General features: G+C 72.2%; 54 protein-coding genes (1 of these 54 running past the window's edge). 24 read left to right on the top strand and 30 right to left on the bottom strand.

Annotated elements, in window-relative coordinates:
* From AB0M18_RS31290 to hemL, 3 genes are all read right to left on the bottom strand, one after another.
* On the bottom strand, nucleotides 1–919 hold the 5' portion of the coding sequence (locus AB0M18_RS31290) for a hypothetical protein (protein ID WP_365763969.1). The gene continues 335 nt to the left of window position 1, outside the view; 919 of the gene's 1,254 nt are visible here — the first part of the coding sequence; its start codon is at nucleotides 917–919; its stop codon lies beyond the left edge, outside the window.
* 258 nt (nucleotides 920–1,177) lie between these two features.
* Nucleotides 1,178–1,873, bottom strand: coding sequence for a histidine phosphatase family protein (locus AB0M18_RS31285; RefSeq protein ID WP_365763967.1), 696 nt, complete (start codon nucleotides 1,871–1,873; stop codon nucleotides 1,178–1,180).
* Entirely contained in the window at nucleotides 1,870–3,177 is a 1,308-nt protein-coding gene (gene hemL / locus AB0M18_RS31280) for a glutamate-1-semialdehyde 2,1-aminomutase (RefSeq protein WP_365763965.1), read from the bottom strand. The genes AB0M18_RS31285 and hemL overlap by 4 nt, the downstream gene beginning before the upstream one ends.
* Before the next feature lie 625 nt (nucleotides 3,178–3,802).
* Here hemL and AB0M18_RS31275 point away from each other — a divergent pair.
* Nucleotides 3,803–4,306, top strand: coding sequence for a hypothetical protein (locus AB0M18_RS31275; RefSeq protein ID WP_365764007.1), 504 nt, complete (start codon nucleotides 3,803–3,805; stop codon nucleotides 4,304–4,306).
* A gap of 35 nt (nucleotides 4,307–4,341) precedes the next feature.
* On the opposite strand, the gene AB0M18_RS31270 is transcribed toward AB0M18_RS31275, so the two are convergent.
* Nucleotides 4,342–4,536, bottom strand: coding sequence for a hypothetical protein (locus AB0M18_RS31270; protein ID WP_365764005.1), 195 nt, complete (start codon nucleotides 4,534–4,536; stop codon nucleotides 4,342–4,344).
* 267 nt (nucleotides 4,537–4,803) lie between these two features.
* Between AB0M18_RS31270 and AB0M18_RS31265 the strand changes: the two genes are divergently transcribed.
* Nucleotides 4,804–5,193, top strand: coding sequence for a MerR family transcriptional regulator (locus AB0M18_RS31265; RefSeq protein ID WP_365764003.1), 390 nt, complete (start codon nucleotides 4,804–4,806; stop codon nucleotides 5,191–5,193).
* Between the two features lie 43 nt (nucleotides 5,194–5,236).
* Here AB0M18_RS31265 and AB0M18_RS31260 read toward each other — a convergent pair whose 3' ends face one another.
* Nucleotides 5,237–6,082, bottom strand: coding sequence for an ABC transporter substrate-binding protein (locus AB0M18_RS31260; protein ID WP_365763963.1), 846 nt, complete (start codon nucleotides 6,080–6,082; stop codon nucleotides 5,237–5,239).
* Between the two features lie 205 nt (nucleotides 6,083–6,287).
* Between AB0M18_RS31260 and AB0M18_RS31255 the strand changes: the two genes are divergently transcribed.
* On the top strand, nucleotides 6,288–6,533 hold the full coding sequence (locus AB0M18_RS31255; protein WP_365763961.1) for a hypothetical protein: 246 nt from the start codon (nucleotides 6,288–6,290) through the stop codon (nucleotides 6,531–6,533).
* A 43-nt stretch (nucleotides 6,534–6,576) separates the two neighbouring features.
* Here the strand turns inward: AB0M18_RS31255 and AB0M18_RS31250 are convergent, their stop codons facing one another.
* Nucleotides 6,577–7,182: a TIGR03086 family metal-binding protein gene (locus AB0M18_RS31250; protein ID WP_365763959.1), complete on the bottom strand. Its 606-nt coding sequence runs from the start codon at nucleotides 7,180–7,182 to the stop codon at nucleotides 6,577–6,579.
* A gap of 80 nt (nucleotides 7,183–7,262) precedes the next feature.
* Here AB0M18_RS31250 and AB0M18_RS31245 point away from each other — a divergent pair, with 80 nt between their 5' ends.
* Together AB0M18_RS31245 and AB0M18_RS31240 are read left to right on the top strand one after the other, a co-directional pair.
* A complete protein-coding gene (locus AB0M18_RS31245) occupies nucleotides 7,263–8,126 on the top strand; it encodes a helix-turn-helix domain-containing protein (protein ID WP_365763957.1) in 864 nt (287 codons plus the stop codon).
* Between the two features lie 14 nt (nucleotides 8,127–8,140).
* Nucleotides 8,141–8,707: a GNAT family N-acetyltransferase gene (locus tag AB0M18_RS31240; protein WP_365763955.1), complete on the top strand. Its 567-nt coding sequence runs from the start codon at nucleotides 8,141–8,143 to the stop codon at nucleotides 8,705–8,707.
* Here the strand turns inward: AB0M18_RS31240 and AB0M18_RS31235 are convergent.
* A complete protein-coding gene (locus AB0M18_RS31235) occupies nucleotides 8,691–9,131 on the bottom strand; it encodes a GNAT family N-acetyltransferase (RefSeq protein ID WP_365763953.1) in 441 nt (146 codons plus the stop codon). The genes AB0M18_RS31240 and AB0M18_RS31235 overlap by 17 nt on opposite strands.
* A 110-nt stretch (nucleotides 9,132–9,241) precedes the next feature.
* On the opposite strand from AB0M18_RS31235, the gene AB0M18_RS31230 reads away from it, so the two are divergent.
* Nucleotides 9,242–9,985 (top strand): Mut7-C RNAse domain-containing protein, encoded by a 744-nt coding sequence (locus tag AB0M18_RS31230; protein ID WP_365763951.1) that lies wholly within the window; start codon nucleotides 9,242–9,244, stop codon nucleotides 9,983–9,985.
* Between the two features lie 25 nt (nucleotides 9,986–10,010).
* Here AB0M18_RS31230 and AB0M18_RS31225 read toward each other — a convergent pair whose 3' ends face one another.
* Nucleotides 10,011–10,571: a TetR family transcriptional regulator gene (locus tag AB0M18_RS31225; RefSeq protein WP_365763949.1), complete on the bottom strand. Its 561-nt coding sequence runs from the start codon at nucleotides 10,569–10,571 to the stop codon at nucleotides 10,011–10,013.
* A gap of 188 nt (nucleotides 10,572–10,759) precedes the next feature.
* On the opposite strand from AB0M18_RS31225, the gene AB0M18_RS31220 reads away from it, so the two are divergent.
* Nucleotides 10,760–12,286: an FAD-dependent oxidoreductase gene (locus AB0M18_RS31220; RefSeq protein WP_365763947.1), complete on the top strand. Its 1,527-nt coding sequence runs from the start codon at nucleotides 10,760–10,762 to the stop codon at nucleotides 12,284–12,286.
* 51 nt (nucleotides 12,287–12,337) lie between these two features.
* On the opposite strand, the gene AB0M18_RS31215 is transcribed toward AB0M18_RS31220, so the two are convergent.
* The gene (locus AB0M18_RS31215; protein WP_365763945.1) at nucleotides 12,338–12,832 is read right to left on the bottom strand and encodes a hypothetical protein; all 495 of its coding nucleotides are present in this window, start codon (nucleotides 12,830–12,832) and stop codon (nucleotides 12,338–12,340) included.
* A gap of 94 nt (nucleotides 12,833–12,926) precedes the next feature.
* On the opposite strand from AB0M18_RS31215, the gene AB0M18_RS31210 reads away from it, so the two are divergent.
* The 3 genes from AB0M18_RS31210 (at nucleotide 12,927) to AB0M18_RS31200 (ending at nucleotide 14,845) form a co-directional block, all read left to right on the top strand.
* Nucleotides 12,927–13,262 (top strand): YnfA family protein, encoded by a 336-nt coding sequence (locus AB0M18_RS31210; RefSeq protein WP_365763943.1) that lies wholly within the window; start codon nucleotides 12,927–12,929, stop codon nucleotides 13,260–13,262.
* 66 nt (nucleotides 13,263–13,328) lie between these two features.
* Entirely contained in the window at nucleotides 13,329–14,093 is a 765-nt protein-coding gene (locus tag AB0M18_RS31205; RefSeq protein ID WP_365763941.1) for an SDR family NAD(P)-dependent oxidoreductase, read from the top strand.
* 80 nt (nucleotides 14,094–14,173) lie between these two features.
* Nucleotides 14,174–14,845 (top strand): DUF2278 family protein, encoded by a 672-nt coding sequence (locus AB0M18_RS31200; RefSeq protein WP_365763939.1) that lies wholly within the window; start codon nucleotides 14,174–14,176, stop codon nucleotides 14,843–14,845.
* A 52-nt stretch (nucleotides 14,846–14,897) separates the two neighbouring features.
* Here the strand turns inward: AB0M18_RS31200 and AB0M18_RS31195 are convergent, their stop codons facing one another.
* Nucleotides 14,898–16,091, bottom strand: coding sequence for an RtcB family protein (locus AB0M18_RS31195; protein WP_365763937.1), 1,194 nt, complete (start codon nucleotides 16,089–16,091; stop codon nucleotides 14,898–14,900).
* A 175-nt stretch (nucleotides 16,092–16,266) separates the two neighbouring features.
* Between AB0M18_RS31195 and AB0M18_RS31190 the strand changes: the two genes are divergently transcribed.
* The 3 genes from AB0M18_RS31190 to AB0M18_RS31180 all read left to right on the top strand — a co-directional run bounded on the left by AB0M18_RS31190 (nucleotide 16,267) and on the right by AB0M18_RS31180 (nucleotide 19,378).
* Complete coding sequence (locus AB0M18_RS31190; RefSeq protein ID WP_365763935.1) at nucleotides 16,267–17,157, top strand: DUF3558 domain-containing protein; 891 nt, start codon at nucleotides 16,267–16,269, stop codon at nucleotides 17,155–17,157.
* Nucleotides 17,158–17,291: 134 nt separating this feature from the next.
* A complete protein-coding gene (locus AB0M18_RS31185; protein WP_365763933.1) occupies nucleotides 17,292–18,026 on the top strand; it encodes a DUF3558 domain-containing protein in 735 nt (244 codons plus the stop codon).
* Between the two features lie 128 nt (nucleotides 18,027–18,154).
* The gene (locus tag AB0M18_RS31180; RefSeq protein WP_365763931.1) at nucleotides 18,155–19,378 is read left to right on the top strand and encodes a DUF2637 domain-containing protein; all 1,224 of its coding nucleotides are present in this window, start codon (nucleotides 18,155–18,157) and stop codon (nucleotides 19,376–19,378) included.
* An 81-nt stretch (nucleotides 19,379–19,459) separates the two neighbouring features.
* On the opposite strand, the gene lysS is transcribed toward AB0M18_RS31180, so the two are convergent.
* A complete protein-coding gene (gene lysS, locus AB0M18_RS31175) occupies nucleotides 19,460–21,181 on the bottom strand; it encodes a lysine--tRNA ligase (RefSeq protein ID WP_365763929.1) in 1,722 nt (573 codons plus the stop codon).
* Between the two features lie 255 nt (nucleotides 21,182–21,436).
* Here lysS and argS point away from each other — a divergent pair, with 255 nt between their 5' ends.
* From argS to AB0M18_RS31155, 4 genes are all read left to right on the top strand, one after another.
* Complete coding sequence (gene argS / locus AB0M18_RS31170) at nucleotides 21,437–23,212, top strand: arginine--tRNA ligase (RefSeq protein ID WP_365763927.1); 1,776 nt, start codon at nucleotides 21,437–21,439, stop codon at nucleotides 23,210–23,212.
* A gap of 188 nt (nucleotides 23,213–23,400) precedes the next feature.
* A complete protein-coding gene (locus AB0M18_RS31165) occupies nucleotides 23,401–24,165 on the top strand; it encodes an arylmalonate decarboxylase (protein ID WP_365763925.1) in 765 nt (254 codons plus the stop codon).
* Nucleotides 24,162–24,908, top strand: a complete 747-nt coding sequence (locus AB0M18_RS31160; protein WP_365763923.1) for an SDR family oxidoreductase — start codon at nucleotides 24,162–24,164, stop codon at nucleotides 24,906–24,908. Before AB0M18_RS31165 ends, AB0M18_RS31160 begins: the two co-directional genes overlap by 4 nt.
* A 116-nt stretch (nucleotides 24,909–25,024) precedes the next feature.
* Complete coding sequence (locus AB0M18_RS31155) at nucleotides 25,025–26,239, top strand: MFS transporter (protein ID WP_365763921.1); 1,215 nt, start codon at nucleotides 25,025–25,027, stop codon at nucleotides 26,237–26,239.
* An 83-nt stretch (nucleotides 26,240–26,322) separates the two neighbouring features.
* Here AB0M18_RS31155 and AB0M18_RS31150 read toward each other — a convergent pair whose 3' ends face one another.
* The gene (locus AB0M18_RS31150; protein ID WP_365764001.1) at nucleotides 26,323–27,063 is read right to left on the bottom strand and encodes an SDR family oxidoreductase; all 741 of its coding nucleotides are present in this window, start codon (nucleotides 27,061–27,063) and stop codon (nucleotides 26,323–26,325) included.
* A 119-nt stretch (nucleotides 27,064–27,182) separates the two neighbouring features.
* Between AB0M18_RS31150 and AB0M18_RS31145 the strand changes: the two genes are divergently transcribed.
* Nucleotides 27,183–27,623, top strand: a complete 441-nt coding sequence (locus AB0M18_RS31145) for a MerR family transcriptional regulator (protein WP_365763919.1) — start codon at nucleotides 27,183–27,185, stop codon at nucleotides 27,621–27,623.
* On the opposite strand, the gene AB0M18_RS31140 is transcribed toward AB0M18_RS31145, so the two are convergent.
* The 11 genes from AB0M18_RS31140 to AB0M18_RS31090 all read right to left on the bottom strand — a co-directional run bounded on the left by AB0M18_RS31140 (nucleotide 27,582) and on the right by AB0M18_RS31090 (nucleotide 38,488).
* Nucleotides 27,582–28,469 carry a fumarylacetoacetate (FAA) hydrolase gene (locus AB0M18_RS31140; RefSeq protein WP_365763917.1) on the bottom strand — a complete coding sequence of 296 codons (888 nt, stop codon included), beginning with the start codon at nucleotides 28,467–28,469 and terminating at the stop codon, nucleotides 27,582–27,584. The two genes, AB0M18_RS31145 and AB0M18_RS31140, sit on opposite strands and share 42 nt — an antisense overlap.
* A 69-nt stretch (nucleotides 28,470–28,538) precedes the next feature.
* Nucleotides 28,539–29,825 (bottom strand): pyridoxal phosphate-dependent aminotransferase, encoded by a 1,287-nt coding sequence (locus AB0M18_RS31135; RefSeq protein ID WP_365763915.1) that lies wholly within the window; start codon nucleotides 29,823–29,825, stop codon nucleotides 28,539–28,541.
* 179 nt (nucleotides 29,826–30,004) lie between these two features.
* Nucleotides 30,005–31,636, bottom strand: a complete 1,632-nt coding sequence (locus AB0M18_RS31130; protein ID WP_365763913.1) for an AMP-binding protein — start codon at nucleotides 31,634–31,636, stop codon at nucleotides 30,005–30,007.
* Entirely contained in the window at nucleotides 31,633–32,793 is a 1,161-nt protein-coding gene (locus tag AB0M18_RS31125; RefSeq protein ID WP_365763912.1) for a Glu/Leu/Phe/Val dehydrogenase dimerization domain-containing protein, read from the bottom strand. The genes AB0M18_RS31130 and AB0M18_RS31125 overlap by 4 nt, the downstream gene beginning before the upstream one ends.
* A gap of 50 nt (nucleotides 32,794–32,843) precedes the next feature.
* On the bottom strand, nucleotides 32,844–33,407 hold the full coding sequence (locus AB0M18_RS31120; RefSeq protein ID WP_365763910.1) for a gamma-glutamyl-gamma-aminobutyrate hydrolase family protein: 564 nt from the start codon (nucleotides 33,405–33,407) through the stop codon (nucleotides 32,844–32,846).
* Nucleotides 33,408–33,418: 11 nt separating this feature from the next.
* The gene (locus tag AB0M18_RS31115; protein ID WP_365763908.1) at nucleotides 33,419–34,225 is read right to left on the bottom strand and encodes an acetylglutamate kinase; all 807 of its coding nucleotides are present in this window, start codon (nucleotides 34,223–34,225) and stop codon (nucleotides 33,419–33,421) included.
* Complete coding sequence (gene argC / locus AB0M18_RS31110) at nucleotides 34,222–35,277, bottom strand: N-acetyl-gamma-glutamyl-phosphate reductase (RefSeq protein WP_365763906.1); 1,056 nt, start codon at nucleotides 35,275–35,277, stop codon at nucleotides 34,222–34,224. The genes AB0M18_RS31115 and argC overlap by 4 nt, the downstream gene beginning before the upstream one ends.
* Nucleotides 35,274–36,125, bottom strand: coding sequence for a RimK family alpha-L-glutamate ligase (locus AB0M18_RS31105; RefSeq protein ID WP_365763904.1), 852 nt, complete (start codon nucleotides 36,123–36,125; stop codon nucleotides 35,274–35,276). Before AB0M18_RS31105 ends, argC begins: the two co-directional genes overlap by 4 nt.
* Before the next feature lies 1 nt (nucleotide 36,126).
* Nucleotides 36,127–36,315, bottom strand: a complete 189-nt coding sequence (locus AB0M18_RS31100) for a lysine biosynthesis protein LysW (protein WP_365763902.1) — start codon at nucleotides 36,313–36,315, stop codon at nucleotides 36,127–36,129.
* A gap of 97 nt (nucleotides 36,316–36,412) precedes the next feature.
* A complete protein-coding gene (locus AB0M18_RS31095) occupies nucleotides 36,413–37,564 on the bottom strand; it encodes a LeuA family protein (RefSeq protein ID WP_365763900.1) in 1,152 nt (383 codons plus the stop codon).
* Nucleotides 37,565–37,783: 219 nt separating this feature from the next.
* Complete coding sequence (locus tag AB0M18_RS31090) at nucleotides 37,784–38,488, bottom strand: response regulator transcription factor (protein WP_365763898.1); 705 nt, start codon at nucleotides 38,486–38,488, stop codon at nucleotides 37,784–37,786.
* Between the two features lie 216 nt (nucleotides 38,489–38,704).
* Here AB0M18_RS31090 and AB0M18_RS31085 point away from each other — a divergent pair, with 216 nt between their 5' ends.
* From AB0M18_RS31085 to AB0M18_RS31075, 3 genes are all read left to right on the top strand, one after another.
* Nucleotides 38,705–39,376 carry a TetR/AcrR family transcriptional regulator gene (locus AB0M18_RS31085; protein ID WP_365763897.1) on the top strand — a complete coding sequence of 224 codons (672 nt, stop codon included), beginning with the start codon at nucleotides 38,705–38,707 and terminating at the stop codon, nucleotides 39,374–39,376.
* A gap of 133 nt (nucleotides 39,377–39,509) precedes the next feature.
* Nucleotides 39,510–43,580, top strand: a complete 4,071-nt coding sequence (locus AB0M18_RS31080) for a beta-ketoacyl synthase N-terminal-like domain-containing protein (protein ID WP_365763895.1) — start codon at nucleotides 39,510–39,512, stop codon at nucleotides 43,578–43,580.
* Nucleotides 43,581–43,755: 175 nt separating this feature from the next.
* Nucleotides 43,756–44,403 carry a TetR/AcrR family transcriptional regulator gene (locus tag AB0M18_RS31075; protein WP_365763893.1) on the top strand — a complete coding sequence of 216 codons (648 nt, stop codon included), beginning with the start codon at nucleotides 43,756–43,758 and terminating at the stop codon, nucleotides 44,401–44,403.
* A gap of 44 nt (nucleotides 44,404–44,447) precedes the next feature.
* On the opposite strand, the gene AB0M18_RS31070 is transcribed toward AB0M18_RS31075, so the two are convergent.
* The 7 genes from AB0M18_RS31070 to AB0M18_RS31040 all read right to left on the bottom strand — a co-directional run bounded on the left by AB0M18_RS31070 (nucleotide 44,448) and on the right by AB0M18_RS31040 (nucleotide 51,280).
* On the bottom strand, nucleotides 44,448–44,720 hold the full coding sequence (locus AB0M18_RS31070; RefSeq protein WP_365763999.1) for a DUF1876 domain-containing protein: 273 nt from the start codon (nucleotides 44,718–44,720) through the stop codon (nucleotides 44,448–44,450).
* A gap of 53 nt (nucleotides 44,721–44,773) precedes the next feature.
* Nucleotides 44,774–45,775 carry a porphobilinogen synthase gene (gene hemB, locus AB0M18_RS31065; RefSeq protein ID WP_365763891.1) on the bottom strand — a complete coding sequence of 334 codons (1,002 nt, stop codon included), beginning with the start codon at nucleotides 45,773–45,775 and terminating at the stop codon, nucleotides 44,774–44,776.
* 118 nt (nucleotides 45,776–45,893) lie between these two features.
* A complete protein-coding gene (locus AB0M18_RS31060) occupies nucleotides 45,894–47,564 on the bottom strand; it encodes a uroporphyrinogen-III synthase (protein WP_365763889.1) in 1,671 nt (556 codons plus the stop codon).
* Nucleotides 47,561–48,547, bottom strand: a complete 987-nt coding sequence (gene hemC, locus AB0M18_RS31055; RefSeq protein WP_365763887.1) for a hydroxymethylbilane synthase — start codon at nucleotides 48,545–48,547, stop codon at nucleotides 47,561–47,563. The genes AB0M18_RS31060 and hemC overlap by 4 nt, the downstream gene beginning before the upstream one ends.
* Entirely contained in the window at nucleotides 48,544–49,899 is a 1,356-nt protein-coding gene (locus AB0M18_RS31050) for a glutamyl-tRNA reductase (RefSeq protein WP_365763886.1), read from the bottom strand. Before AB0M18_RS31050 ends, hemC begins: the two co-directional genes overlap by 4 nt.
* Nucleotides 49,896–50,717, bottom strand: a complete 822-nt coding sequence (locus AB0M18_RS31045) for a redox-sensing transcriptional repressor Rex (protein ID WP_365763885.1) — start codon at nucleotides 50,715–50,717, stop codon at nucleotides 49,896–49,898. The genes AB0M18_RS31050 and AB0M18_RS31045 overlap by 4 nt, the downstream gene beginning before the upstream one ends.
* A gap of 272 nt (nucleotides 50,718–50,989) precedes the next feature.
* Entirely contained in the window at nucleotides 50,990–51,280 is a 291-nt protein-coding gene (locus AB0M18_RS31040; protein WP_365763883.1) for a glutaredoxin family protein, read from the bottom strand.
* A gap of 108 nt (nucleotides 51,281–51,388) precedes the next feature.
* Here AB0M18_RS31040 and AB0M18_RS31035 point away from each other — a divergent pair, with 108 nt between their 5' ends.
* The 3 genes from AB0M18_RS31035 to AB0M18_RS31025 all read left to right on the top strand — a co-directional run bounded on the left by AB0M18_RS31035 (nucleotide 51,389) and on the right by AB0M18_RS31025 (nucleotide 55,083).
* Nucleotides 51,389–52,345, top strand: a complete 957-nt coding sequence (locus AB0M18_RS31035; RefSeq protein WP_365763881.1) for an HAD-IB family hydrolase — start codon at nucleotides 51,389–51,391, stop codon at nucleotides 52,343–52,345.
* Nucleotides 52,346–52,823: 478 nt separating this feature from the next.
* A complete protein-coding gene (locus AB0M18_RS31030; protein ID WP_365763880.1) occupies nucleotides 52,824–53,624 on the top strand; it encodes an ECF subfamily RNA polymerase sigma factor, BldN family in 801 nt (266 codons plus the stop codon).
* Nucleotides 53,625–53,898: 274 nt separating this feature from the next.
* Nucleotides 53,899–55,083 carry a DUF5667 domain-containing protein gene (locus tag AB0M18_RS31025; protein WP_365763879.1) on the top strand — a complete coding sequence of 395 codons (1,185 nt, stop codon included), beginning with the start codon at nucleotides 53,899–53,901 and terminating at the stop codon, nucleotides 55,081–55,083.
* Nucleotides 55,084–55,184: the final 101 nt, after the last annotated feature.

The following is a 55,184-nucleotide window of genomic DNA, read 5'->3' as shown; positions in this document are numbered from 1 at the left end:
TTGACTGGTTGGCGAGCATGTTGTAGTCCATGGACAGGACCTCGAAGGAGTGCCCGGGGAAGGGCACGGCCTGCAGCGGCAGGTCCCAGACGCCGCCGCGCTTGACCGGCCACATCTGGCGGCCGCCGGGCGAGCTGGCGTCGTAGCGCCAGCCGAGGCGCTGGGCGGTGGGCAGCAGGTTGTCCTGGCCGAGCAGGCAGGGGGTGCGGCCGCCGACGAGCTCCTTGGAGTAGTCGAAGGGCAGCGGGGGCAGGTCGGTCCAGCCGGTGTTGGTCTTCCACCGGGTGACGAAGCCGACGGCCTGGTCGATCTCGTTCTGCCACTGCGCGGGGGTCCAGTGGGCGACGGAGCCGGAGCCGCCGCAGAAGTGCCCGTTGAAGTGGGTGCCGATCTCGTGTCCGTCGAGCCAGGCCTGACGGACGTTCTTCAGCGTCTCCTTGATGTGGTCGTCGGTGAGGTAGCCGATGTCGGAGGCGCCGACGCGGTTGTTCGGCGGGCGGTAGAGGTCCTTCTTGGACTCGGGCAGCAGATAGAGCCCGGAGAGGAAGAAGGTCATCGCCGCGTCGTGGTTCTTGGCGAGTTCGAGGAAGCGCGGGAAGAGGCCGTTGCCGACCTCGCCGGCGCCGTCCCAGGAGAAGATGACGAACTGCGGCGGGGTCTGACCGGGTTCGAGCGGCACGGGGGCGTCGGGCTGGTTCGGCTGCTTTCCGGTGTCGGCGGTGGAACCGTCGCCGATCGGCCGGCCGTCGTCCTGGGTGGGCTTGGCGGAGGGATCCGGGGCGCCGGTGACGTCGCCGCCCTTGCCGGGTCCGGAACGTCCGGTGTTGTCCTTGTTGTTGGTGCTGCAGGCGGTCAGTCCCAGTGCGGCGGCGGCACCGACTCCCGCCCCGAGCAGACTCCTCCGATTGATCCCGCGCATGACATCCCCATTCGCGCTGACGTAAGACCTGAACGTCATCCAAACCGACAATGAGTGAGATGACGGGAGGAACACGGAGGTTCCGGGAAATAGCACAAACTTCAGGGCGGTCGAACGACGTTCTGTCGTCCGACCGCCCTGAGGGTGTACTGCGGGGAGAGCCTCGGCGTCTATGCCTCGACGGCCTTCGTCCTACGCGCCGGAGGCCGCCGCCTCACGCACCGAAGGCCTTCACCTCACGCGCTGAATGCCTTCGCGTCACGCGCCGAAGGCCTTCGCCTTGCCCGGCACCGGCTTCGCGCCCGCGCGCAGGTGCACGGGGACGAGGTCGAGGGCCGGCTCGCTGTACCCGACGGAGACGATCTTGTCGCCGCGGTACGTGAACGAGGTCAGCGAGGCCAGCGTGCACTGCCGGCGCCGCGGGTCGTGCCACAGCCGCCGCTTCTCCACGAAGCTGCGCACGATCCAGATCGGCAGCTGGTGGCTCACGCACACCGCCTCGTGGCCGCGCGCCGCGTCCTTCGCCGCGTCCAGGGCGCCCATCATCCGGACGACCTGCTCGACGTACGGCTCGCCCCAGGAGGGCTTGAAGGGGTTGGTGAGGTGCTTCCAGTTGGCCGGCTTCTTCAGCGCGCCGTCGCCGACGCCGAAGGTCTTGCCCTCGAAGACGTTCGCCGCCTCGATAAGGCGCTCGTCCGTGGCCAGGCTCAGACCGTGCGTCTTGGCGATCGGCGTCGCCGTCTCCTGCGCCCGCTCCAGCGGGGAGGCCACGACATGGGTGACGTCCCGGTCGGCGAGGTGCTCGGCGACCCGGTCGGCCATCTGCCGGCCGAGCTCGGACAGGTGGTAGCCGGCCCGGCGCCCGTAGAGCACGCCGTCCGGGTTGTGCACCTCGCCGTGCCGCATCAGGTGGACGACGGTGATGTCCTGCTCCCGCGTGTTCTGCTCGCTCATGCGGCGGCCTCCGCGGCGGCCCGGGCGGCGGCCGGCAGCGCGGCGGCGATCCGCTCGACCGCGCGCTCGTCGTGGGCGGTGGACACGAACCAGGACTCGAACGCCGACGGCGGCAGGTACACGCCGTCCGCGAGCATCGAGTGGAAGAAGGCGTTGAAGCGGAAGGCCTCCTGCTTCTTCGCGTCGTCGTAGTCGCGCACCTCACCGTCGGTGAAGAACACGGAGAACATGTTGGAGGCGGTCTGCAGCCGGTGCGCCACGCCCTCCTTGGCGAGCGCGCCGGTGACCAGGCCCTGGATCTCCTTCGAGACCGCGTCGACCTTCTCGTACGCGGCCGCGTCGAGCAGCTTCAGCTGCGCGAGACCGGCGGCGGTGGCGACCGGGTTACCGGACAGGGTGCCCGCCTGGTAGACCGGGCCGGCCGGGGCCAGGTGGCCCATGACGTCGGCGCGGCCGCCGAAGGCCGCGGCCGGGAAGCCGCCGCCCATGACCTTGCCGAAGGTCATCAGGTCGGGCTTCACCCCGTCCACGCCGTACCAGCCGGCCCGCGAGGTGCGGAAGCCGGTCATGACCTCGTCGGAGATGTACAGGGCGCCGTTCTTCGCGCAGGCGTCCTTCAGGCCCTGGTTGAAGCCGGGCAGCGGCGGGACCACGCCCATGTTGCCCGGGGAGGCCTCGGTGATCACACAGGCGATCTCGCCGGGGTGGCGGTGGAAGGCCTCGTGCACGGCCTCGATGTCGTTGTACGGCAGGACGATGGTGTCGCCGGCCTGCGCGCCGGTCACGCCGGGCGTGTCGGGCAGGCCGAAGGTGGCGACGCCGGAGCCGGCCGCGGCGAGCAGCGCGTCCACGTGCCCGTGGTAGCAGCCGGCGAACTTGACGACCTTGGCGCGCCCGGTGAAGCCGCGGGCCAGCCGGATCGCCGACATCGTCGCCTCGGTGCCGGAGGACACCAGGCGTACCTGCTCGACCGGCTCGATCCGCGCCACGATCTCCTCGGCGAGCGCGACCTCGCCCTCGCCCGGCGTGCCGAACGAGGTGCCGCGCGCCACGGCCGTCTGCACCGCCGCCGTCACCTCGGGGTGCGCGTGGCCGAGGATCATCGGTCCCCACGAGCAGACGAGGTCGACGTACTCACGCCCGTCCGCGTCGGTGAGGTACGGACCGGTACCGGACACCATGAACCGGGGCGTTCCCCCCACGGCCCGGAAGGCCCGCACCGGCGAATTCACGCCGCCGGGCGTCACAAGGGAGGCGCGGTCGAAAAGCGTCTGTGAGACTGGGGCTTCGTATGAGTACGGCACTGTGATCCTGACCTGATCCTGACCTGCGAGGACGACGTCGAGTACGTGGGGAAGGCGTGGGCACCCTGTGAATTACGCCGGGGCGTGTCTCCGTCGCGTCTGCGAAACTGGGGCGTCATAAGGATGGCTCACGGAATCCATGGTGTCAGAGGCCACGGCGATCTTGCGGACAGGTGTTTCACCGTACGACCGTGGGGGAGGTCACTGTCACGATGATCGGGCCGCGCGCGCAGACCGCGGACCGGAACAGCAGTCGGGTGGAGATATGCATCGCGGTGGCGGACCGGGCGAGGGGACGGACGACCTGGGTCCCGACCCTGTCCGGAGGGGGAGGCACCGGCGCCGGAGGACGGAAGAGCCGCGGGCCAACGAGCCGCGGACGGGTGCCGAGCCGCGGTCCGGTGCCGAGCCGAGGGCGGGTGCCGAGCCCCGGAAGGGCGCCGAGCCGAGGATGGGCGCCGAGCCCGCGCGCCCGGCGGACCCGGTCGACCCCCCGCAGGCGAGCCCGGCGCCGAGCCCCGAGCGGAGCCAGCCTGCCGCCGACGAGTCCCGGCTCGGGCGTGCCCGGGCCCGCCGCGCCGCCCGCGCCCGCGAGGCCGGTCCCGTCGAGGGCTCGGTGACGCCGGTGGGCGGGGACGCGAGCGGAAGCGGTCACGGACACGGGGGCGGTCACGGGAACGGGGGCGGGCGCTTGGGCGTCACGTACAAGTACTTCGGCGCCCCCGACGGCGCGACGGCGGCCCGCGTCCCGATCTCGATGCGCCCCGAGGAGCTGGGCGGCGACGAGCTCGGCATGGGCGGCATGTTCACCAAGATCAAGCCGGAGACCATAGCCGCGATGGTCCTCACCGGCATCCAGGGCATGCCCCTGCACAAGGTCCCGCCGCTGGAGCTCGTCGTGCTCCACCCCGACTACGCGGTCGTCAAGCTCCCGATGACCGTCGTCGACCCCCTCCGCGGCATCGGCGAGGAATCCGTCGGTGCCGCCGCCTTCATCTGGTCCACGGTCCCCGACCGCGGCGGCCCGCAGGACGCCTTCAACGTCTACCAGCTGCTCCACGAGTGGCAGGACTTCAGCCACCGCCTCCACGAGGCGGGGCACCAGCCCTACTGCCTGGTGTGGCCTTGACATCCTCCGTCCCGTACACGGGGCGGATTCCCTTCTCAGGCCGCGTGCGGCCTGGTGGGTGGTTGACGCTTCGCAGACCGGGTGTCCCCGAGGTCTCCACGTCCTGACACCGCCTGCCCGGCGGCGTGATCGATGTTGCGCCCTGCGTTGGTGTCCGCGTTGGCCTCGAACCCGCACCCGGGGTTCTTGCGCACGAAGCGGGCCTGGCTCTCCCGGCTGCCCGGCGTGATGCAGCCGCAGGCCCAGCAGCGGCGGGAGGTGTTCGGGGCGGGGACCCCCTGACCACGACGCCACCACGTTCGGCGGCCTTGTACTCGACCCCGCTCCACGCCACCCAACGAACGTCCTACCAGCAGGCGTTTCGCCACGCTTCCAGCCCTCATAAGTGCTGAAGTTAGGACGAATCGGATGTAATGTGCGGAAGCCGCGCCCGCCCGCGCCCCGGACGAGGGGCCCCCGAGGAAGGACCCGACGTGCTCAGCAGCCCCGTGCGCCCCATGAAGATCGGCGAGGTCGCGGCCCGGACGGAACTGTCCCTGCGCACCATCCGCCAGTACGAGGACAGCGGCCTGGTCGTGCCGTCCGCGTCCTCCGAGGGCGGCTTCCCGCTCTACACCGACGCCGACGTCGCCCGTCTGATGGTGATCCGCCGCATGAAGCCGCTCGGCTTCACCCTCGACGAGACCCGCGAACTCCTCGACGCCGTCGACCGCCTCGCCGCCGACACCCCCGACACCCCGTACGAACTCGAGCCCACCGTCCGCGCCGCCCTCGTCGCCCGCGTCCGCGGCTACGAACACGCGGCGACGGAGCGGGTCGCGGAACTCCGCGCCCAGCTGGCCCGCGCGGAGGAGTTCGCGGGGTCGCTGCGGGCGCGGGTGCCGTAGGAGGCGAGGGCGGGGCCCGGCTACCGCGGCCCCCGGGCGGGTGTCAGGCCGCCGGGTCCTCCAGGGCCGCCGTGAGGTCCTGGAAGAAGCGGGCGACGGCCGGCGGGCTCGGTGGGGTCTCCGGGTTCCAGGGGGTGAGGCGGGCGCCCGGGGGGACGGTGTGCGGGGGGACCGCGTTCGCGCGGCTGTCGAAGAGGACCAGGTCAGGGGCGAGCCCGACCGCGTACTCCCAGTCGGTGGTCAGCCAGTTCGCGCCCGGGCCCGGGCCGGGGTCGAGCAGCCGGACGCCCAGCTCGGCGAGGCGCGCCAGCTCCGGCCAGGCCTGGGGCCGGGCCAGATGCACCTGCTCGGGGCCCGCGCCCGACAGGGCTAGGACCCGCAGTCCGCCGCGCCCGGCGGCGGCCCGCAGCGCGGCCTCCGCGTCGGCCACCCGCCCGGTGGCGGCGTCCGCCGCGCCCAGCGACCCGGCCAGCTCCCCGAAGCGCGCCACGATCGCGGGGAGCGTCAGCTCGTTGCCGACGGACAGCGCGACCAGCGGCGCCGCCAGGCCTTCCGCGAGCGCCTCGTCGAGCGCGTACGGGCTCTTGCCGTCGTACGTCACGTCCACGACCAGGTCGACCTCGCCGGCCTCCGCCACGCGCGCGTGGGTCAGCGTCCGCCCCGGCCCCAGGTACGGCACCCCGGCCGCCGCGAGCGCGCCCGCCTTCACCGGGTCGAGCAGCTCCCCGTCGTGCCCGGAGCCGTAGACCGCCACCGGCCGCACGCCCAGGTCGAGCAGGGCGGCCCCGGCCCGTACGTACGCGAGGACCCGCTCCGGGCGGCGCGCGGCCGTCAGGCCCGTACCGCGGTCGTCCGTGAAAGCCCATGCACCCGTGCTCGTGTCCGACATGCGGCTGCTCCCTCCCCGGCCGGAAATCTCCGTCCCCGCCACCTTGGGGCGGTTCCGGAACCCGCACAAGAGGGCCCGGGAAGGGCCGGAGCGCGGCCGGCGGGCGGGACTTCGGTCCCGGAACCCCCTGCCGAAAGACCCCCAGGATGGTGTTGACTGAACGGGTCGGGAGGAATCAGCAGCAATCGTGCCTTCGGAGCCAGTCATGACCTTGCCCGGCCAGTTCTCGGACCCCCGCGTGCTCACCCTCTTCGGCGTGCTCGCCGTCTCGGCGGCCGTGTGGGTCGCCCTCGGTCTGCGCGCCCGCACCCAGCGCCGCGGGCGCCTGCTCGCCCCGCTGGACCGCGTGTGGCACCCGCAGGAGACGATCCCGCTCACGCCGGCCGAGGAACGGGCCTTCGGGCAGGTCGTCGCGCGCCTGTCGGTCGGCGCGGCGGGCCGGATCCACTAGGCGCCCCCTCCACGAGCCACGAGCTCCCGCTACGAGCTACGCGCTACGAGACGCGCGGGTCGCGCCCCGTCAGCGCGAGCAGCCGCTCGAAGGGCGTCGGGGCGGTGGGCGAGGAGCCGTCCTCCGGAAGCCGGACCTCCGGGCCGAAGACCCCCATCTTCCGGGCCGTCGGCGCCATCCGCGCCACCTCCCCCGCCAGCTCGGCGACGACCCTCGTATCCGGCTCGAAGGGCCGGCCGGTGGCCCGGGCCAGGTCCCAGATGTGCACGGTCAGATCGAGCAGCACCATCGTGCCGACCGTCCGCGCGGGCAGGTCCATGGCCCCGGTCGTGCCCTCCTCCGCGCCGGGCGCGGCCCACGCGGCGACCAGCTTCCCGGTCTCCGTCCCGAAGCGCGCCCGCCAGTCCGGCTCGGCGAGCCGCTGCGGGTCGGGGCCGGCGAAGTCGGAGGGCTGTTTGGCGGCGAGCAGGGTGAAGTTCTCGACCACCCGGAAGAGGTGGTCGAGCAGCCCGCGCACGTCGTACTCGGCACAGGGCGTGGGCGCGTCCAGCACCTCGTCCGCGGTGCCGCGCACCATGGGCACGGCGTGGGCCGCGGCGATCCCGAGCAGGTCGGCGACGGGGGTACGGGTGGCGGCTTCGTACGTCATGGGACCGACGCTAGGCGGCGGCGCCCGGCTCTTCTTGAAGAAACGCGCCAGGCCGGAACCCGGCGCCTAGCATGCGAAGCATGACGACCGCCGCCTCCGGGCCAGAACACGGGCAGGGGCCCCGGCGTGACACCCGGGGGATCGTCGACGCGGCCGAGCTGCTGGCCAGGGTCCGCTTCCGGCGGCACGTGCCGGCGCCCGAGCTCCGCCCGTATCTGGAGCACTACTGGCTGATCGACTGGGACCTCACGGAGCCGTACGTCTCGCACGTCGTCCCGCACCCCTCCGTGAACGTGGTCTTCGAGCGCGACGCCCGGCCGGGAGGCCCGGCGGACTCGGCCGTGGTCTCGGGCATCGGCCTGGAGCTGTTCACGAAGGAGCTGACCGGCACCGGCCGGGTCTGCGGCGTGCAGTTCCGGCCCGGCGGCTTCCGCCCGTTCGCGCCGGGGTGGCCGGTGTCGCACTGGACCGGCCGGATCGTGCCGCTGGCGGAGGCGTTCCCGGGGCAGGAGGAAGAGCCCGCCCGCGTGCTGTCCCCCGCCGAGGACCACGCGCGCGTGGCGGCGCTCGACGCGTTCCTGCTGGCGCACGGGCCGGTCCCCGACCCGGCGGCCGAGGAGGCGATGGCCCTGGTGGACCTCGTCCGCACCGACCGGGGCATGCGCCGGGTGTCCGCCCTCGCCCGGGCCGCCGGGCTCTCGCCGCGCTCGCTCCAGCGCCTGTTCGCCTCGCACGTGGGCGTCGGCCCGAAGTGGGTCATCCTCCGCTACCGCATCCACGAGGCCCTGGAACGCGCCGAGTCCGGCGCCCCCGCCGAGACCCCGGACTGGGCCGGGCTCGCCGCCGACCTCGGCTACAGCGACCAGGCCCATCTCGTACGGGACTTCACGGCCACGGTCGGGGTGCCGCCGACCGCGTACGCACGGGCGTTGTCAGCGGCCTGACCTAGGGTGCGGTCATGGAGAGCGGAGAGCGCGGAGAGCGCGGAGAGCGCGCAGGGGTCCGGCTCGTCCCCTGGTCGGACGAGGACAGCGGGCTGCTCCGGGCGGTGAACGCGCCGGAGCTGATGGAGCATCTGGGCGGCCCGGAGAGCGAGGAGAAGCTCGTCACCCGCCAGCGGCGGTACGTGGAACTGAGCGCCGCCGCCGACCGGCCCGGGTGCATGTTCCGGATCGAGGTGCTCCCGGAGGGGCGGCCGGCCGGTTCGATCGGCTTCTGGGAGTCGTCCTGGGAGGGCGAGCCCGTGTACGAGACGGGCTGGACCGTCCTGCCGGGCTTCCAGGGCCGGGGCGTGGCCACCGCCGCGACGCGCGCGGTGATCGCGCGGGCGCGGGCGGAGGGCCGGTTCCGGTCGCTGTTCGCCTTCCCGTCGACCGACAACGCGCCCTCGAACGCGGTGTGTCGCAAGGCGGGCTTCACCCTGCTCGGGGAGCGGGGCTACGAGTACCCGCCGGGCCGCCCGATGCGGTGCAACGCCTGGCGGCTCGACCTCACCCCGATCCAGGGCCCTACGGCAGGGGCTTGAGCTCCCGGGCGAAGTTGAAGGCGACGATGTCGAGGCGTTCGCGCAGGTAGAAGCGGTGGGCTGCGGTGCGGTGGGTGCCGGAGTCCAGGTTGAGCTCGTAGCAGCCGGCCGCGCGGGCGTGGCCCTCCAGGTGGGCGAGCATCGCGTGCCCGACGCCGCCGGAGCGCGCGTTCTCGCTGGTCACGAGGTCGTCGACGTACAGCTTCCGGACCGAGCCGGTGTTGATGACGATCCGCCAGCCGGCGGCTCCGACGCACGCGCCGTCGTCCGCGTAGGCGGCGCTGAAGCGCAGGCCCTGGGCGTGGCCGGCGGTGTGGATGTCGCGGAACAGCTCAGGGGTGAGGTGCGGGCGCAGCTCGCGGAGCACGGGCAGCAGCTCGCTCTCCAGACGCGGGTCGCCGGGCTCCAGGTCGATGATCTTCATGCCCGGACCGTACCCCGGACGGTGCCGCGGGGCGGGGCGTTGCCGGATCGGGTGTGCGTACGCATGGAATTGCCTGGCAGGGCGGGTGCGGGCGGTGACATTCTGGCTGCGTGAACGGACCGGAGATCCACATCGCCTTCGCCCCCGACCTGCGCCTCTTCGTCGCGGCCGAGCGCCGCGCGGGACGGACCGCCGTGACCACGGACGGCGCCTCGTCCCTGGGGCACGTCGTGGAGTCGCTGGGCGTTCCGCTGACCGAGGCGGGGCGGCTCCTCGTGGACGGGCGTCCGGTGGATCCGTCGCATGTGCCTGCGGCCGGCGAGACGATCGAGGTGGAGGGGGTCGAGCGGCCCCAGCAGGTGCCGGGCGCGCCGCTCCGCTTCCTGCTCGACGTGCACCTGGGGACGCTGGCCCGCCGGCTGCGGCTGCTCGGCGTCGACGCGGCGTACGAGAGCGAGGACATCGGCGACCCGGCGCTTGCCGCGCTGTCCGCGAAGGAGCGGCGGGTGATGCTGTCCCGGGACCGCGGGCTGCTGCGCCGCCGCGAGCTGTGGGCGGGCGCCTATGTCTACAGCGACCGGCCGGACGACCAGCTGCGGGACGTCCTGGAGCGCTTCGCGCCGCCGCTCGCGCCGTGGACCCGCTGCACGGCGTGCAACGGGCCGCTGACGGACACCGACAAGGACGCGGTGCGCGAGCGCCTGGAGCAGGGCACGGAGAAGACGTACGACGTGTTCGCGCAGTGCACCGAGTGCGGGCGGGTGTACTGGCGGGGCGCCCATCACGCGCGCCTGGAGGCGATCGTGACGGACGCGGTCCGCGAGTTCGGCGGCGCGTCGGCGGCGCGGCACTGATCCGTACCGGCGGCCGCTCGATGTCCTACGGGGTCTCGGCCGTCAGATAGCGCTGGATCGTGGGGCCGAGCCAGGCGACCACGTCCTCGCGGGGCATCTCCACGGCCGGCGGCACCCGCAGCACATAGCGGGCGAGCGCCATGCCGAGGATCTGTGCGGCGACGAGCGCGGCGCGGCGCGGGGCGTCGGCGGGGTCGGGGCAGACGCCGAGCGCGACCGGGCCCAGCTGTTCGGCGAAGATCGCCCGCATCCGCTCGGCCGCGGCGTCGTTGGTCACGCCGACCCGCAGCAGCCCGGTCAGCACGTCGTCGCGCTCCCAGCGGTCGAGGAAGTGCGTGACCAGGGCGGCGCCGACGTGCCGCGCGGGCAGCGAGCCGAGCTCGGGGAGCTCCAGCTCGATGGTGGAGGCGGCGGCGAACAGCCCCTCCTTGTTGCCGTAGTAGCGCATGACCATCGACGGGTCGATCCCGGCGTCCCGGGCGATGGCGCGGATGGTCGCGCGCTCGTAGCCGTCGGCGGCGAAGCGCTCGCGGGCGGCGTCGAGGATCGCGGCGCGGGTGGCGTCGGAGCGTCGTGCGGTCGTCATGCCAACAAGTGTAGGCCAACAGGCGTTGACAGCGCGAGAGCGGTGGGTCTACATTTGCCTACAAGCGTTGACCCACAGACGTTGGCACACAAGCGTTGGCAACAACGTTGGCACACAGCCGGTCACGGAGACCGGACACGGCACGGACACGGACACCGGACGACCGCAGGCACCCCCTGGAGGCAGCGATGAGCACCACGGGCACCACGCACGGCACGGACACGGACCACGACGCCACCCCCGCTCCCGCCCCCACCCCTACCCACGACACCGACGTGCTCGTCGTCGGCGCCGGCCCGACCGGACTGCTCCTCGCCGGAGACCTGGCCGCCGCCGGACTGAAGGTCACGGTCGTCGAGCGGCGCCCCGCCGGCCGCTCCAACCTCACCCGCGCCTTCGCCGTCCACGCCCGCACCCTGGAGCAGCTCGACGCCCGCGGCCTCGCCGACGAACTGATCACCACCGGCACGACGATCAGCGCCCTGCGTCTCTTCGGACAGCTCTCCCTCGACCTCGCCCGACTCCGCACCACCCGCTTCCCCTTCCTGCTCATCACCCCGCAGTACGAGGTCGAGCACCTCCTCGAACGGCGCGCGGTCTCCGCGGGCGTCGAGTTCCGCTACGGGACGGAGCTGCGCGCCCTGCGCCAGGACGCCGACACCGTCACCGCCGAGCTCACCGGCCACGACGGGGCCGACGGGACCGACAAGGGGGACACCGGCGACGACGGCGCCGAAGGACCGGTCACCGTCCGGGCGCGCTACCTCGTGGGCACCGACGGCGTGCGCAGCGCGGTCCGCTCCGCGCTCGGGCTGCCGTTCCCCGGCGCCTCGGTGATCCGCTCGATCGTCCTCGCGGACGTGCGCCTCGACGAGGAGCCCGACAAGCTGCTCACCGTGGCCGCCTCGCCCTCCGGGGACGCCTTCGCCTTCCTCGCCCCGTTCGGCGACGGCTGGTACCGGGTGATGGGCTGGGACCGGCGCCGCCAGGTCGACGACGACGAGCCGGTGGAGCTCGACGAGCTCCGGACCATCGCCCGCCGGGCCCTGGGCCGCGACTACGGCATGCGCGACGCACGCTGGATCTCCCGCTTCCACAGCGACGAGCGCCAGGCACCCGCCTACCGCGCCGGCCGGGTCTTCCTCGCCGGCGACGCCGCCCACGTCCACTCCCCCGCCGGCGGCCAGGGCATGAACACCGGCCTCCAGGACGCCGCCAACCTCTCCTGGCGCCTGGCCGCCGTGCTGCGCGGCACCGCCCGCGACCCCGAGGCCGTCCTCGACGGCTACCAGACCGAGCGGCACCCGATCGGCACCCGCGTGCTGCGCACCAGCGGCGCCATCGTCCGCCTCGCGATGGCCCACACCCCGCTCCAGCGGGCCCTCCGCGACCTCGCCACCCAGGTGATCGCCCACGTCCGCCCGGTCGCCGACCGCGCGATCGGCCAGATCAGCGGCATCGGCATCGACTACGGCTCCGGGACCCGCCGGGTCCCCGACCTGAAGCTGCGCGAGGGCCGCCTCCACGAACTCCTCCGGGCCGGCCAGTTCGTCCTGGTCACCCCCCAGGGCGCCGAGGACCCCGATGGAGCCGCCCCGGCCCTCCCCGGCACGGCACCCGTCACCGCCGACGGCCTGGTCCGCGCCACCTGGGCGAACCCGGCCCGCCGCGACACCCTCCTGGTCCGCCCCGACGGCTACACCGCCGCGCTGTAAGGAGCGGCGGCAATGCGGACGACGGGGCAGGGCAAGGGCAAGGGCAAGGGGTCAGAAGACGTACGGGTCGCCCGTGGCCAGGACCAGGACGTGGTGGCGGTCGTTGCGCGGGTTGCCGTCGGCGGCACCGTCGCGCCAGACCGTGCGGATGTCCACGGTCAGCTCCTCCGGGCGGCCCGCCGTCCGCAGGCCGAGCGCGAGCTCGTCGGCCGCGCCGGCCGCCCGCAGCTCCCCCGTACGGCAGGAGATCACCCGGTCACTGCTCCACAGACAGGCCGGCGGCAGCTCCTGGTCGCCCGCCATGGGCGCGGAGAAGGCGAGCCGGACGGTCGCCTGACGGATGTCCGAGGGGCCGTGGTTCTCACTGACCAGCCAGACGCCCAGCCGCCCGTCCCACAGGGAGACATGGCCGTGGTGGGAGAGGTCCGCCTCGGACCCGGCCTCCGTCCTCGCACCGGCCGCGGCCGCCTGGGCCGCGGTTCCGGTGCCGGCCACCAGGGCAGCCGTCAGGGTCACGCCGAGCAGCACCTTGCGCATCGCACTCATGCCCCGAAGATACCGATTGATCCGCATATATTCTGACTACCCGTCAGTACCGGCAGGCCGCGTGTCCCGCCCCGCCCCATGACACCCTGCCCCCATGCTGATCGCCCGCTCCGCCGCCCTGTTCGCCGTCGCCGCCCTCTTCGAGATCGGCGGCGCCTGGCTCGTCTGGCAGGGCGTCCGCGAACACCGCGGCTGGATCTGGATCGGCACCGGCGTCATCGCCCTCGGGCTCTACGGCTTCGTCGCCACCCTCCAGCCCGACGCCGAGTTCGGCCGCATCCTCGCCGCCTACGGAGGCGTGTTCGTCGCCGGCTCACTCGCCTGGGGCATGGTCGCGGACGGCTATCGGCCCGACCGCTGGGACGTCACCGGAGCGCTGATCTGCCTCGCCGGCATGGCCGTGATCATGTGGGCCCCGCGCGGCCGCTGACCCGCCCCCGCCTATCCTGACCACGCCAACCCCAGGCCCACCGACCACCCGCGCGAGGAGCCCGTCATGACCGCCCCCGGCAAGCCCATCGCCGTCGTCACCGGAGCGAGCAGCGGCATCGGCGCGGCCACCGCCCGGCAGCTCGCCGCCGCCGGCTACCGCGTCGTCCTCACCGCCCGCCGCAAGGACCGCATCGAAGCCCTCGCCGCCGAACTCAACGAGGCCGGCCACCAGGCCACCGCCTACGCCCTCGACGTCACCGACCGCGCCGCCGTCGACGAGTTCGCCACCGCCTTCCGCACCCTTGCCGTCCTCGTCAACAACGCCGGCGGCGCCCTCGGCGCCGACCCCGTCGCCACCGGCGACCCCGACGACTGGCGCCGCATGTACGAGGTCAACGTCATCGGCACCCTCAACCTCACCCAGGCCCTGCTCCCCGCCCTCACCGCGAGCGGCGACGGCACCGTCGTCGTCGTCTCCTCCACCGCCGGCCACGCCACCTACGAGGGCGGCGCGGGCTACGTCGCCGCCAAGAACGGCGCCCGCGTCCTCGCCGAGACCCTCCGCCTGGAAATCGTCGGCACCCCCGTCCGCGTCATCGAGGTCGCCCCCGGCATGGTCCGCACCGAGGAGTTCGCCACCACCCGCTTCCGCGGCGACACCGAGAAGGCCGCCAAGGTCTACGCCGGCGTCGCGGAACCGCTCACCGCGGACGACGTCGCCGACACCATCACCTGGGCCTGCACCCGCCCCCCGCACGTGAACATCGACCTCCTGGTCGTCCGCCCCCGCGCCCAGGCCTCCAACACCAAGGTCCACCGCGAGCTCTGACCCACCCCGAAGCGCACCCCCGAAGCGCACCCCCGGAGCGCCGCCGAGCCCCACGGCGCTCCGGCTGCTTCACTGACGCCATGCCCTTCGAACGCTACGGCGTGCTCTCGGGAACCGTGTACCGCCACTACCGCGACCAGCCCGACGACCAGGGCCGCTGGTTCCACGTCCACGTGGAGGTGGACGCCCCCGACGGGCGCTACCAGTGCGCGATCGACGTCGACAGCCACCAGTCAAACGTCGGCGTCGAGTGGAAGACCCTCACCCTGGACGCCCACACCCTCGGCCAGGCCGCCGCCCTCAGCCCCGGCTACCACGACCTCGACCCCAACCCGGACTCCGGCGCCCTCGACTACCTCCGCCACCCGCCCCTGGTCGACCACTCCGGCGTCCTCTTCCAACGCCGCCCGCCCACCTGGCTCCGGGAACTCCTCGACCTCCTCGGCTCCCACCCCTGGCAGGCCGGCTCCAACCTCGACGCCGCCACCGCCCTCGAACCCCTCCTCGCCCCCGGCCGCCCCATCCTCGTCTTCGGCGAACCCTTCGACGACGACCCCCCGGGCGACCTCGGCATGCACAACATCCACCAGAACCAGGGCGACCCCGCCGGCTCCCAGTGGTGGCCCGAAAACGGCATCTGGCAGGACGGCGCCACCGCCACCCAGCGCCCCGACGGCCGCTACGACGTCTTCCTGAACAAGTTCTCCAGCCAGGCGGACCGCACGAACATCCTCGGCCACCCCGCGAGCTGACCGGTCCGGACAGGGCCGACCACGGTGGCCGCCTCCGGAGCGGGCGGCCCCCTCAGCCCTTCACACAGATGACCTGCTTCAGCTTCGCGACGACCTCGACCAGGTCGTGCTGCTGCTCCATGACCTGCTCGATCGGCTTGTACGCGCCGGGGATCTCGTCCACGACGCCCGAGTCCTTCCGGCACTCCACGCCCCGGGTCTGCTCCTCCAGGTCCCGGGTCGTGAAACGCCGCTTCGCCGCACTGCGGCTCATCCGGCGGCCCGCGCCGTGCGAGGCCGAGTTGAAGGAGGCCTCGTTGCCGAGTCCCTTCACGATGTACGAGCCGGTGCCCATGGAGCCCGGGATGATGCCGAACTCGCCCGAGCCGGCCCGGATCGCGCCCTTGCGGGTGACCAACAGGTCCATCCCCTCGTACCGCTCCTCCGCCACGTAGTTGTGGTGGCAGGAGATGACCTGCTCGAAGGTGACCTTCGCCTTGCGGAACTCCCGGCGGACGACCTCCTGGAACAGCGCCATCATGATCGCGCGGTTGTACTTGGCGTACTCCTGCGCCCAGAAGAGGTCGTGCCGGTAGGCCGCCATCTGCGGGGTGTCCGCAACGAAGACCGCCAGGTCACGGTCGACGAGGCCCTGGTTGTGCGGAAGCTTCTGCGCCACGCCGATGTGGTACTCGGCGAGCTCCTTGCCGATGTTGCGGGAGCCGGAGTGCAGCATCAGCCAGACGGCACCCGACTCGTCGAGACAGAACTCGACGAAATGGTTTCCGGATCCGAGCGTTCCGATCTGCATTTCGGCCCGTTCGCGACGGAATTTGACCGGATCGGCCACCCCGTCGAACCGCGACCAGAAGTCCCCCCACCCCGCCGTCGGGAACTGGAACAGCCGCGACGGGTCCACAGCGGTGCGGTGCATCCCCCGTCCCACCGGGATCGCCTGCTCGATCTTGGAGCGGAGGCGCGAGAGGTCACCCGGGAGGTCGTTCGCGGTGAGGGAGGTCTTGACGGCCGACATGCCGCAGCCGATGTCCACGCCCACCGCCGCCGGGCACACCGCGTCGCGCATCGCGATCACGGAGCCGACCGTCGCGCCCTTGCCGTAGTGCACGTCGGGCATCACGGCCAGGCCCTTGATCCAGGGGAGCGTCGCGACGTTCTGGAGCTGGCGCATCGCGCCGTCCTCGACGGAGCCCGGATCGGTCCACATGCGGATGGGCACCTTCGCGCCCGGCACCTCTACGTACGACATACTTCCTCGATTCCCCCGAAAAGTCTGATAACGCAAAAACCGGAATCAAAGCCCGTACAGGTGACTGCGGACCGGCATCGACGGCTGTGCTTGCGATACACATTGTGTTCATCGCGCCGGGCGGCGCGGCAATCGGTTTTCGGGGGACGTCTCCCGGAGAGGGGAGCCTGGGATCGTGCAGCGCAAGGCGTACGGGTCCGTGGTGGTCTCCGCGGTCGCCCTGGCCCTGGGGGTCGGGCTGGCCGGCTGCTCGTCCGGCACGACCGCGAGCACGGAGGCGGTGGACTCCAAGGCGGGTCCCGCCACCACCACGGCGGCGCCGGGCCGGTATCGGACGCTGTTCGAGCCGTGTGGCGCCGTGCCGCAGGCGACTTTGAAGGACCTGTTGCCGGGGGCTGCCGCGTTGCCGGACGCCGACCGTGAGCAGACCTATCGCGGGTCCGCGTCCGCCACCTTCGACACGGACCGGCGGGTGGGGTGCAGCTGGAAGGCGGATGCGCCCGACGCGACGCATCGGTTGACCCTGGACATCGAGCGGGTGGTGTCGTACGACCCGGCCATCAGCGATGCCGACCGTGCGCAGGAGGTGTTCGGGGGCAAGCAGGCGGCCGCGGGGATCGCCCCGCCGCCGTCCGCGCCGCCGTCCGCGCCGCCGTCGCCGAGCGGTGCGCCGACCGCCTCGGGCGGCGGTCCGGCGGCGCCCTCCGGCGGGGCCACGTCCGCGCTCGCCGGTCACCAGCCGCAGGGGCCGAAGGCGCCGAAGACGCCTCCGTCGTCCCAGGCGCCGCACGCGACGGCTACGCCTCCCGCCTCGCCCACGACCGGTCTGGAGCCCCGCACGCTCGACGGTCTCGGGGAGGTCGCGTTCGTCGACGACACTCTCGCCGCCCCCGGCGCGTCCGGTGCCAAGCGGCTCGTCAGCGTGGTGTTCCGCACATCGAACGTCATCGTGACGGTGTCGTACGAGGAGCAGACGACCAGCTCTGCCGAGGTGCCGGACAGCAGGGAGCTGCAGGAAAAGGCCCGGAATCTGGCCCGGCTGCTTGCCGAGCGCCTGGAGGAGTAGCCGTCCGGACCCGCTCCGTGAGCGGCGCCGGACCACGTAACGTGTCGGCGTATCCCGCCCGTCGGCAGCCGGCCGTCGGCCGGCCGGAGGTGCTCAGGGCGCCCCGGACCGTACGACAAGCGACTGAAGGAACCATGCAGCGATCTGCCCCGCGCCTCTCCCGCATACTCGCCTGCGCCGCCGTCCCGGTGATGCTCGTCGCCGCCGGCTGCTCCTCCGGATCGGATTCCGGCGACAAGGGTTCCGGTGGCCCGGACAAGGCGGGGTCCACGGCGTCGGCGGCGCCGAAGGCGACGCAGTCGACGAAGGCGGTGGAGCCCGCGAGGTTCGCGAAGCTGCCGGAGATCTGCAAGGCGGTCTCGTCGAAGACGGTCGAGGGCCTCGTGCCGAAGGTGAAGAACAAGAACGGCACGGAGGCCACCTCCAGCGATGTGGCGAGCCGTGGCGGCTGCTCGTGGAACGGTCTGGAGGACAAGGGCACCAAGGGCTCGCAGTACCGCTGGCTGGATGTCTCCTTCTACCGGTACGAGTCGGACGCGACGCTCGGCAGTGGTCAGGAGCGCGCGGCGGAGAGCTACGCCAAGGAGCTGGCCAAGGTCCAGGCCACGGCGGGTGCGAAGAAGCTGAGGACGACGCAGACCTCGGGTGTCGGTGAGCAGGCGGACACGGTGACGTACCAGCTGCGCAAGACCGACGAGGACTTCCAGTACGCCTCGGTGGTCGCGCGGACGGGCAATGTCGTGGTGTTGTTGTCGTACAACGGCGCGGGTTACGCCGGAGCTGACACTCCGTCCGACAAGACGATCTCGGATGGTGCGGTGAAGGCCGTCAAGGAGGCGATCGCCGCTGTCGCGGCGGCCAATAAGTAGCCGGTTCGTCAGCGCTTGTACGGATTCGTTCCGGAGCCCGTCCCTCCCCCGGGGGTCGGGCTTCGCGCACATGTGCCAATCTGTGCCCGCGAGATGTCGATTGACGGGAGGGATCGCGGGTGGCCGCGATGCAGCTGACACGGACGCACCGCATACTCATCGGCCTGGTCGTCGCGGGTGCGGTGATCATCGCCGGGATCGGGTTCGCCGGCTCGTACGCCGCGGTGCGCGAGCTCGCCGTCGACAAGGGCTTCGGGAACTTCTCGTACTTCTTCCCGATCGGCATCGACGCGGGCATCTGTGTGCTGCTCGCGCTCGACCTGTTGCTGACCTGGATCCGGATCCCGTTCCCGCTGCTGCGGCAGACGGCGTGGGTGCTGACGGCGGCGACGATCGCGTTCAACGGCGCGGCGGCGTGGCCGGACCCGCTGGGTGTGGGCATGCACGCGGTGATCCCGGTGCTGTTCGTGGTCGCGGTGGAGGCGGCGCGGCATGCGGTGGGCCGGATCGCGGACATCACGGCCGACAAGCACATGGAGGGTGTGCGGCTGACGCGGTGGCTGCTTTCGCCGATTCCGACGTTCCGGCTGTGGCGGCGGATGAAGCTGTGGGAGCTGCGTTCGTACGAGCAGGTGATCAAGCTGGAGCAGGAGCGGCTGGTCTACCAGGCGCGGCTGCAGGCGCGGTACGGGCGGATGTGGCGGCGGAAGGCGCCGGTGGAGGCGCTGATGCCGCTGCGGCTGGCGAAGTACGGGGTGCCGCTGGCGGAGACGGCGGCGGCGGGTCTGGCGGCGGCCGGTGTGGAGCCGGCGTTGCTGCCGCCGGCGCCGGTGGCGGTCGCCCCGGAGCTGGAGCAGTCGCGGGTGCAGGTGGCGGGGCCGGTGCAGGGGCAGGTCCAGGTGCAGGGACAGGTGCAGCAGCCGGTGGTGCCGGTGCAGCAGGTTCCTGAGGCCAGCCCGCAGGAGAGCCAGTGGTTCGCGGCGCAGCAGGTCTCGCCGGAGGCGTATCAGGGGCAGTACAACCCTCAGTTCGTGGAGGGTCTGGAGCCGACTCCGGTGCCGATCCCGCAGGGGCCGGAGGATGTTCCGCCGCCGGGTCCGGAGGAGTTCGAGGAGTACTCGGAGTTCGTGGACGAGGAGCCGTCGGGGGACGAGTTCGCGGAGGCGGCGTACAAGGCGATGTGGGACTTCCTGGAGGAGAACCAGGAGTTCCCGACGTCGGAGCAGCTCGACATCAGGCTCAGTGACATGTACGGGGTCACGCATCCGCGCAGTGCGTCGATCCTGCGGGAGCTGACCCCGCGGCTGCGGCACCGGATCGAGCAGGAGTGGGCGGAGACGCACACGCCGTAGGTGGCGAGGACGAAGAGGCCGTGGCGTACGGCGGAGGGCCGTCACCCGCATCGCGGGTGGCGGCCCTCCGTCGTGTGGTGCTTACGCGCCGAGCAGCTTGCGCACCCGGTCCGAGCCCACCGCGAGCAGCAGCGTGGGGAGGCGGGGGCCGGTCTCGCGGCTCACGAGGAGCTTGTAGAGGAGGGCGAAGAAGGAGCGCTGGGCGAGCTTGAGCTCCGGGGTGGGCTTGGCCTCGGGGTCGAGGCCGGCCATGACCTTGGGGACGCCGTAGACCAGGGTGGTCAGGCCGTCGAGGGACCAGTGGGTGTCGAGGCCCTCCAGGAGGAGGCGGAGCGACTCGCGGCCCTCGTCGTCGAGCGAGCCGAGGAGTGCGGTGTCGGGCTCGTCGCGGACGATGGTGCGCTGGTCGGCCGGGACCTGGGTGGTGATCCAGTTCTCGGCGCGGTCCAGGCGCGGGCGGACCTCGTCGAGCGAGGCGACCGGGTTCTCCGGGTCGAGCTCGGTGAGGATGCGCAGGGTCTGCTCGTCGTGGCCTGCGGTGATGTCCATGACGGAGGCCAGCGTGCGGTACGGCAGGGGGCGCGGGGTGCGGGGCAGCTCGCCGGCGGCGGTGCGGGCGGCGCGGGCGTGGGCGGCGGCGTCGGCGGGGAGCACCGTGCCGTCGGCGACCTTGGCCTCCAGCTTGTCCCACTCGTCGTAGAGGCGCTGGATCTCCTGGTCGAAGGCGATCTTGAACGACTGGTTGGGGCGGCGGCGGGCGTAGAGCCAGCGCAGCAGCTGCGGTTCCATGATCTGCAGGGCGTCGGCGGGGGTGGGGACGCCGCCGCGGGAGGAGGACATCTTGGCCATGCCGCTGATGCCGACGAACGCGTACATGGGGCCGATGGGCTGGACGCCGTCGAAGATGCCGACGATCTGGCCGCCGACCTGGAAGGACGAGCCGGGCGAGGAGTGGTCGACGCCGGAGGGCTCGAAGATGACGCCTTCGTAGGCCCAGCGCATGGGCCAGTCGACCTTCCAGACCAGCTTGCCTCGGTTGAACTCGCTGAGCTTGACGGTCTCGGCGAAGCCGCAGGAGGAGCAGGTGTAGGAGAGCTCGGTGGTGTCGTCGTCGTAGGCGGTGACGGTGGTGAGGTCCTTCTCGCACTGTCCGCAGTAGGGCTTGTACGGGAAGTAGCCGGCGCCGCCGCCGGAGCCGTCGTCCTCGCCGGCGGCGCCGGAGCCTTCGGCGGCCTCCAGCTCGGCTTCGTCGACGGGCTTCTGGGACTGCTTCTTCGGGGCCTTCTTCGTCCGGTACTGGTCGAGGATGGCGTCGATGTCGCCGCGGTGGCGCATGGCGTGCAGGATCTGCTCGCGGTAGACACCGGAGGTGTACTGCTCGGTCTGGCTGATCGGGTCGTATTCGACGCCGAGCTCGGCGAGCGCCTCGACCATGGCGGCCTTGAAGTGCTCGGCCCAGCTCGGGTGGGGCGAGCCGGCCGGGGCGGGGACGGAGGTCAGCGGCTTGCCGATGTGCTCGGCCCAGGACTCGTCGACGCCCGCGACGCCGTTCGGCACCTTGCGGTAGCGGTCGTAGTCGTCCCAGGAGATGAGGTGGCGGACCTCGTGTCCGCGGCGGCGGATCTCGTCGGCGACCAGGTGCGGGGTCATGACCTCGCGGAGGTTGCCGAGGTGGATCGGGCCGGAGGGGGAGAGGCCGGAGGCGACGACGACCGGTTTGCCAGGCGCACGTCGCTCCGACTCGGCGATGACCTCGTCCGCGAAACGGGAGACCCAGTCGGTCTCGGTGCTGCTCTGAGCCACGGTCGGTTCGTCCTTCTTCCTTGGTTCCTTCGAAAGCCTGCGGGCCCGGTCGGTCCCACAGGAGTCATTGTCCCAGACGGAAGGACACACTCCGAGGTTGTCCACACTCCGAGGTTGTTCACAGCCCGAGGTTGTTCAGAGCTCGGGTTGTCCACAGCCGAGGTTGTCCACAGGGGGAGAAAACTCGTTGCCCGCCCGTGGGACACTTGACAGGCGAAACAGCCCGTAAGACTCCCACCACAGGAACGGAAGCTCATGGCCTCGGTCCCTTCCCTCGCTTCGACCGTGCAGCAGCGCCTCGCGGAAGGTCTCTCGGCAGCCCTGCCGGAGGCCGCGTCCGCCGATCCGCTGCTGCGACGAAGCGACCGGGCCGACTTCCAGGCCAACGGCATCCTGGCGCTCGCCAAGCAGCTCAAGGGCAACCCGCGCGAGCTGGCGACCAAGGTCGTCGAGGCGATCCCGGCCAATGACGTGCTCCAGGAGATCGAGGTCTCGGGTCCCGGCTTCCTCAACATCACCGTCTCCGACGCGGCGATCGTGAACACGCTGGCGGCCCGTGCCGCCGACGCGCGTCTCGGCGTGCCGTTCAACGAGGCCGCGGGCACGACGGTGATCGACTACGCCCAGCCGAACGTGGCGAAGGAGATGCACGTCGGGCATCTGCGGTCGGCCGTGATCGGCGCGGCGATGGTCGAGATCCTGGAGTTCACCGGCGAGCGGGTGGTCCGGCGTCACCACATCGGCGACTGGGGCACCCAGTTCGGCATGCTCATCCAGTATCTGATCGAGCACCCGCACGAGCTGGACCACAAGGCCGGGGGCGCGGACGCGGAGGTCTCCGGCGAGGAGGCCATGTCGAACCTGAACCGGCTTTACAAGGCCTCGCGGGCGCTCTTCGACTCCGACGAGGAGTTCAAGACGCGGGCCCGGGCGCGGGTCGTCGACCTGCAGGCGGGCGACGAGCAGACGCTCGCCCTGTGGCAGCGGTTCGTCGACGAGTCGAAGATCTACTTCTACTCGGTCTTCGAGAAGCTCGACATGGACATCCGGGACCCCGACATCGTCGGCGAGTCCGGGTACAACGACATGCTCCAGGAGACCTGCCGGATCCTGGAGGAGTCGGGCGTGGCCGTCCGCTCGGAGGGCGCGCTGTGCGTGTTCTTCGACGACATCAAGGGCCCGGAGGGCAACCCGGTCCCGCTGATCGTCCAGAAGTCCGACGGCGGTTTCGGCTATGCGGCGACCGACCTGTCGGCGATCCGTGACCGGGTGCAGAACCTGAAGGCGTCGACGCTGCTGTACGTGGTGGACGCGCGTCAGTCGCTGCACTTCAAGATGGTCTTCGAGACGGCCCGCCGGGCGGGCTGGCTGAACGACGAGGTGAAGGCGCACCAGCTGGCCTTCGGCACGGTCCTCGGCAAGGACGGCAAGCCGTTCAAGACCCGTGAGGGCGAGACCGTGCGGCTCGTGGATCTGCTCGACGAGGCGATCGAGCGGGCGACGGCGGTCGTCGAGGAGAAGAAGGAGAAGGCCGGCCTCACCGACGAGGAGGTCGTGGAGAACGGCCGGTATGTCGGCATCGGCGCGGTGAAGTACGCCGACCTGTCGACCTCGGCGGTCCGGGACTACAAGTTCGACCTGGACCAGATGGTCTCGCTGAACGGCGACACCTCCGTCTACCTCCAGTACGCCTACGCCCGTATCCAGTCGATCAAGCGGAATGTGACGGACGCCGAGCCGACGGCGCACCCGGAGCTGGAGCTGGCCCCGGCCGAGCGGGCGCTCGGTCTGCACCTGGACCAGTTCGGTGCCGCGATCGACGAGGTCGCCGAGGAGTACGCGCCGCACAAGCTGGCCGCGTACCTCTACCAGCTGGCCTCGCACCTGACGACGTTCTACGACCAGTGCCCGGTCATGAAGGCCGAGACCCGGGAGCTGAAGGAGAACCGCCTCTTCCTGGTCGACCTGACCGCCCGGACCCTGCACCAGGGCATGGCCCTGCTGGGCATCCGGACGCCCGAGCGTCTCTGACACTCGGCAGAACGGGAATGGACGGCCATGCCTTCGGGCATGGCCGTCCTCGCTTTTCCCGACGCCCGTTCGCAAAGAAAATGTGGCGGCTCGTCAAGAAGTGTCAAGACTGAAAGACATTTCAAGATTGACATGGCGGAACGTCAGGACGGGGGAATTACCTACGATTTCGGCGTTAGCTTGCGGGCATGGACATCTTCGCGTCGCCCCGCTTAGGGCTCCTCGTTCCGCCCGAGAACCCCGTCGCGGAACCCGAGTACCACCAGCTGCTCGGCTCCGAGATGAATGTGTACACGACTCGATTTCCGGTGACTCCTGGATTCACCCGGGAGACGATGGAGATGTACAACGAGGTGCTGCCCGAGGTGCTCGCCACCTTCGGGGCCATGCGCCTGGACGCCGCCGTCGTGGCCTGCAACGCCTCGCACTATCTGCTGGATCCCGACGGGGACCGCGACTTCTGCGCGGAGCTGTCGGAGCGCTGCGGTTTCCCCGTGCTGTCGACGACACGGGCCATCCTCGACCTGTGCGAGGCGCTCGGGGTGAGCGGCCTGACGCTGGTCTCGCCGTACGCGTCGTGGCTCACCGAACTGTCCCGCGGCTACTGGGAGAAGGCCGGTCTGACGGTCGAGCGGATCGTGCTCGCGCCGGCCGGGCCGAACCCGCCGGGCCGTGGCGAGGAGAAGGACGAGGACTTCAACCCGTACCTGGTGACGACGAAGACGCTCCTGGAGCGCGTACGGGAGGCCGGCGTCCCCGAGGACGGGACCGTGCTGTTCACGGGTACGGGCATGGGGACGCTGCCGGCCGCGACCGAGCTCGCCGCGGAGGGCACGGGCCGGACCCTCATCACCTCCAACATGGCGGCGGCGTGGTGGGCGCGGCGCACCGCGGGCCTCGCCGGTGCCGGTGAGCACGCCCTGCTGCGGCGGATCGATCGGACGGTGCGATGAAGCCGGCGACGACCGACTCCCTCGTGGCCGTGGTGAGCGGCGCCGCGTCCGGGATCGGGGCGGCCGCCGCGGCCGCGCTGACCGCCCGGGGCGTCCGCGTCGCCGGCCTGGACCTGAAGCCCGACGAGGTCGCGGCCCCCGCGGTCGGTATCGCCTGTGACGTCACCGACGACGCCTCCGTACGCGGCGCGGTCGCGGAGGCCGTCGGGCGTTTCGGCCGGGTGGACATCGTCGTCAACAACGCGGGCATCGCGGCCCAGGGCGACATCACGGGCAACGACGACGACGAGTGGCGGCGGGTCCTCGACGTGAACGTCATCGGCATGGTGCGTCTGGCGCGTGCCGCGCTCCCCCATCTGCGCGTGTCCCCCGCGGCCGCGATCGTCAACACCTGCTCCGTCTTCGCCCTGACCGGAGTCCCCCGGCGCACCCTCTACTCCGCGTCCAAGGGCGCGGTCCACTCCCTGACGCTGGCGATGGCCGCCGACCACGTGCGGGAGGGCATACGGGTCAACGCCGTGGCCCCCGGCGCGGTCGACACGCCCTGGATCGCGCGCGTGCTCGCGCTGGCCCCGGACCCGGCGGCGGCGCGCGCCGAGCTGAACGAGCGTCATCCTCTCGGGCGCCTTGCGCGGCCCGAGGAGGTCGGCGAGGCCATCGCCTACCTGGCCACCCCCGCCTCGTCCGGCACCACCGGCACGGTCCTCACCGTCGACGGCGGCATCCACGCGCTGCGCCTGTAGAGGCCCGGAGCCGCCTCCGGCCGCCTGTGGCGGGGCGTCTGCGCCCCGCCCTTCTTTCGCACCCGCCCCGCACGCCCTTGACCTTCACATCAATGGAAAGGTTTCAGGATCTCGTCATGACGAGTACCGCTCCCCTCGAATCCCCCACCCATGACGCCCCGCCGGCCGAGGCCGCGAAGCTGCCCATGGCGGCCCTGCTCGCGCTGGCCGTCGCGGTGTTCATCACCAGCCTCACCGAGACGCTGCCCGCCGGGCTGCTACCCGCGATGAGCGACACCCTGCACACCAGCGAGTCGGCCGTCGGGCAGACGGTGACCATCTACGCGCTCGGCACGGTCCTCACGACCATCCCGCTGTCCGCGGCCACCGCGGGGTGGCGCCGCAAGCGCCTGCTGATGGTGTCCATGGGCGCCTTCGCCGTGGCCAACACCATCACGGCCCTGTCGGTGAACTACCCGCTCACCCTGGTCGCCCGCTTCCTGGCCGGTGTGGCCGCCGGTCTCGCCTGGGCCCTGCTCGCCGGCTACGCCCGCCGTATGGTCGCCCCCCACCAGGAGGGCCGTGCCATCGCCATCGCCATGGCCGGGATCCCCGTCGCCCTGTCCCTGGGCGTGCCGGCCGGCACCTTCCTGGGCAAGGTGGCGAACTGGCAGGCGGCGTTCCTCGCCATGACCGGCCTGACCGTGCTGCTGCTCGTCTGGATCGCCGCGATCGTGCCCGACCAGCCGGGGCAGGCGGCGGGCGGCAAGATCCCCGTGCGCAGCACCCTGCGCGTGCCCGGTGTCGCCCCGGTCCTGTTCGTCATGCTGGTCTTCGTCCTGGCCCACACGCTCCTGTACGCGTACATCGCCTCGTTCCTCGACGACATCGGCATGGGCGACCAGACGGACGCGGCCCTGCTGGTCTTCGGCGTCGCGTCGCTGGTGAGCATCTGGGTCGTCGGCACCTTCATCGCCGCGCATCTGCGCACCCTGACGATCGCCAGCACCCTGCTGGTGGGCGTCGCGGTCGCGGTCCTGGGCGCGTTCTCCGGCACCGACGCCCTGGTCTACGTCGCCGCGGCGCTGTGGGGTCTGGGCTGGGGCGGTGTGCCGACCCTGCTGCAGACGGCCGCGGGCCAGGCCGGCGGCGAGGCGGCCGACGCCGCCCAGGCGATCCTGGTGGTGCTCTGGAACGTCGCCATGGCGGGCGGCGGCATCGCCGGCGGCCTCGTGCTACAGGCCGTCGGGGTCTCTCCGTTCCCCTGGATCGTGCTCGCCCTCCTGGTCCCGGTGCTTGTCGTCGTCCTCGCCTCCCGCGCGCACGGCTTCCCCGGAAGGAGCCGGGCCTGAGACCGAAGCAGCCGCGAGGCGCCCCGGCCGGTGGATCGGCCGGGGCGCCTCGCGGCTTGGCGCAGGTTCCGCGCAGGGGTACGTCAGGCGGTGTAGCCGCCGTCGACGGCGAGCGAGGTGCCGGTGACGTAACGGCCGCCGGGGCCCGCGAGGAAGGCCACCGCGGCCGCGATGTCCTCGGCCTCGCCGAACCGGCCCAGGGCGGTCAGATCGCGCTGGAAGTCGCCGCTCTCGCCGGCGGCCGGGTTCATGTCGGTGTCGATCGGGCCCGGGTCCACGGCGGTGACGGTGATCCCGCGCGGCCCGAGCTCCCGGGCGAGGGCCTTGGTGAACCCGATGAGCGCGGTCTTGGCCATCGCCTGGACCACGAAGTGGGAGCCGGGGACACGGCCGTTGAAGCACGAGCCGATGCTGATGATGCGGCCCTCGTCGCCCATGTGCCGGGCGGCGGACTGGGAGGCCAGGAAGATCGAGCGGACGTCCACGGCGAGCGCGCGGTCCAGGTCCTCGGCGGTCACCTCGTCGAACGCGCCGTAGGCGAGGAAGCCGGCGTTGTTCACCAGGATGTCGATCCGGCCCAGGTGGCGGACCGTCTGCTCCACGGCCGCCACGGCGGCGTCGGACTCGGTGAGGTCGGCCTGGATGGCGACGGCCTTGCCGCCGGCCGCCTCGATGTCCTTGACGACCTCGCGGGCCTGGTCCGCGGCCTGGACGTAGGTCACGGCCACCGCGGCGCCGGCCGCGGCGAGCCGCCTGGCCACGGCCGCGCCGATACCGCGGCTGCCGCCGGTCACCAGGGCCACCTTGCCGGTCAGCTCGGTCAGCTCGGTCACGGTGCTTCCTCCGTTGGACTGGTTGGTGTTCGTCATGACGGGATCCTGAAACCTTTCCATTAATGTGAGGGTCAAGCGGGTCAAATCAGGTGCGTACGAGGGGAGTTGGCATGCGGATCGGTGAGCTGGCGCAGCGCACGGGAGCCTCGCGGCGTCTGCTGCGCTATTACGAGGAGCAGGGCCTGATCGCCTCCGCGCGCGAGCCCAACGGCTACCGCGACTACGACGAGGCCTTCGTCGACCGGGTCATGCAGATCCGCGGCCTGCTGGCGGCGGGGCTGCCCACCAGGATCATCAAGCAGATCCTGCCGTGCCTCAGTCAGCCCCGCGCCATCCACTTCGAGGAGGCCACCCCGGAGATGCTGGCCACCCTCGAGGAGGAGTGCGACCGCATGACCGAGCGCATCCGGTGTCTGGAACGCAACCGCGACGCGGTCTCCGCCTACCTCGCGGAAGTACGCCGCAGGAAGGCCGAGCGCGTCGCGGCCCGCGCCGCCACACCGGGTGCGTCAGTGGGACGAGGCCGTGCCGCCGTACTGGACGGTGTTTGACAGGACGACGCCGTGGCTGGCCACGTCGATGGTGAGCCGGTCTCCGTCGGCGACCTGGAAGCCGTCGTGGAAGCTGCTCAGATCGGCGCCCGTCAGCAGGTAGTTGACGAGTCGGGGGCGGCGCAGCGCGGGGAAGGAGAAGGCCCGGTCGACCATGTCCTCGACCCGGAAGTACAGGGCGTCGGCGCCGCAGTCGAACTTGCCCTCCCAGGCGACCCTTCCGGCGCGCTCGATGGTGACGCGGCCGGTGGCCGAGCGCGGCGGCTCGCCGAGGAAGAGGTAGGGCGAGATGCCGGTGTCGCAGAGCTTGCCGGACGGCGTGTAGCCGGGGTCGATGCGGTGCAGGCCGATGTCGCAGAAGTCGTTGCCGAAGGTGAAGCCCACGTAGTGGGGGGTGCCGTCGTCGTCGTTGACGTGGACGAGGGCGACCTCGGCCTCCTCGATCAGGATGATCGGCTCGGCGGGCACGACGAGGGGCTGGCCGGGCGTGCGCAGCCATGAACCGAGGCCCTTGAAGTACCACTTGGGCATGGGTGCCTGGTCGCCGTGCGCGACGATGGCGTCCGCCTTGGACTTGTGGGTGCCCAGGAAGCCGCTGACCAGCGAGGCGCCGGTGGTCGGCAGCAGCGGCGGCAGGGCGTGCACCTCGGGGTCGCCGGCGGTGACGGTGACCGTCTCGGCGGCCTCGACGAGGGCGGCGACCGCGTCCGGTCCGCCGTCGGCGAGGAAGACGTCGAGGAGCGCGCCGTCGGCGACCGCGTGGAGGGTCTGCGGCTCGCCCGGGGTCTGGAGGCCGAGGCTGACGTACCGCCGGTCCCGGTACTCGTATTCGCTGATGATCAGCATGGTTCGTGGACCTCTCTCAGGTGGTCGGGGTCAGGTGGTCGGGGCGGATGGTCCGGGTCAGGGTCCGGGTCAGGTGGTCGGGGCGGGTGCGTGGGCGAGGTCGTGCAGGACTTCCCCGATGCGGTCCAGGGAGGCCTTGATCCAGGGGAGTTCGAGCGGTGCGGGGGAATGCAGGGCCTGGCTCCGCCGCTCTTCGGTGTCGCCGTAGAGCCGGCTGGTGGCGGCCCTGATGCGCAGCACGTGGTCGGGTTCGCCGAACGCGCTGCCGGGCAGGACGCCCAGGCCGTGACGCTCCGCGAGGAGCGCGGCGAGCTCCCCTCCGCCCGACACCCCGTGCGCCGCGGCGAGGTGGTCGCGCAGCGGTTCGAAGTCCGGGTAGAGGTAGCTGGTGGCGCGTACCGGCGTCAGCTCCGCGCCGGCCGCGGTGAAGTGCCCGTGGACCGCGCGCACCACCGTCTCGTGCAGCCGCCGGGCCGCCGCCACGTACGCGAGGACCTCGGGCGGCTCCGTGAAGGCGTAGGCGGCGGCCGCCTGGACGGGGGCCGCCGTGGTCGACCAGGTCTGGCTGGCGACGGCTTCGAGGCGGTCGCGCAGCGCGCGTCCGAGCGGGCCCTCGGGCAGCCGGGCGACACCCATGCGCCAGCCGCCCACCGCGAGGTTCTTGGTGAGTCCGGTCGTCACCACGGTCCGTTCGGGCGCGAACACCGCCGGGGAGAGGGCCCGGTCGGCGCCCTCGAAGACGAGGTCGCAGTAGATCTCGTCGGAGACGATCACCAGGTCCAGGTCCCGGGCGACCTCGGCGAGCCGGCGCAGGGTGTCCGGTTCGGCGACGGTCCCGGTCGGGTTGTCGGGGAGGGTGACCACGACGCACCGCGGGTCGCGGCCGGCGGCCCGGGCGGCGGTCACCGCCTCGCGCAGCGCCGCGGGGTCCGGCACTCCGCCCTGGCCCGGCAGTGTGGGCACGTGGAGCGGCCGCGCCCCGGCGAGCCGGGCCTGGGCGGCGTAGCTCACCCAGCTCGGCACCGGCACGGCCACGTCGCCGCCGACGGCCAGCATGAGGGCGAAGAGGACGGGCTTGCTGCCCGGGCCGCAGACCACCATGTCCGGGTCGGTGTCGAGGTTCCGCCGCCCCCAGTAGCCGGCGGCCGCGGCGCGCAGCGCCGGGCTTCCGGCGACGGGGCCGTAGGCGCCCAGGCCCGCCGCCGCCGCGAGCCGCTCGCGCAGTTCGGGCAGGACGGGCAGGCCGATCTCGCCGCTCGCGAGCGACAGGACCCGCTCCCCGGCGCGGCGCCGGCGCTCCAGCGCCTCGTCGGCGGCGAGGGTCGCCGACATGGTCACCGGCGCGGGTTGGGACATGACGGCCTCCGAAGGCAGAACGGGCACGAAAGAAGGGGAAGGGGAAGGGGAGAACCGGGGGGTGTCGGGGGAGGTGCACCCCCCGGTGGCCGGTGTGGGGCGCCGCGCCGAACGTGCGGGGAACGGCGCGGCGCCCGGGAGCGGGAGCTCGGTCCGCGTACGGGCTGGTCCGCGTACGGCTAGTCCGCGTACAGCTTCCTGAGCTCGATCTTGCGGACCTTGCCCGTCAGGGTCTTGGGCAGGGCCGCCATGACCTCCAGGCGCTCGGGGAAGAACCTGGGGTCCTGGCCGGCCTCGCGCAGATGGGCGCGGATCTCGTCCAGGGTCGGCGGGGTGCCGCCGGACGCGACGACGACGGCGAGGATCGGGTCGTCGATGTGTCCGGTCGGGCCGACGACCGCGGCGTCGGTCACCTTGGGGTGGCCGGCGATGACCGCCTCCAGCTCGGCCATCGGCAGGACGATGCCGTCCCGCATGATGGCGTCCTTGGCGCGGCCCAGGACCCGTATGCCGCCGCGCCCGTCCTCACGGGCGACGTCACCGGTGTCGAACCAGCCGTCGTCGGTGAGTTCGTCGTCGAAGACGTCCTGCTGCTTGAAGTAGCCGAGCGCCTGCGACGCCCCGCGCACCCGCAGCCGGCCGACCGAGGCCCGCTTGGTGGGGTCCTGGCAGGCGTCGATCCGTATCTGCATGGAGTCGATCGGCCTGCCGTGGCTGTGCGCCGCCCAGTCCTGGTTGTAGTCGAGCCGCGTGATGGTGACCGGACCGAACTCGGACATGCCCCACACCGAGTACGTCCGGGCGCCGAAGGTCGCGCGCAGCTCGTCCACCAGGGGCTGGAGCACCGGCGCCGCGCCCGTGATGGTGTGGCGCAGGCTGGACACGTCGTGCGGGTCGCGCTGCTGGACCCGGGCGACGCCCATGAGCGTGGGCGGCGGCCCGTAGAGCAGGGTGGCCCGGTACCGCTCGACCAGGTCGAGCAGTCCGTCGTGGTCCGGTCCGTCCTGGAAGGCGACCGTGCCGCCGAGCATGACGCCGGCGAGGATGCCCTGGCCGAAGCCGGAGTAGTGCACCAGCGGGGTGGTGACGGCGGCGACCAGGTCGTCGCGGAGCATGAAGCTGTCCACGTAGCCGCGCACGCCCGAGTGGACGGTGTTCTGGCTGTGCACCACGCCCTTGGAGAAGCCGGTGGTGCCGGAGGTGAACAGCACCACGAACGGCTCGTCCGGGCGCAGTTGACGGTCGGCCAGCTCGCCCATGCGCTGCTTTTCCCAGTGCGTGGAGACGAAGTGGTCGTGGAAGTCGACGGCGCCGTCGGGGACATGGCCGTCGAGGACCACCAGGTGTTCGAGGGGCAGCTCGCCGCGCAGCCCGTCGATGGTCTCGGCGAGCGGGTAGCCCTCCCACTCCGGCACGGTGACGCACACCTTCGCCTCGGTGAGGACGAGCCGGTGGCGCAGCTCCTCCGCCTGGCAGACGGGCGCGATCGGGCAGATCACGGCGCCGACGGCCATGCAGGCGAACATCAGCGGCACCATCTCCCATCGGTTGGGCAGCTGGACGGCGACGACGTCGCCGCGCTGCACGCCCAGTTCGAGCAGGGCCCCGGCGAACCGGTCGGTCAGCCGGGAGAGTTCGGCGTAGTCGAGGGTGTCGGTGCGGGCCTCGTCGAGGCGGCGGCCGGCGATGGCGAGCTTGCGGGGCCGTTCGCGGGCCTGGCGGCGCAGGTCGTCCAGGAAGGTCTCGTCGCGCCACCAGCCGCGGCGGCGGAATTCGGACAGGCGGTCGGCGGCCGAGGGGGTGACACTCATCCGAAGAGCTCCTGGCGGCGGGCGGCGAGCAGCTCGGGCAGCGGGTTGCCCGCGCGCGAGGCGGCGATGTCGAGCAGGTCGCGGGTGTTGAGGCGGACCCGGTCGGCGACCCAGTCGAAGACCCACTGCTTGCGGGCCTCGTGGGAGAGCTCGAAGGGGACCTTGCGGGTGACGGCCAGGGCCGCGGAGCCGGCGCCGCCGATGTTGGCGATGACGCCGGGGACCAGGGAGGCGCCGGAGGCGGCGACCTTCTCCTTCGCCTCCGCGCTGGAGGCGAGGTTGGCGCCCTCGACGACCACCCGGGCGCGCAGCCGGTGGGCGTTCTCGGCGTTGAGGGCGTACTTCTGGGCGGCGAGCACGAGCAGGTCGGCGTCCACGTCGAGCCAGGCGTCGGGCTCGCGGTTCACGGTGACGTGCTGTGGCAGCCGGGAGTGGTCGATGCGGCCGAACTCGTCGGTGACGGCGACCAGGTCGGCCACCGGCAGGCGGTCGGCGCTGATCGTGCCCTGGACGTCGGCGATGCCGACGACGAGGTGGCCGCGGTCCTCCAGGAAGCGGGCGACGGCGCGGCCGACGGCGCCGAAGCCCTGGATGACGACCCGGGCGGGCTCGGTGCGGCCGCCCGCCTCCAGGGCGGTGAGCGCGGCGACGCCGACGCCGTGGCCGGTGCAGTCGATCAGCGGCTCGTAGTACGTACGCCAGTCGATCGGCATGTCGGGGGCGCCGAGCCGGTAGCGCGGGTCGTAGCCGGCCTCGTCGAAGAAGACGGCCCGGTCGGCCGGGGTGACGCCCATGTCGATGCCGAGGTGGATGCCGCCGTGCAGCAGCGGCTTGACCGTGCGGCCGAAGGTGCGGAAGGTCTCCTCGCGGCCGGCGCCCTCGGAGTTGGCTCCGGTGGCGACGATGCCGGCCTTGGCGCCGCCGATGCGGAGCCCCGCGAGGGTGAACTTCTCGGTCATGTCGCGGGCGAGGCCGGCGACCTCCTCCTCGGTGACCCCGGTGGTCATCCGGGTGCCGCCCATGGCCAGACCGTCGACGAGCGAGTCGACGACCACCCAGCCCTTGATGCTGCCGCCGCTGCCGTTCAGGTGGACGGTGAGGGCGGGGTCCTGCCGGTGGTCCTGCGGGTTTTCCTGCGGGTTTTCCTGATCACTCATTGCCAGTCCTTAGGGATACGTAGCCGAGTTCGGGGGAGGAACGGAGGCCGTCACCGGTAGAGCTGCGCGAAGCCGCGCAGGATCTCCATGCCGTCGCTGCGGAACTCCAGGTGCGCCTGGGCGCCGAAGATCCGGCCGTCCTCGGAGCGCATGAACTCCACGGGGGCGTGCTCGGAGCGGCCGATGGAGCGGAAGCCTTCCGGCGCCTCCTGGAGGTACAGGGTGTGGCGGTGGAAGACGGTCACGGTGGGCTTCACGTACTCGAAGAGCGGCTCGGTCTTGTCGACCTGCACCTCGTAGCCGCCGACGCGCGACGACCCCTCCTCCAGGCGGCCGCCGGCCGAGACCGCGATCAGCTGCATGCCGCCGCAGATCGCGAAGACGGGGACGTCGGCGCCCATGACGAGGTCGACGAGCGGCTTGTAGAAGTCCTGGTCGTAGGCCCGCACCTTGGTGCCGCTGAGCACGATGGCCTGGTAGCGGCCGCCGAGGCTCGCGGGCACGGAGGCCGCGTCGACGGCCTCGGTGTCCGAGCCCAGGTCCTCGAAGCGCTTGCGCAGCTGCTTGAGGGACAGGGTTCCGTTGTTGACGACCAACACACGGGATTTCGCCATGTGCTCGCTCCTCAGGTTCGCGTGATGACGGTGCCGGTACGGGCCGCGAGCAGGTCCGTGGTGGCCGCGCTGCCGATGACGACGCGCTCCACGCCCCGCTCCAGGGCCTCGCCGGCGGCCCGTAGCTTCTTGCGCATGCCGCCGGTGGCGCCCTTGTCGCGGAACGCGGCCGCCGCCTCGGCGCTGATCTCGCGCACCGGCCGGTCGTCGATCAGCAGATGGGCGACATCGGTGACCAGGACCAGGTCGGTGGCGCCGGCGGCGCCGGCGATGGCGGCGGCGGCCCGGTCGGCGTCGGTGTTGACCTCCTGGCCCGCCGCGTTGCTCGCGAGCGGCGTGACGAGGTAGGCGTGACCGGCCTGGAGGTTCTTCAGCGGCGCCGGGTCGACGCCGGTGATCGGGCCGACCAGGTTCTCCAGTTCGACCAGCTTCTTGTCGCGCCACCACCAGCGTTCGCCCTCGCCGGCCCGGACCAGGCCGTCGCTGCCGAGCAGCCGCTCCGCGGTGATCCCGCGGTCGGCGAGCCGGGCGAAGACGTCCTCGGCCATGGCCGCGCTGACGGTCTTGATGTCGGCGATGACCTCGGGCGTGGTCCAGCGGCTCTGGTTGCCGTAGCGGTCGCGGAGGATCGCCGACGGGTCGGTGTAGCGGGCCGGGTTCAGCTTCTTGAGCGGCTTGGACCAGCCGTGTACGAGGATCAGCGGGTGCTCCCGGCCGTGCGCGGCCAGGTCGTCCCACCAGCTGCCGTCGAGGTCGTCCAGGCAGCTGCCGCCCAGCTTGACGACGGTCGGCGTCCGCTCTCCGGGTGTGCCGGTCATGCGGGCATCACCGGCTGCATGGTCAGCCCCGTCTCCTCGGGCAGCCCGAAGCGGATGTTCGCGGCCTGGACGGCCTGGCCGGCCGCGCCCTTGATGAGGTTGTCGAGGGCGGCGAGGACGACGATGCGGTCGCCCTCCTCGTCCTTCAGGACGGTCACGTCGCAGAAGTTGGAGCCCAGGACGGCCTGCGGGTCGGGCACCGGGATCAGCGTCTCGTCGTTGCGGCGCACCCGGACGAAACGCTCGCCCTTGTAGAAGCGGGTGTACGCCCGCTGGAGCTCGCGCTGGTCGATCTGCTCGTCGGTGAACACGTACGAGCTGGTGAGCAGCCCGCGCACGTGCGAGACGCCGTAGGCGGACATCGTCAGCGAGTCGATGGAGCCCTTCTTGGCCCGCTCCAGGAAGTCGCCGACCTCGGCGGCGTGCCGGTGCCCGGTGGGGGCGTACGGGGCGATGGCGCCGCTGCGGAAGGGGTGCAGGTCCGAGGTGCGCAGCTGGAGGCCGCCGCCGCTGGAGCCGCTCTTGCCGTCGACCACGACGGTCTTCAGGCCGAGCCCGAGGCCGAGGGTGAGCGGCGCCAGGCTCAGGGTGAGCGCGGTGGCGTAGCAGCCCGGCATGGAGATCAGCGAGGCGTCCTTGAGCTGGTCCCGGACGAGCTCGGGCACGCCGTACACGAAGCGGTCGGCGAGGTCGGCGCGCCGGTCGACCTTGGGGTACCAGCGGTCGTGGCGCTCGGGGGTGGCGATGCGGAAGGCGCCGCTGAGGTCGACGAGCGCCGGGACCTTGTCGACGAGCTGCTCGGCCAGGCGGTTCGAGACGGGGGCCGGGGTGGCCATGAAGAGGACGTCGACCTGGTCGGCGACCTCCTCGGTGACGGGTTGCACGGTCAGCCCGAGGTCGATGCGCAGGTTGGCGTGCAGTTCGGCCGGGCGCCGGCCGATGTTGGAGGAACCGCCGAGGAAGGTCAGTTCCATGTCGGGGTGCTGGGTGATCAGTCTGATCAGATCGCCGCCGGCGAGCCCGGAGGCTCCGACGACTCCTGCCCGGATCATGCGAGTAGCTCCTGCACGTACGAGACGATGGCGGAGGGGATGTCCGCCGCGGTGGTGGAGGCCACGCCCCGGAAGGCGGGGGCGTGGTTGACCTCGTTGACGACGAGGCCGTCCTCGGTGCGGAACAGGTCGATGCCGTAGATGCCCGGGCCGAGTTCGGCGACCACGGCGTCCACGATCTTCACGACGTCGGGGTCGTGCGCGATGGCGGTGCTGCTGTTGCCGAGGGCCGCGTTGCTGCGCCAGTCGGTGCCGGCGCTGGCGAACTCGGCGGCGGCGACGATCTCGCTGCCCGCGACCAGGCAGCGCACGGAGCTGCCGCCGGCGAGGAACGGCTCGACCAGGCAGGCCTGTTCGAAGGCGTGCCCGAGGTCCTCGACGTAGTCGTAGACGGAGTGGGCGGTGTCGGTGTGGCGGATCAGGGTGACCCGCTTGCCCATGCCGCCGAAGATCGGCTTGAGGACGACGGGGACGCCCAGTTGGTCGAGGGCCTTCTCGAAGTCCTTGCGGGACAGCACGAGCCGGAAGTCCGGGACCGGGATGCTCGCGGCCCGCAGGACCGCGCGCAGGACGGCCTTGTTCTCGCAGGCGTTGATGGCCCGGGCGGAGTTGAGGACCGGGATCCCGGCCTCCTCGGCGAGGGTGGCGACCAGTCCGCCGCGGGTGTAGCTGCGGCTGCGGACCAGGAGCGCGTCGTACGCGTTCACGGACGGGGCGTCGGCGCCGCCGAGGCACAGGGACTCGTCGTTGACCCAGTCGACCTGCAGTCCGAGGCCGGGGCCGAGTTCGATCAGCTTGCGTTCCTCCCAGCTGATCCGGTCGGCGACGACCGCGACCTTCTTGGTCATCTCACTGGCCCCAGTCGCGGAGGGTGACCTCGACCATCTCGAGGCTGAGCACGCCGTCCCGGACGTCCTCGACGCGCAGGGTGAGCATGCACTCGGGGCAGGCGAGGGTCTCGCCGGTGACCATCGGCGGCACGGTCAGGTCGGTCTCGCACTCGGGGCAGACGCCGGTCACGGTGGTGGCGGTGGACATGAGTGAACTCCAGTGGGTCGTCATGGGTGATGCGGTACGTGTGTGTGTGGGGGGGTGCGGTGCGCGTGGGGGCGGTGGTGCGGGCGGTACGAGGGGGTCAGGCGGCCTGGAAGTCGACGGCGGCCTTGCGGATCGCGTCCCGGTCCATGACCGGTCCGCCCTCGCGCTCCTGACGCTCGATCAGCCAGGGGGTGAAGATCTCGGCGTCGACGAAGACGCCGGACTCGGCGAGCGCCCACTTCACGAGGGCGGGGGTGAGCCGGGTGCGGACGCGCACCTCGCGGGAGTTGCCCACGAGCTCGGCCGGCAGCGTCTCGTACGCCTCGGGGTGGGTGAGCTGGCCCGGGAGCTCGTACGCGAAGGCGTGCGGCGTGGTCGGGCCGGACTGGAACGCCTCGCCGAGGCCGGCGCCCTCGAGGGCGATCCGGGACAGCTCGGTGAGGTGGCTCAGGTCGAACCGGGTGTCGCCGTGGATCACGCGCAGCGAGGTCAGCAGTTCGGCGAGCGGGGCGTTGCCGCCGCGCTCCCCGATGCCGCCGACGGTCGCCGAGATCCACTGGGCGCCGGCGCGGACGGCGGCGAGGGAGTTGGCGACCGCCATCCCCAGCATGTTGTGCGAGTGGATCTCGATCTCGGAGCCGTCGATCGCGGTGAGGTCCGCGATCACGTCCTCCATCTGCCACGGCGAGAGGTACGCGACGGTCTCGGCGAGCCGGAAGCGGTCCGCCCCGGCCTCGAAGCCCGCGGTGACGTACGGGACGAGCCGCTCCGCGGGGGTGCGGGCACCGTCCTCGCCGCTGAAGGTGACGTGGAAGCCGCGGTCCTTGGCCTGCGAGATCGCGGACTTCGCAAGGGTGTTGAGGAACTTCGCGCTGGGCGAGCCGAGCTTGAGCCGGGCGTGCTGCTCGGAGGTGGGGATGGAGTACATGATGTGCTTCACGCCGAGCCGCTCGGCCTCGTCGAGGGCCTTGGCGACCTGGTGGCGGTCGCGTACGACCACGAGCGTCATGCTGCGCTCGGGGCCGACGGTCTCGTGGGTGGCGAGGACGAGGTCGGCGTCCTTCGAACCGGGCCCGGCCACCATGCCGACCTCGACCAGCTCGACGCCGGTCCTCACCAGCAGGTCCGCGATCGTCGCGGCGTCCTTGGGGCCGAATTCGACGCCCGCCATGTGCGCGCTGTCCCGCAGCGTCGCATCGGAAATGCGGGGCCTTATCGGGGGGTTTTCCTCGCGTCCTGTCTTCGACATTGCGTTTCCCTCCGTCGGTATCCGTGGAAATCCCGTCGAAGCGCGGTGCGCCTTTCCGAGCTGCGCCTGCCGCGCCGATGACCATCCTGTACGGCCCGCTCCTGGCCGGACAACGCTTCTTGTGTCGGAGCTTGTCAAGGAGTGTCAGCGAACGTCATCGGCCGTGAATACCGTGCAACCCCGGTGAATGAAGCCGCACATGGGAGCGTCTTTTCTTCGCTATCCGCGCCCCAGTCGATAGCCGACTCCGTGGACGGTGATGATCCATTTGTCGCCGAGTTTCGCCCGCAGATTGCTGACATGGGTGTCGATGGTGCGGCTGGAAGCCGCCCACGCGGTGTCCCACACGCGGGTCATCAGCTCCTTGCGCGACAGGACGGTCTTGGGGTCCGCGGCGAGGGTGTGCAGGAGGTCGAACTCCTTGGCGGTGAGCTCCACCGGCCGTCCGTCGAGGCGCACTTCGCGGGTGATGTTGTCGATGTGCAGCGGGCTGAGGGAGATGGTGTGCGAGGCCGGCGGCCGGGGATGGGCCCGGCGCAGTACGGCCTCGACGCGGGCGAGCATCTCGCGCGGCCCGCACGAGGCGACCACGCAGTCGTCCGCTCCGGCCTTCAGGGCCAGGACCCGGTCCAGTTCGGCGTCACGGGTGGCGATGGAGATGATCGGCTTGTCCCCGGCGCGGCGGATCAGCCGGCAGACCTCCAGGCCGTCGATGTCGGGTAAGTCGAGGTCGAGCAGCACCATGTCGGACCGCTGGTGCACCGCGAGCGCCTGCTCCCCGGTGCCGACGCTGCTCGCGGCGTATCCCTGCCGCTGCAGGTCGCGCACCCGCGCCTCGGCGGCGGCGGTGTCCCCCTCGACCACCAGGACGGAGACCGGCTGGGCCCCGACGGCCCCTTCGGTACGCGGTCTCTGAGGTGCCATCCAAGTCATTGCTCCCCCGTTCGTAGCCGGTGGGACGTGGGCACCACCCACTCCCGAGCCCGTGGCAGTGGCTTCCGCCGGGGCCTGTCCTACGAGGCCCGGATATAAACATACACTCAAGTCCATTTCTCGGCCAGAGTCCATGTTTACATGGGAGGATATCCCTGAACCTTCATCCATCCTTCATCCCCACCCGACGACGCACCTGGAGGTCCCGTGCGCCAGCCCTCGGACGACGGAGCACCCACTCCCCCGCGCCGGCGGCGGGTCAGAGAGCGCAACCAGGAGCGCGTCTACGTCGCGGCCCTGTCCCTCTTCAGCCGGCAGGGGTACGCGGACACCTCCGTCGCACAGATCGCGGAGCACGCGGGCATCGGGCGCGGCACCTTCTTCAACTACTTCCCGCGCAAGGACTGCCTGATCAGCGCCTGGTCCCAGGAGCGGATGCACAAGCTGACCTGCCGTCTGACGCCACACCTGGAGAGCGCGACGGACGCCGTGGAGGCGCTGCGCGCCTGCATGTCCACCCTCGGCGACCTCAACGAGGAGGAGCCGGAGCTGAGCGCCGCGATGGTGACGGCCTGGATCCAGTCGGGGCACCTGTTCGACGGGCGCTCCCGCCTGGGGTCGGTCTTCGCGCTGATCATCGAGGAGGGCCGGGCCCGGGGCGAGATCCGCAGCGCCGCCAGCTCCGAGCAGCTCGGCGAGGCCCTGCGCGACCTGTACTTCGGAGCCCTGCACCGCTGGGCGCATCCGGTCCCCGACGGCCGGCGCCGCCGGCTCCACGCCGAACTGCAGCTGTCCCTCAGCCTGTTGCTGCACGGCCTGACAGCGCCGGCCCCTCCCGAGCCACTCTCGGCATACGAACGAAATCATCTCGAATGCTGAGAATGCCGGAAATGCAGCCGAAGAACACTGGGTCAAAGTTGAGTCGGAGTGTAAGTTTGTATCCCGCTAGTCCAACTGCACTGCTGACGAACCCATCATCGGTCGTATCACGAGAAGGTTGGCACTCATTCCCATGGCGCTCTTAGCAAACCTCGCCTCCACCCCCACCCCCACCCCCGCCCTCACCCCCATCGCCGTCATCGGCCTCGGGTGCCGGTTCCCGGGTGCGGACGGGCCCGCCCGGTTCTGGGCCAATCTGCTGGCCCACACGGACTCGGTCACCCCGGTGCCCGCCGAGCGCTTCGACATCACCGCCGACTACGCGCCGCAGTCCGGCACCCTCGGCAAGACGGCCTCGCGCCACGGCGGCTTCATCGCCGACCCGTTCGCCTTCGACCACGCCTTCTTCGGCATCTCCCCCGCCGAGGCCAAGGCCGTCGACCCGCAGCAGCGGCTGCTCCTCCAGACCGCGTGGGAAGCCCTCGAACACGCCGGCATCCGCCCCTCCACGCTGGCCGGCACCCCCGCCGGCGTCTTCGTCGGGCAGGCCACCGCCGAATACGCGGAGGTCTCCGCCGGTCCCGGCGGCCCCAACATCCGCGACATGGCCGGCAGCCGGCTGCGCGCCGTGACGGCCGGCCGGCTCTCCTTCGCCCTCGACCTGCTCGGCCCCAGCGTCGTCCTGGACACCGCCTGCTCCTCCTCCCTGGTCGCGGTCCACAACGCCCGGCAGAGCCTGCTCACCGGCGAGTGCGACCTCGCCCTCGCCGCGGGCGTCAACCTCGTGCTCTCCAGCCACGACGCCATCGCCTACTCCCAGGGCGCGATGCTCTCCCCCGAGGGCCGCTGCCGCTTCGGCGCCGCCGACGCCGACGGCTTCGTCCGCAGCGACGGCGTCGGAGTGGTCGTCCTCAAGCGCCTCGCCGACGCCGAACGCGACGGCGACCCCGTCCTGGCCACCCTCCTCGGCAGCGCCGTCACCAACGACGGCCGCGGCAGCGGACTGCTGCTGCAGCCCGCGGTCAGCGGACAGGTCGCGATGCTCCGGGCGGCGTGCCGCGCCGCCGGCATCACCCCCGACCAGCTGGACTACGTCGAGTCCCACGGCACCGGCACCGCCGTCGGCGACGCCGTCGAACTGCGCGCCCTCGCCGAGGCGACCCGGCGCCCGGCCGAACGGCCGCTGCCCACCGGCTCGGTGAAGACCAACATCGGGCACACCGAGTCGGCCGCCGGGATCGCCGGACTGATCAAGGCCGTCCTGATCGCCCGGCACGGCGTCATCCCCGCCTCGCTGCACTGCTCCACGGAGAACCCGGTGATCGCCGACGAAGGACTCCACGTCCGCGTGGTCACCCGCAACACCGCACTGCCGAACGCCGACCGGACCGCCAGGATCGGCGTCAGCTCCTTCGGCATCTCCGGCACCAACGCGCACGTCGTGGTCGGCTCCTACCGTCCCGTCCCGGCCGCCACGCGCCCGACGACCGCCGTCCCGACCGCGGCGGGGGCTGCCGGGACGCCGACCAACGGTACGGAGGGCAACGGTACGGAGGCCGCCGGTACGGGCGCGGCCGGGACGAGCCCCGTCGGCGCGGCGGCCGACGGTACGGAGCAGCTGCTGGTCCTCAGCGCTCGCTCCGAGCGCTCGCTGGCCCGCCTCGCCCGGTCCTGGGCCGCCTACCTGGACGGACCCGGCGGCCGGCACCCGCTGCGCGAGCTGTGCGCCGCCGCGGCCCTGCGCCGGGACGCCCACCCGTACCGGCTCTGGGTCCGCGGCGACACCCACGCCGCCGTCGCCGCCCGGCTGCGCGCCCTGGCCTCCGCCGGGTCGACGACCGGCGGCGGCATCGCCGACGCCGGCTTCGGCGCACCCCGGCGCACCGCCTTCGTCTTCCCCGGCCAGGGCTCGCAGTGGCTCGGCATGGGACGCGGACTCCTCGACGCGTCACCGGCCTTCCGGGCCGCGCTGACCGAGTGCGACACCGCGATCCGGGCCGAACTCGGCTGGTCGCTCCTGGAGCTGCTCACCACGGCGACCGAGCTGCCCACCGACATCGACCTGGTCCAGCCCGCGCTCTGGGCCGTCGGGGTCGGCCTCGCCGCCGCACTGCGCGAGGCGGGCCTCGACCCGGACGTCTGCCTGGGCCACAGCATGGGCGAGATCGCCGCCTCCTGCGTGGCCGGAGCGCTGAGCCTGCGCGACGGCTGCGCGGTGATCTGCCGCCGCAGCCGGCTGATGCGCCGCCTGGCCGGCCTCGGCGCCATGCTCGCCGTCGAGCTCGGCGCCGACGCGGCACGCGAAGTCCTCGCCGAGCGGCCCGAGTTCGCCGGAGTGTGCGTCGCCGCCGAGAACTCCCCCTCGGCGACCGTCCTCGCCGGACCGCACGAGGCCCTGGCCGCCGTCACCGCGGCCCTGGAGGGGCGCGACGTGCTCTGCCGTACGGTCCGGGTCGAAGTCGCCTCGCACTCCCCCGACATGGATCTGATCAGCGACGAACTGGTCGCCGCGCTCGCCGACCTGGACCCGCGGCCGGCCACCGCCGGCCTCGTGTCCAGCGTCCTCGCCGCGCCGGTGCGCGGGGACGAACTCCTCCCCCGGTACTGGCAGGACAACCTGCGCAAGCCGGTCCGCTTCACCGAGGCGGTACGGCTCCTGTGCGCGGAGGAGACCCTCTTCCTGGAGGTCGGCCCGCACCCGGTGCTGACCGCGGCCGTCGACGAGACGCGCCGGTCCCTCTGCACGGAGGGCACGGAGGACGCGGCGAGCGCGGCGAGCGCGGACTGCGTGGCGCTCGCCACCCTGCGGCGCGACTGCGACGAGCCCGTCGCCCTCCTGGAGACCGTGGGCCGGGCCTTCGCCCACGGCGCCCGGGTGGACTGGACCCGCTGGTACGGGGCCGCGCCCGCGATGCCGGAGGACCTGCCGACGTACGCCTGGGACTGCGACGCGCTCCGGCACCCCGCCGCACCGGCCGGCACCGCCCCGGCCGGTCCCGCCCGTCCGGCGGGGCCGTACGTCCGCGAGGACGCCCTCGCCGACTGGGGCATCACCGGCTGGGACACCGGCGTGAGCGTGCGCGGCCTCAGACCGGTCCTGCCCTCGGTCTACCTGGCGGCGATGCTCGACACCGCCCGCGCTGCCACCGGCTGCGGGAGCGAGGGGCCGGCACTGACCGGTGTCCGCCTCGGCGAGCACCTCCTCACCCACGACGAACTGCCCACGGCCGTCCTGCGCGTGACCGTCGACGGCCCCGGCCCGGCCGGCCTGCGCCGGGTGCGCGCCGAAGCCCGGCGCACCCCGGACGCCCCGCCGGAGCTGTGCGCCGAGGCCACCCTGCGGCCGGCGGACGCCACCCCGGCCCAGCCGCACGACCGGCGCGCCCTGCTCGACCGCACGCTCGCCCGCCGGCTCGGCTACCGCCGCGCCGAGGACTTCCTCGCCGTGGCGGAGGACCTGGGCTTCGGCATCGACGAGGACCTGCGCGCCGTCCGGCACGTCTGGCGCCGGGGCGGCCAGGCGGTCGCCCGCCTGCGCCGTACGCCCGGAGCCGCGGCGGGCCCCGACGCCGCCTCCTGGGAGTCGGGCCTGCTCACCCTGCTCGCCGCCTACCGGCCCGGCACCGCGTACGTACCGACGGGCTTCGGCACCGTACGGGTGCACGCCGACCCGGGCGAGGAGTTCTGGGCCCTGTGCCGGGTCCGCCCGGCACAGGGCAAGGACCGGGCCCGCGGCGACGTGCTGCTCCTGGACCCCGACGGATGCGTGCTCGCCGAGTTCCTCGCCATCGAACTGCGGGCCCTGCCCTCCCACCGGCCCGGCCCCCTCGCGGCGCTCGGCGCCCGCCTGCTGCCGCGGCCCCGGGAGGCGTACGAGACGCGGGCCCAGGCCCCGCAGTCCCGGGCCCCCCTGGTGCGCATCCCGGCCCAGCGCACCCCGGAGCAGGCCACGGAGCCGACCGCCCGGACGCACCCGAACGGCGCGGTCACCGCGGCCGAGGCCCTGGTGCGGCGGGTCGCCGACCTCCTGGAGATCCCCGAGGACCGGCTCGACCACCGCCGGCCGCTGCGCGAGATGGGCCTGGACTCGCTGATGGCGACCCGGCTGCGCACCGAACTGCGCTCGGACTTCGGGCTCGACCTCACCGCGGGCCGCCTGCTCGGCCCGGAGAGCCTGCACCGGATCCTCGCGACGATCGGCTAGGGCCTGCCCGAGCTCCATCGGCCCGGACCGGCGGCACGGAGGCCGCCGGTCCGGTTCGGCGGCCGAATATGGCCCACGTATTAACTTTGACTTCGAGTCATAGTTAAACTTTGGTCCATCAACCAGGACCGAGGGGAGCGGGCCTGATCGGCTGACGAACAGATCGGAGTAGCGCGTGAGCCCGACAGAAGCGGCCACGAACCGCCAGGGCGCGGCCCCCCTGGGCCGGCGGGAACGCAACAAGCTCAGGGTCAAGGAGCGGCTGTACAGCTCCGCCATCACACTCTTCGCGGAGCAGGGCTACGACGAGACCTCCATCGACGAGATCGTGGAGCGCGCCGACGTCGCGCGCGGGACGTTCTTCAACTACTTCCAGCGCAAGGAGGACCTCCTCGGCGCCTGGGGCGAGAAGCGGCGCGACGCCCTCCTCGCCACCCTGGCCGCCGACGGCTGCGGCGCGGACTCGGCCGTCGGGCAGCTGCGCCACTGCATGACCACCCTCAGCCGGATCAACGAGGGACACCGGCAGGAGACCAACTCGCTCCTCATGGCCTGGGTCCGGGCCGGCCGCCCGCTCCTGGAGGACCCCTATCTCGCCGAGCTGTTCGCCCGGATCGCCGGGGACGGCATCCGCAGCGGCGAGTTCCACACCCGCTTCACCGCCGACCAGATCGGCCACGCGCTGCGCGACCTCTACCTGGGCGCGCTGTACCGCTGGTGCGGCCGCCCGGACGCGGCCCCGGACCAGCTCGCCCACGAGCTCATGGGCACCCTGGACCTGGTCCTGGACGGCGTCCAGGCCGCCCACGGCCCCCGCGACTGACGTACGTCAGAAGCCGAGGGCTCGGGAACGGCCCGGAAGCCCGGTCACCTGTTGATGGGGTGGGAGGTACGGCCCGACACCTCGTCGATCTCGGTGTGGGCCTTCTGCAAGAGCTGGGAGGCGAGGTCCATCAGCGCCCTCGCCCCGGCGATCTCCTCGCCGACCCGCAACTGCTCGGGGTCGGAGGGGTGCCGGTTCGCATTGCCGTGGGCGCGGAACTCGGTGCCGTCACCGAGCCGCACCATGCAGGCCGCACGCGTCCGGTCGCCCTCCTCCTGGAACTCCATCTCGACGTGCCAGCCGACGAGCGTGTTCATCGTCATGAGGACCACCTCCAGAGAGGTACCTGTCGGTACCTCTCCAGGGTGCATCAGATCCGGCGCCCCAGCTTCTGGGCGACCTCGGTGGCCCAGTAGGTGAGGATCATCTGCGCACCGGCCCGGCGGATGCCGGTCAGGGTCTCGAAGATCGCCTTGTCGCGGTCGATCCAGCCCTTCTCGGCGGCGGCCTCGACCATCGCGTACTCACCGCTGATCTGGTACGCGGCGACCGGCACGTCCACCGACTCGGCGACCTTGGCCAGGATGTCCAGGTACGGACCGGCCGGCTTGACCATGACCATGTCCGCGCCCTCCTCCAGATCGAGGGCGAGCTCCCGCAGGGACTCGCGCGCATTGGCGGGGTCCTGCTGGTACGTCTTGCGGTCGCCGGTCAGCGAGGAGCCCACGGCCTCCCGGAAGGGGCCGTAGAAGGCGGAGGAGTACTTCGCGGTGTACGCGAGGATCGACACGTCCTCCTTGCCGATGGTGTCCAGGGCGTCCCGGATCACCCCGACCTGGCCGTCCATCATCCCGGACGGCCCCACCACGTGCACGCCGGCGTCGGCCTGCACCTGGGCCATCTCGGCGTACCGCTCCAGGGTGGCGTCGTTGTCGACCCGCCCCTCCGCGTCGAGCACACCGCAGTGGCCGTGGTCCGTGTACTCGTCCAGACACAGGTCCGACATGATCACCAGGTCGTCGCCGACCTCGGCCCGCACGTCCCGGATCGCCACCTGCAGGATCCCGTCGGGGTCCGTCCCCGCCGTCCCCGCCGCGTCCTTCTTCGCGTCCTCGGGCACGCCGAACAGCATGATCCCGGACACCCCGGCCTCCACCGCCTCCACGGCGGCCTTCCGCAGCGTGTCCCGCGTGTGCTGCACGACGCCGGGCATGGCGGAGATCGGCACGGGCGCGCTGACGCCCTCCCGCACGAAGGCGGGCAGAATCAGATCGGCCGCGTGCAGCCGCGTCTCGGCCACCATCCGCCGCATGGCGGGCGTCGTCCGCAGCCGCCGCGGCCGCGTCCCGGGGAAGCTTCCGTACGCATTCATGCCTTTGAGGCTACGCCCGCCCAGACCGTGCACTTACCGACACCGTGTTGCCGGCTCCCGCGACGCGCGAGGGGCGCGGCCCCCGAAGGAACCGCGCCCCACGCGGACAAGCAGGCGGCTACGTCGTACGACGCCTCCGCGCCCCCGGCCGCCGCTCGCTCGGGCGCGTCACCGGGTCGCCCGCCTCCTGGGCCGCCGCGCGGCGGCGCAGGCCGAACTCGGCCAGCGCTTCCGCGAGCTTGTGGACGGACGGCTCCGGCGAGAGGACGTCGACCCGCAGGCCGTGCTCCTCCGCCGTCTTGGCGGTCGCCGGACCGATGCAGGCGATGACCGTGACGTTGTGCGGCTTGCCGGCGATGCCGACGAGGTTCCGCACGGTCGACGAGGACGTGAAGAGCACCGCGTCGAAGCCGCCGCCCTTGATCGCCTCACGGGTGTCGGCCGGCGGCGGCGAGGCGCGCACGGTCCGGTAGGCGGTGACGTCGTCGACCTCCCAGCCCAGCTCGATGAGGCCGGCGACCAGCGTCTCGGTCGCGATGTCGGCGCGCGGCAGGAAGACACGGTCGATCGGGTCGAAGACCGGGTCGTAGGGCGGCCAGTCCTCCAGGAGACCCGCCGCGGACTGCTCGCCGCTCGGCACCAGGTCCGGCTTCACACCGAAGTCGACCAGGGCGGCCGCGGTCTGCTCGCCCACCGCCGCGACCTTGATCCCGGCGAAGGCGCGGGCGTCGAGCCCGTACTCCTCGAACTTCTCCCGCACCGCCTTGACCGCGTTCACCGAGGTGAAGGCGATCCACTCGTAGCGGCCGGTGACGAGCCCCTTGACCGCCCGCTCCATCTGCTGCGGCGTGCGCGGCGGCTCGACGGCGATGGTCGGCACCTCGTGCGGCACCGCGCCGTACGAGCGCAGCTGGTCGGAGAGCGACGCGGCCTGCTCCTTGGTACGCGGCACGAGCACCCGCCAGCCGAAGAGCGGCTTGGACTCGAACCACGACAGCTGGTCCCGCTGCGCCGGGGCGCTGCGCTCGCCGACCACGGCTATCACCGGACGGTGGCCCTCGGGCGAGGGGAGCACCTTGCCCTGCTTGAAGACCTGGGCGATCGTCCCGAGGGTGGCCGTCCAGGTGCGCTGACGCGTGGTCGTACCCGCGATGGTGACGGTGAGCGGGGTGTCCGGCTTACGGCCAGCCGCCACCAGCTCACCGGCCGCCGCGGCGACCGAGTCCAACGACGTGGACACGACGACGGTGCCGTCGGAGGCGCCGACCTCGGCCCAGCACCGGTCGTCGGCGGTCCGCGCGTCGACGAAACGCACGTCCGTGCCCTGCGCGTCGCGCAGCGGCACACCGGCGTACGCGGGCACGCCGACCGCCGTGGCCACGCCGGGCACGACCTCGAAGGGGATGCCGGCGGAGGCGCAGGCGAGCATCTCCGCGCCCGCGTTGCCGTCGAGGCCGGGGTCGCCGGTCACCGCACGGACGACCCGCTTGCCGCCCCTCGCGGCCTCCATGACAAGATTGGTCGCATCCCTCAACACGGGGACACCGACGGTTGTTGACGCCTCGTCGACAACCGTCAGCTCAGGCGTGCTCACGCCCGCGCGCGCATGCCCGCGAACGACGTCGAGCACCTCCGGCTCGGCGATCAGGACGTCCGCGCCGGCCAGCGCTTCGACGGCCCGGAGCGTCAGCAGTCCCGGGTCGCCGGGTCCGGCGCCGAGGAAGGTGACGTGACCGTGGCCGGGGAAGGCGGCGGACGCGGGGCTGGTGGTCGGGGCGGTGGGGCTCAAAGTGCTCGCTCCCCCATAAGACCGGCCGCACCCTTGGCGAGCATCTCGTCCGCGAGTTCGCGTCCGAGCGCCACCGCCTCGTCGTGCGAGGTGGGTACGGGACCGGTGGTGGACAGCTGCACCAGCGTGGAGCCGTCGGTGGTGCCGACGACGCCGCGCAGGCGCATTTCGGTGACAGCCTGCTCGGGACCGGGGCCGTCTGCCAGCAGGTCGGCCAGCGCACCCACGGGTGCGGAGCAGCCGGCCTCCAGGGCGGCGAGCAGGGTTCGCTCGGCGGTCACGGCGGCCCGGGTGTACGGGTCGTCGAGCTCGGCGAGCGCGGCGACGAGGTCGGCGTTCGACGCCAGGCACTCGACGGCCAGTGCCCCCTGGCCGGGGGCGGGCAGGACCGCGTCGACCGACAGAGGGTCGACCGACAGGGAGCCGGTGAGCTCCTCGGTTCCGCCGATGCGGTTGAGTCCGGCCGCGGCGAGGACCACCGCGTCGAGCTCTCCCTTGCGCACATAGCCGACCCGGGTGTCGATGTTGCCGCGGATCGGTACGGTCTCGATGGTCAGGCCGTGGCTGCGCGCGTACGCGTTGAGCTGGGCCATCCGGCGCGGCGAGCCGGTGCCGACGCGGGCGCCGGCCGGCAGCGTGTCCAGGGTGACTCCCTCGCGGGCGACCAGGACGTCGCGCGGGTCCTCGCGCTTCGGGATCGCGGCCAGCGCCAGGTCGGGGTGCTGGGCGGTCGGCAGGTCCTTGAGGGAGTGCACGGCGAAGTCGACCTCGCCGGCGAGCAGCGCGTCGCGCAGCGCGGCGACGAACACACCCGTGCCGCCGATCTGCGCGAGGTGCTCGCGGGAGGTGTCTCCGTACGTCGTGATCTCCACGAGCTCGACGGTCCGGCCGGTCAGCTGCCGGACGGCGTCGGCCACATGTCCGGACTGGGCCATGGCGAGCTTGCTGCGCCTGGTCCCGAGCCTCAGTGCCTTCTCGGTCATACTCGCCCTCGGTTCTTGACGTCGCCGTCGTTTCGGTCGGCCCGGCTGACAGAGGCAACCGTCTCCGGGTCGAGGTCGAAGAGTGTCCGCAGTGCGTCCGCGTACCCGGCGCCGCCGGGTTCGCCGGCGAGCTGCTTCACGCGCACGGTGGGCGCGTGCAGGAGCTTGTCGACCACCCGGCGCACGGTCTGGGTGATCTCGGCGCGCTGCTTGTCGTCGAGGCCGGGCAGCCGGCCTTCCAGCCGCGCGACCTCGCCGGCGACCACTTCGGCGGCCATGGCGCGCAGGGCGACCACGGTCGGCGTGATGTGGGCGGCCCGCTGGGCGGCGCCGAAGGCGGCGACCTCGTCGGAGACGATGGTGCGCACCTGGTCGACGTCGTTGGCCATGGGCGCGTCGGCGGAGGCCTCGGCGAGCGATTCGATGTCGACGAGCCGGACACCGGGCATGCGGTGGGCGGCGGCGTCGATGTCGCGGGGCATCGCGAGGTCGAGCAGGTAGAGCGGGTTCTCGCGGCCGCACATGGCGGTCTCGACGGCCTCGCCGGTGAGGACGAGTCCGGTGGCGCCGGTGCAGGAGACGACGACGTCGGCACGGGTCAGTTCGTCGCCGACGGCAACCATCTCGACCGCGCGTGCGGCCACACCCGTACCACCGGGCTCGGTCAGGATCTCGACGAGGCGCTCGGCGCGGGCGGCGGTGCGGTTGGCGACGACGATCTCGGCGACACCGGCCCGGGCGAGGGTCGCGGCGGCGAGCGAGGACATGGATCCGGCGCCGATGACGAGGGCGCGCTTGCCCTTGGCCCAGGTGTCGACGTCGGGGCCCTGGGCGAGCTGCTCCAGGCCGAAGGTGACGAGCGACTGCCCGGCCCGGTCGATGCCGGTCTCGCTGTGGGCGCGCTTGCCGACCCGCAGCGCCTGCTGGAACAGGTCGTTCAGGAGGCGTCCGGCGGTGTGCAGGTCCTGGCCGAGCGCGAGGGCGTCCTTGATCTGGCCGAGGATCTGGCCCTCGCCGACGACCATCGAGTCCAGGCCGCAGGCCACCGAGAACAGGTGGTGGACGGCGCGGTCCTCGTAGTGCACATAGAGATAGGGGGTGAGCTCTTCGAGGCCGACGCCGCTGTGCTGGGCGAGCAGCGTGGACAGCTCGGCGACACCGGCGTGGAACTTGTCCACGTCGGCGTAGAGCTCGATGCGGTTGCAGGTGGCCAGGACGGCGCCCTCGCCGGCCGGCTCGGCGGCGAGGGTGTCGTGGAGCAGCTTGGTCCGGGCGTCGGCGGAGAGGGAGGCCCGCTCCAGGACGCTGACGGGGGCGCTGCGGTGGCTGAGGCCGACGACGAGGAGGCTCATGCGGGCATCACGGCGGGCATGTCCCCGTCAGGTCCCTTACGGCCGGAGTCCTGCGCGGTCCGGGCGGCGGGCGGCGCGGCGGCGCCGGCCGGCTCGGTCGCGGCCGGAGCCGCGGCTGCGGCCTCGGTGCCGGTGCCGGAGTCGGCGCCGGGCTCCTCGCCGGCCTTGCGCTGCTCGTGGAAGGCGAGGATCTGCAGCTCGATGGAGAGGTCGACCTTGCGCACGTCCACGCCGTCGGGCACGGAGAGCACGGTCGGCGCGAAGTTGAGGATCGAGGTGACACCGGCGGCCACGAGCCGGTCGCAGACCTGCTGGGCGACGCCGGCCGGGGTGGCGATGACGCCGATGGAGACGCCGTCCTCGCTGACGATCTTCTCCAGGTCGTCGCTGTGCTGCACCGGGATCCCGGCGACCGGCTTGCCGGTCATCGCGGGGTCGGCGTCGATCAGCGCGGCGACGCGGAAGCCGCGGGAGGCGAAACCGCCGTAGCCGGCGAGCGCGGCGCCGAGGTTACCGATACCGACGATCACGACCGGCCAGTCCTGGGTCAGGCCGAGTTCGCGGGAGATCTGGTAGACGAGGTACTCGACGTCGTAGCCGACACCGCGCGTCCCGTACGAGCCGAGGTAGCTGAAGTCCTTGCGCAGCTTCGCGGAGTTGACCCCGGCCGCGGACGCGAGCTCCTCGGAGGAGACCGTCGGCACGGAGCGCTCCGACAGTGCCGTGAGGGCACGCAGATACAGCGGGAGACGGGCGACGGTGGCCTCGGGAATTCCTCGGCTACGGGTCGCCGGTCGGTGAGTTCGGCCAGTTGCCACGGTGCTCCTGCGGGATGAGCGGGGCTGCAGGCGGCCGTGTGTCCCAGGACCGCCCCGTCGAATGCAGGCTATGTCTTTGTGAACGCGTGCACAAAGATGGTGTCCGTTTTGTCTGCCCAAAGTGACCGGGGTCACGCGGCCGGATCGCGACGGTACGGAACCGCGGACGGCGTCACTGCGTTGGAATCCCGAAGGGGGCAAAACCGCACACTCTCCTTACGACGCTGCCCCCGAAACCCAACAAAACGTCCATGATGGTAGCCCCCTTTCGGTCAACCACCCAGTTCGCGCCGGAGCCGCCCGGCGTCCACCCGCCAGAAGGTGTGCTGCTCACCGTCGACCAGCACGACCGGAATCTGCTCCCAGTACGCGGCGTACAGCGCCTCGTCCCGGAGGATGTCCTTCTCCTCCCAGAGTGCACCCGTCTCGGCACACACGGTCTCGATCACCGCGCGGGCGTCGTCGCACAGATGACACCCCGGCTTGCCGATCAGCGTCACCGTGCGCGGACCGCTCTCCCGCGGACCGCTCTTCTTCTTCGTCCGTCCGAACATGCCGTCCATTCTGCGCGCCGGAACCGGGCGCGTCGGTAACAAGGGAGTCCCCCACTGTTCACACCACGGCATTCCCACAAGTCGGGAAGTACCGAACAGACTGGCTATGCTCCTGACATGGCCGCTCCTGGATGGCTCACCCCCCGTAGGCGCTCCGCCACCGCGCGCAGCGTCCTGGCAGGCGAGGCCGCCGCGGAGGCGGCCCGCAAGACCTCGGCCCAGCTCGAACGGGAGCGGGAGGAGGCCGCGGCCGCCGCGGCGGCCGAAGCCGAGCCCGCGGAGCCGGAGTTCCCCGTCGTCGGCGACACCGAGGCCGCCGCCTTCTTCGATCTCGACAACACCGTGATGCAGGGCGCCGCGATCTTCCACTTCGGCCGCGGCCTGTACAAGCGGAAGTTCTTCCAGCGCCGCGAACTCGCCCGGTTCGCCTGGGCGCAGGTCTGGTTCCGGCTCGCCGGCGTCGAGGACCCCGAGCACATGCAGGAGGCCCGCGACAGCGCGCTGTCGATCGTGAAGGGCCACCGCGTCTCCGAACTGATGTCGATCGGCGAGGAGATCTACGACGAGTACATGGCCGACCGCATCTGGCCCGGCACCCGCGCGCTCGCCCAGGCGCACCTGGACGCCGGCCAGAAGGTCTGGCTGGTGACCGCCGCCCCGGTCGAGACCGCCACGATCATCGCCCGCCGCCTCGGCCTGACCGGCGCGCTCGGCACCGTCGCCGAGTCCGTCGACGGCGTCTACACCGGCAAGCTGGTCGGCGAACTCCTGCACGGCCCCGCCAAGGCCGAGGCCGTACGCGCGCTCGCCGCCGCCGAGGGCCTGGACCTGGCACGCTGCGCCGCGTACAGCGACTCGCACAACGACATCCCGATGCTCTCCCTCGTCGGGCATCCGTACGCGGTCAACCCGGACACCAAGCTGCGGCGGCACGCCAGGGACCGCGACTGGCGGCTGCGGGACTACCGGACCGGCCGCAAGGCGGCCAAGGTCGGCATCCCGGCCGCGGCCGGCGTGGGCGCCCTCGCGGGCGGCACCGCCGCCGCGCTCGCCCTGCACCGCCGTCGCCGCTGAGTCCGCGCCCCAGGGGGCTGCGACGCCGGGGCCTGCGAGGCCCGGGCCGGCGCGACGCGCCGCAGGCGGATTTACCGATCATGCCGATATGTTTCGGCCGCGATCGATCACGACAACCAGGGACCGGCGGTGCTCACCCGTCCGTGGTCGAACACCCCCGTACACGTGGCCCGTCGGGCCATCCGGGCTCCCTACCCGGCCCAGGCCCCGGCCACTCTCCCCTAGCGCACTTGAGCACAAGCGCACCCCTGGTTGATCGCACTCGAAAGAGAACCGATCAGCAACCGGTCATCAAGTGCGAGTGATCACGACCACAAGCAGTAACGGATCAGACTGAACCGGTGATTTGAGCAACTGGGTGTAGCACTGCCTGTACTAAGCGTTATTCTCCTCAGACGCATACCGGAACCCACTCATCGCCACGACGAGTGAACGGTCCCGCACTGCACGTGATGGAAGCTCTGCCTCTGGGAGTCCCGTGTACCCACACGTCGGGGTTGACGCCTCGGGCCTGGCTACGCTGCGCGCAACGGTCCTCGACCACTTGCGCGGCTTCGTCCCCACCGCGTACGCCGCCCCCGCACCCGCATTCGGCGGACCCGCCTTCGCCGGGGGGCCGGCACCCGCCGGGCCCTGCTATGCCCTGGCCGAGAGCGGCGCCGCCGTCGGCAGACGCGGCACCCGCGGCGGCGCCGGCACGTCGACCGCCCGCAGGCCCACCGCCGACAGCGACAGCGCCCGGATGATGGACCTGGTCGAGCGCGCCCAGGCGGGCGAGGCCGACGCCTTCGGCCGGCTCTACGACCAGTACAGCGACACCGTCTACCGCTACATCTACTACCGCGTGGGCGGGAAGGCGACGGCGGAGGACCTCACCAGCGAGACCTTCCTGCGCGCCCTGCGCCGGATCTCCACCTTCACCTGGCAGGGCCGCGACTTCGGCGCCTGGCTGGTCACCATCGCCCGCAACCTGGTCGCCGACCACTTCAAGTCCAGCCGCTTCCGCCTCGAGGTCACCACCGGCGAGATGCTCGACGCCAACGAGGTGGAGCGCAGCCCCGAGGACTCCGTCCTCGAGTCGCTGTCCAACGCCGCCCTCCTCGACGCCGTCCGCCGGCTCAACCCCCAGCAGCAGGAGTGCGTGACGCTCCGCTTCCTCCAGGGCCTGTCGGTCGCCGAGACCGCCCGGGTCATGGGGAAGAACGAGGGCGCTATCAAGACCCTCCAGTACCGGGCCGTGCGCACACTGGCCCGCCTCCTCCCGGACGACGCCCGCTGAGCGCTCCGCGCCCCCCACACGCGCAGCCCGTCCCCTCCCCCCACGTCCCCTTCCTCCCCGCTCCATACACAGTCGGTGACGCCTCGATGACGCACTGGTCCGATCATCTTTCGCGCGTAACCCAAGTGCCGCGCCGCTCGTTGTGCGAAATGCAGGCTCCCTGTGGTCACGCCATGTCCACTTCCACTCACTCTTTCGTGTGGATGCGCTCAAGGTGTGCAACCTTCCGAACCCCTCGGGGAGTCGACCGTCATGACGAGAGGAGGTGCCGCCAGTGATCGCGAACGTTTCGGCGCACCGGCGGGCGAACGCCTTCGCCCAGGCCCTGGAGCATCGGACGTCCGAGGGCGCGGCGGCCGAGCCACCCGAGGCATCGGCCGAACCGGCCGAGCAGGGACGGCTGTTGGCCCTGGCGAACGGACTCGGCGAGCTGCCGAAGCCGGAGATGGACCCCGAGGTCAAGGTGGTGCAGCGAGCCCAGCTCGTGGCCGCCATGGAGGCGATGCTCAAGGAGGGGGGTGCCGGAGCGGGCCCTACCGTGCCGGAGCAGCGGACCTCCCACGGCAAGGGAGCACACCGGCTCCGCAAACTACGGCCCCGCTCCCGCTGGACCAAGGGCCTCGCCGCCGGCGGCCTCACGGTCGGTGTGGCGGCCGGGGCGTTCAGCGGCGTCGCCGCCGCCAGCTCCGACGCCCTCCCCGGTGACTCGCTCTACGGGCTCAAGCGGGGCATGGAGGACATCAAGCTCGGGATGGCGGACGACGACGCCGACCGGGGCGGGATCTATCTCGACCAGGCGTCCACGCGCCTGAGCGAGGCCCGCAGACTCATGGAGCGCGGCCGGGCCGGCGACCTCGACCACGAGTCCCTCGGCGAGATCCGCCGGGTCCTCGACGGCATGAAGCACGACGCCTCCGAGGGCCACCGCCTGCTCCGCCAGGCCTACGAGCGGGACGGCGAGATCGGGCCCATGGCCCGGCTGAACTCCTTCGCCCAGGCCCACCGCGCCACCTGGGACGGGCTGCGCGACCGCCTCCCGGTCCAGCTCACCGACGTGGGCAACGAGGTGAACGACGTCTTCGTCGCCATAGACGAGGAGATCGAGCCGCTCCAGTCCGTGCTGCCGCGCACCCCCGAGCGCGGTTCCATCGGTTCCGGCGACCCGAGCGCGCCGCGAAGCACCCCGTCGGCCACCACCCAGCGCCCGCACACCACGTCCACCACCCCGTCCCACAGCGGCGACGCGACCCAGCCCCAGCCGTCCGGCACGGGCACGGGCGCGCCGAAGGACGGCGGGCTCCTCGGCGGCACGGGCGATCTGCTCAACCCTCCGCAGACGGGCACCAGCACCGCCCCGTCCGGCGAGGAGTCGACCCCGTCGGTCCCGGACGTCACGATCCCGCCGATCCTCCCGGGCCTGCTGCCGGGCCTCGGCATCGACAGCAGCGACGCGAACTGACGCGGTACGGGGCCGGCAAGCTGGTGTCGTCGGCGGAGGAACACGTGGAGCTGCTCGACCTGATGATCGCCGGCGACCGGCAGGCCGCCGAGGAGTGCATG

The organism is Streptomyces sp. NPDC051909 (genome assembly GCF_040681095.1).
Lineage (GTDB): Bacteria > Actinomycetota > Actinomycetes > Streptomycetales > Streptomycetaceae > Streptomyces.
The sequence above is the reverse complement of the archived record's forward strand: the minus strand, read 5'-3'. Positions and strand labels throughout refer to the sequence as shown.

Coding starts and splice junctions, on each gene's coding strand:
- AB0M18_RS31285 (WP_365763967.1), bottom strand. CDS start 1,873: ATGAGCGAGCAGAACACGCGGGAGCAGGACATCACCGTCGTCCACCTG.
- AB0M18_RS31265 (WP_365764003.1), top strand. CDS start 4,804: ATGAAGATCGGCGAGGTCGCGGCCCGGACGGAACTGTCCCTGCGCACC.
- AB0M18_RS31260 (WP_365763963.1), bottom strand. CDS start 6,082: ATGTCGGACACGAGCACGGGTGCATGGGCTTTCACGGACGACCGCGGT.
- AB0M18_RS31255 (WP_365763961.1), top strand. CDS start 6,288: ATGACCTTGCCCGGCCAGTTCTCGGACCCCCGCGTGCTCACCCTCTTC.
- AB0M18_RS31250 (WP_365763959.1), bottom strand. CDS start 7,182: ATGACGTACGAAGCCGCCACCCGTACCCCCGTCGCCGACCTGCTCGGG.
- AB0M18_RS31245 (WP_365763957.1), top strand. CDS start 7,263: ATGACGACCGCCGCCTCCGGGCCAGAACACGGGCAGGGGCCCCGGCGT.
- AB0M18_RS31240 (WP_365763955.1), top strand. CDS start 8,141: ATGGAGAGCGGAGAGCGCGGAGAGCGCGGAGAGCGCGCAGGGGTCCGG.
- AB0M18_RS31235 (WP_365763953.1), bottom strand. CDS start 9,131: ATGAAGATCATCGACCTGGAGCCCGGCGACCCGCGTCTGGAGAGCGAG.
- AB0M18_RS31225 (WP_365763949.1), bottom strand. CDS start 10,571: ATGACGACCGCACGACGCTCCGACGCCACCCGCGCCGCGATCCTCGAC.
- AB0M18_RS31220 (WP_365763947.1), top strand. CDS start 10,760: ATGAGCACCACGGGCACCACGCACGGCACGGACACGGACCACGACGCC.
- AB0M18_RS31215 (WP_365763945.1), bottom strand. CDS start 12,832: ATGAGTGCGATGCGCAAGGTGCTGCTCGGCGTGACCCTGACGGCTGCC.
- AB0M18_RS31210 (WP_365763943.1), top strand. CDS start 12,927: ATGCTGATCGCCCGCTCCGCCGCCCTGTTCGCCGTCGCCGCCCTCTTC.
- AB0M18_RS31205 (WP_365763941.1), top strand. CDS start 13,329: ATGACCGCCCCCGGCAAGCCCATCGCCGTCGTCACCGGAGCGAGCAGC.
- AB0M18_RS31200 (WP_365763939.1), top strand. CDS start 14,174: ATGCCCTTCGAACGCTACGGCGTGCTCTCGGGAACCGTGTACCGCCAC.
- AB0M18_RS31195 (WP_365763937.1), bottom strand. CDS start 16,091: ATGTCGTACGTAGAGGTGCCGGGCGCGAAGGTGCCCATCCGCATGTGG.
- AB0M18_RS31185 (WP_365763933.1), top strand. CDS start 17,292: ATGCAGCGATCTGCCCCGCGCCTCTCCCGCATACTCGCCTGCGCCGCC.
- AB0M18_RS31180 (WP_365763931.1), top strand. CDS start 18,155: ATGCAGCTGACACGGACGCACCGCATACTCATCGGCCTGGTCGTCGCG.
- argS (WP_365763927.1), top strand. CDS start 21,437: ATGGCCTCGGTCCCTTCCCTCGCTTCGACCGTGCAGCAGCGCCTCGCG.
- AB0M18_RS31165 (WP_365763925.1), top strand. CDS start 23,401: ATGGACATCTTCGCGTCGCCCCGCTTAGGGCTCCTCGTTCCGCCCGAG.
- AB0M18_RS31160 (WP_365763923.1), top strand. CDS start 24,162: ATGAAGCCGGCGACGACCGACTCCCTCGTGGCCGTGGTGAGCGGCGCC.
- AB0M18_RS31155 (WP_365763921.1), top strand. CDS start 25,025: ATGACGAGTACCGCTCCCCTCGAATCCCCCACCCATGACGCCCCGCCG.
- AB0M18_RS31145 (WP_365763919.1), top strand. CDS start 27,183: ATGCGGATCGGTGAGCTGGCGCAGCGCACGGGAGCCTCGCGGCGTCTG.
- AB0M18_RS31140 (WP_365763917.1), bottom strand. CDS start 28,469: ATGCTGATCATCAGCGAATACGAGTACCGGGACCGGCGGTACGTCAGC.
- AB0M18_RS31135 (WP_365763915.1), bottom strand. CDS start 29,825: ATGTCCCAACCCGCGCCGGTGACCATGTCGGCGACCCTCGCCGCCGAC.
- AB0M18_RS31130 (WP_365763913.1), bottom strand. CDS start 31,636: ATGAGTGTCACCCCCTCGGCCGCCGACCGCCTGTCCGAATTCCGCCGC.
- AB0M18_RS31125 (WP_365763912.1), bottom strand. CDS start 32,793: ATGAGTGATCAGGAAAACCCGCAGGAAAACCCGCAGGACCACCGGCAG.
- AB0M18_RS31120 (WP_365763910.1), bottom strand. CDS start 33,407: ATGGCGAAATCCCGTGTGTTGGTCGTCAACAACGGAACCCTGTCCCTC.
- AB0M18_RS31115 (WP_365763908.1), bottom strand. CDS start 34,225: ATGACCGGCACACCCGGAGAGCGGACGCCGACCGTCGTCAAGCTGGGC.
- argC (WP_365763906.1), bottom strand. CDS start 35,277: ATGATCCGGGCAGGAGTCGTCGGAGCCTCCGGGCTCGCCGGCGGCGAT.
- AB0M18_RS31105 (WP_365763904.1), bottom strand. CDS start 36,125: ATGACCAAGAAGGTCGCGGTCGTCGCCGACCGGATCAGCTGGGAGGAA.
- AB0M18_RS31100 (WP_365763902.1), bottom strand. CDS start 36,315: ATGTCCACCGCCACCACCGTGACCGGCGTCTGCCCCGAGTGCGAGACC.
- AB0M18_RS31095 (WP_365763900.1), bottom strand. CDS start 37,564: ATGTCGAAGACAGGACGCGAGGAAAACCCCCCGATAAGGCCCCGCATT.
- AB0M18_RS31090 (WP_365763898.1), bottom strand. CDS start 38,488: ATGGCACCTCAGAGACCGCGTACCGAAGGGGCCGTCGGGGCCCAGCCG.
- AB0M18_RS31080 (WP_365763895.1), top strand. CDS start 39,510: ATGGCGCTCTTAGCAAACCTCGCCTCCACCCCCACCCCCACCCCCGCC.
- AB0M18_RS31070 (WP_365763999.1), bottom strand. CDS start 44,720: ATGAACACGCTCGTCGGCTGGCACGTCGAGATGGAGTTCCAGGAGGAG.
- hemB (WP_365763891.1), bottom strand. CDS start 45,775: ATGAATGCGTACGGAAGCTTCCCCGGGACGCGGCCGCGGCGGCTGCGG.
- hemC (WP_365763887.1), bottom strand. CDS start 48,547: ATGACCGAGAAGGCACTGAGGCTCGGGACCAGGCGCAGCAAGCTCGCC.
- AB0M18_RS31050 (WP_365763886.1), bottom strand. CDS start 49,899: ATGAGCCTCCTCGTCGTCGGCCTCAGCCACCGCAGCGCCCCCGTCAGC.
- AB0M18_RS31040 (WP_365763883.1), bottom strand. CDS start 51,280: ATGGACGGCATGTTCGGACGGACGAAGAAGAAGAGCGGTCCGCGGGAG.
- AB0M18_RS31035 (WP_365763881.1), top strand. CDS start 51,389: ATGGCCGCTCCTGGATGGCTCACCCCCCGTAGGCGCTCCGCCACCGCG.